This window comes from Anaeromonas gelatinilytica (genome assembly GCF_016820635.1).
Taxonomy (GTDB): domain Bacteria; phylum Bacillota; class Clostridia; order Tissierellales; family SIT17; genus Anaeromonas; species Anaeromonas gelatinilytica.
The window spans coordinates 1-48,999 of the sequence record NZ_WSFU01000061.1; the positions used below are offsets into that span (position 1 = coordinate 1).

Below are 48,999 nucleotides of genomic sequence, written 5' to 3' on the forward strand. Positions count from 1 at the left end.
TTTTTTTAATAATTACATTGTTTTATTTTAAAATTTTATCTTGACATATTACCAGGTTGCTTTTAGAATTAATTATATATTATCACATAATTATGGAATATAATAGTATTTTTATAACCTTTTATTTACAGATTATTTAATAATATGATATCATATCATATATTATGGTTGTTCAATTTTATATATGTTAAATTAGAAATATAAAATAATAAAATTATACACTACATTGATTATATGTAGTGTATATGTAAAGCAAGTGTTTCCAAAGGTTTAAAGCCTTGGGACACTAGATATTTAAGGGAGTTGTTATTAATGGATTATTATGATGTTCAATCTGCTATAGCTATATTTGGTATGATAATAGCATTTGCATATTTAGGTATATATACTTATGAAAAATCTTATGATAAGCAAGTGAAATTTAACTATAGAAAGATTTTTATTATAGTAGTTATAATTTTTTTTATTGTTATAGGATTAATTAAAAAATAACTATAAAAAGGAGATTGGCAATTATGATTGCTAAAGGAAAAATTATAGGAGTAATAATAAGTTCTATTTTACTTATTATTTACTGGTATTTAGGTGTATTTCAGTCAGACATTAATATAATTATAAAGCTAATACCATTTATAGCACTTAGCATCTATATTCTTAATAAAGACAAAAGTAATAAGTAAAGATAAATAAATTTAGATTAAAGATAGTACCCTCATTAATAAGTGTTAATGAAAAGAGTGGATTTAATAAGTTATTTATCACAGAAGATATAATAAAAAAAATTATAAAAATAATTTCAAAAAATTCAATAAAAGTGAGTAGAATTAAAATAATAAATATTTTATGAATTAAAAAGAAAAGAGGATGAAGTGTATTTATGGAATAAGCAATCATAATTAGCAATTTAATTATAATCGTTGTAAGTATAATAGGAGTAATTTTGCCAAGATATATACCAGAACACCTAATTCTACCAGACAAAAATAGATATATTGTTAAAGAACCTAATTTATTTAGAAGGACCAAAGAAAAACAACTTTCAGCTTTGGGATTGTATTTTTTTCTAGTTGGACTTTTAAGTTTTTTAAACATTAAAATTTCCTTCATAAAATTAGATAACCTTCTAACAATACTAAATATTTTATTCTACTTTTTAATACCGTTTTTTATTATAACTAAAACAAAAAAAAATAAAAATGATGTATTTATTGAGGACTGAGGGTTAACGTAAGTTGATTTGAAATATATTATATGAATTAAAATAGTTTATAATAGAAGTTTGTCATAATGATACTTTTGACAAATTCAATCTGAAGTTATATTATTGCATAGTTTATAAATAATGTGCAACATACAGCATATTTTATAATATCAATTAACCAGATAATTAATTACCTCTTTGTTTGTAAACCTTAATTGTTTAGGAAATTCATTATTTCTTTTTGATAAGAGTGCAAAGTATCCTTCCTCTTCAAAATTCTCTTTAATCTTTGCATCATTAAACCCTAATCTTGTTATCAATTCATAATAAAAATCTTTATAATTGACTATATTTTCTGATACTAAATGAAAAATTCCTTTTAAATTATTTTCTATTATATAGCATAATTGTCTTGCTATGATTACATCAGTGTTTGTATTATAAAAAAGTTTTGGATAGATAATAACATCCTTATTATTGTTAAGTGAGTTTAGAAGTTCTCTCATCCTTGGAGAATTCTTTCCCCAAACTTGGGGAAGCCTTAATATACAAGCATTTTCATGTAATAGCTCAATCATCTTCTTCTCACATTCTATCTTATATTGTCCATAGTCAGTTTGAGAGTTCGTGAAATCATCTTCAGAATGAGATCTACTGAAATCACTATCAAATACATTCGTAGTGGAGAAAAAGTATAAACTACCTCCATTCTCCTTCAAATATTCAGCAACTTTAATATGCACTATCAATTGTCTATTAAAATCTCCTCTTAAACATGAAACTATAATATTTGGCTTCAAAGTATTCAATATACTACTTATGTTATTTGAATCTTCGATGTCAAGCTTGAAATTTCTTTCTTGATTCAATATTATTGGATTTTGATAGTATGTTGAATAAACCTCAAACTGGCTATATTTATTCATTTCTTTTATTATTGCGGACCCTACAAGTCCACTTCCACCCAATATCAAAACCTTATGCATAAAAATCATCTCTCCTTAATAGACTTATTCGTATTGTAATACTAATATGACATTTTAAACTTCTATAAAAAGTATTAAAATTCCTTTAATTTAACATAAATAATTTACCATATATGATAATTCTTGATTATGATTCAAATAAGTTTGCCATAATTACCACTATGACGACTACTTTTAAGCTATCTATGAGAGTTTCCTCATTTTTTTCGGGAAGAAAAGAAATAAAAAGATAGGCATTTGTACAGATACCTATCTTTTTGACAATAATTATTCCCCATGCTTTTTCATTAAACTAATTAATATATCATTTTTATCTAATTTATGAGTGGCCTTTACAAATCTAATCGTTCCAGTCTTTCCTCGCATAACAACTGAATGGGTAGTAGCTTGATTATTTCCTTTATATACTACTCCATCTAATAAATCTCCATCACTTATTCCTGTAGCGGAGAAAAATACTTCTTCTCCTTTTACTAAATCATCTAATGTAAGTATTCTATCTATATCTTTCTGTGTAAGTCCTAAATCATTACATCTTTCCATTTCTTCATCACTTCTAACATTTAGTTGACCTTGCATATCTCCACCCATAGATTTTAATGCTGCGGCTGAAATAACTCCTTCTGGTGCGCCTCCAATACCCATAAGTATATCTACTCCAGTATCTTCAAAACATGTGGCTATTGAAGCTGCTACATCTCCTTCTCCAAAAAGCTTTATTCTCGCTCCAATTCTTCTTATTTCTTTTATCAAATCATAATGTCTATCTCTATCTTGAATTATCACCGTTAAATCTGATATGTCCTTATTTAAAGCCTTTGCTACAGATTTTATATTATCTTCTACCGAAGCTTCGATATCTATTTTTCCTTTAGCCTTAGGACCTACAGCAATTTTTTTCATATATGTATCTGGTGCATGTAACAAACAACCTTTTGGAGCCATTGCTATAACAGCTATTGCATTCGGTAATCCTTTAGCTACTAATGTTGTTCCATCCAATGGATCTACAGCTATATCCACCTCCATAGAATCTTCATTCCTTGCTCCAATCTCTTCTCCTATATAAAGCATAGGAGCTTTATCTTTTTCACCTTCACCTATAACTACTGTGCCCCTTATATCTGCTAAATTAAATGCACTTCTCATTCCATCTACTGCTGCCTGATCTGCTGCTATTTTATCTCCTCTTCCCATATATTTAGCAGATGCCAATGCTGCTATTTCTGTAACTCTAACTAGAGACATAGCTAAATTTCTATCAAGTTTCATCTAATTCATCCTTTCAATAACCTAATTTTTAATATTCCTTTTCACAGACTTTATCAATTTATAGTATACTCCCTAGATAAGTATTTATCAACTGATTAGATATTTAATTATGTTTAATTTAATTTATTTCTGCTATAATAATAAACAGAATGAAAAAACTTACTAGACAAAAAGATTATTTGCTAAAGGAGGCTAATGATGAAGAAAAAGCCATATAATATTTTTTTATTGATATTGTTTACATCAATTATCGTATTTATATGTGGCTGTGGAATTAATGCCAATAAAGGAGAACCTAATGACGAAGATATAGAAAAAGAAGAACCTAATGAGCCGATTAAAGATGAAAATCTTAAGGAAAGTTATTTAGAATCAACAGTAAAAATAAATTCTGAAGGCCTAAAAGTAGTAACAAATCCATCTGATATATTAGTATTAGCTAATAAGGAAAGAAATTTACCACCTGACTATGAACCCGAAGATTTGATTAATCCAGATATACCTTTTGTTCAAGGACAAGATAGTCCTGTAAGATTTATGCGAGAAGAGGCTGGATTGGCTTTAGCTAAAATGTTTTCTGAAGCTGAAAAGGAGGATATTATATATTACGGACGATCAGGATATAGATCCTATCAGATACAACAAACATTATTCAATAATTATGTAGAAGCTCATGGCGAAGAAGCTGCTAATAAATTTAGTGCCCGTCCTGGACAAAGTGAACATCAAACCGGGCTTGCAATGGATATTACCAGTGAATCAGTTAATAATCAATTAACTGAAAAATTTGGTGAAACAGAAGATGGTCTATGGCTTAAGAAAAATGCCCATAAATTTGGATTTATTCTTCGTTATCCTAAAGGAAAGGAAAATATTACAGGATATCAATATGAACCATGGCATTTCAGATATGTAGGTAAAAAAATTGCAAAGGAAATATATGAATTAGATGTTACTTTAGAAGAATATTTTAGGGACTACTATTAAGTAGCCCCTTTTAACATTAATTTAATTGTTCTTTAAATTGTTCTAATTCATTAATGGGCATACTGCATGTAAAGTTTTCACATATATATACTGTAGTTTTATTATCTATTAATTTTTTCTCTTTTATATCTGATACTATTTTCTGTAATCTTAAATCTCCATCATTTACGACTATAGAAATAAACGGTAAATATCTATCATTTATTTCCTTTATTATACTTTTATATAATCTATCTTTTTCATCTACTGATATTACTATAGATTTTCCTGATTTCATATAATACATATAAGCAATCAAGAAAAAGGAATGGGAAAAAGGATTATTTTTTATTTCTCCAGAAAAATTTTTCACCATATTTCTAAATTTTTCTGTATATTCTTCTCTTTCTGCCATTCTATCTATTCTCAACATATTCAATGCCGCTACTGAATTTCCTGAAGGAATTGCTCCGTCATATATTTCTTTTGGTCTTAATACTAATTCTTCTGCATCATGTCCATAAAGATAAAATCCACCTTCATTATCATCCCAAAACAAGTTAAAACTTTCCTCCATAAGTTGTTTAGCTTTATTTAAATACTCTACGTTAAAAGTTGATTCATATAATTCTATCAATCCCCAAGTAAGAAAGGCATAATCATCTAAATAGCCTAAAAATTTAGCTTCTCCATCTCTATATCTAGCTAAAAGTCTTCCTTCATCATTAAATAAATTTTTATATATAAACTTTATTGACTTTTCTGCTGCTAAAATATATTCTTCTCTATCTAGTACTCTACCTGCCATTGAAAGAGCAGCTATCATAAGTCCATTCCAAGAAGTTAATACTTTATCATCTTTATGGGGATGAACTCTTTCTTCTCTATATTTGAATAGTTTTTTTCTCATTTCTTCTAAACCTATATTCTCTTTTTTAATATCCTTTTCTATTAAATTAGGTATATTTTTCCCTTCAAAATTACCCCTATCTGTTATATCGTAGTACTCACAATATATTTCCCCATTTCCTTCTCCTAATACTTCTTTTATTTCCTGTGGAGTCCATACATAAAATTTACCTTCTTCCCCTTCTGAATCAGCATCTTCTGCTGAATAGAATCCACCTTCTTGAGAAGTCATATCTCTAAGTACATATGTAATTGTCTTTTTAGCTATTTCCTTATATAATATATTTTTAGTTGCCTGATAAGCTTCTATATAAGCCATTACTAATAATGCATTATCATACAACATCTTTTCAAAGTGAGGTATCAGCCACTTTCTATCTACTGAATATCTTGAAAATCCAAATCCAATATGGTCAAATATACCACCTTTATATATATTTTCTAAAGTTTTAGATACCATTTTTATACTGTCTTCATTTTCTGTATATTTCCAATATCTTAATAGAAATAATAAATTATGAGCCATAGGAAATTTAGGTTTATCTCCAAAGCCTCCGTATCTTATATCAAAACTTCTTTTATTTTGAATAAATATATCCTTTAAAATCGTTTTTTCTAGACCTTCTTCTTTTTCAATATTTGACCTATTTAAAGCTTCCATTATATCTTCACTTGATTCTATCAATCTCTCTTTTTCATCTAGCCAAAGATTGTTTATCTTGTGTAATATTTCCGTCAACCCAGTGCGACCATATTTACTTTTCTTAGGAAAATATGTACCAGCATAAATAGGTTTTTGAGAAGGTGTTATAAATACATTCATAGGCCATCCTCCATGTCCTGTAATAGCCTGAGTTATATTCATGTATATATTATCTAAATCTGGCCTTTCTTCCCTATCTACTTTAATAGCTACAAAATTTTCATTTAATACTTCTGCGACTTCTTCATCTTCAAAAGATTCTCTTTCCATAACATGACACCAATGACAAGTTGAATACCCTATAGATAAAAATATGGGTTTATCTTCTGATTTAGCCTTCCGAAATGCTTCCTCTCCCCAAGGATACCAGTCAACTGGATTGTAAGCATGTTGAAGTAAATATGGTGATTTTTCATTTGCAAGTCTATTAGACTTTTTATTGTTCTTCATAATAACACCTCATTTTAAATTAATTATTTGTATTTTAATTTTTAGTATTACCTTCTATTTAATATATACTCATTAATAAATGTCTTGACTCTTAACTATATACTCAATTACTACTAATATAATGCTTTATAAAATTACTTATAATTTATGTATTAAATATATCATTAATATTTTTCTGAAAATTTACCATTAATAAAATACTTAAACCATAAAAAACAGTTATAAATTTACTTCCTAAAGTGAAAACTATATTATATATTGGAGGTAACTTTTATGGAATTAGAACCTAAATTGTATCATTATTTTGTAAGACCTAAATGGTTTTCAAAGTTTTTTTATAATAGATTATTTAATAATTCTATTGATTTTATAAATAAAAAAATTCTTGATTTTGGATGTGGTATTGGCTCTATTTCATGTATATTTCAACCAGAAATGTATATTGGATTTGACTGTGATGATAAAAGAATAGAATATGCTAAAAAGCTATATCCTAACTATAAATTTATGACAATTAAAGAAAATAAATTTCCTATATCAAAGAATTCCATTGATTATATTATAATCTCATCAGTACTTCACCATATTCCCACTAATACATTAATTAACTATTTGGAAGAATTTAAGAGAATTCTAAATTCCAATGGTAGTTTAATAATAGCAGAGCCATGTTTTTATGAAAAAAATAGTTTGTCTAATAAATTTATGTCAACTTTTGACAAAGGTAAATATATTAGAAATGAAAAAGATTACTTAAATATATTTAAAGATGCTGACTATAACACAAAAGTTATAGAAAGATATAATCAACTTTTCTTTTATAATAAAATTATATTTTTAGCTTCTCCTATAAATGATAAATAGCAATTAGCTTAAGCTAATTGCTATTTATCATTTATTTTCTAGAATTATATACATACTCTTATATACATATTCCTTCTTGCAATATTAATAAAAACATAATATCATATATATTTAATGAATACTTATTTTAATAGTAAATCTATGTTTAAAATTAAGAAATTTTTAAGATTCTAGTAAGTTCATATTAATATTTAAGTGTTATTATTATATTAAAGTAATTAATAAATTTGGAGGTAAAATTATGTTTTTCATTGAATTATTAAAAACAATCATTTTAGGAATCGTGGAAGGAATCACTGAATGGCTTCCAATAAGTAGTACTGGGCATATGATTTTAGTAGAAGAATTTATACAATTGAATGCCTCAGATGCATTTAAAGAAATGTTCTTTGTAGTTATTCAATTAGGTGCTATAATGGCCGTCGTTCTACTCTATTTTCACAAATTAAATCCTTTTTCTCCTAGCAAATCAACTAAGGAAAAAATAGATACTGTTTCTATATGGTTTAAAGTGGTCGTTGGAGTTATTCCTGCTGCAATACTAGGTTTATTATTCGATGATTGGTTAAATGAGCATTTATACAATTATCAAACTGTTGGAATTATGTTAATTTTTTATGGTATTTTATTTATCATAGTAGAAAATCGTAATAAAGGTCGTGGAAGTAAAGTCAAAACATTTAAGGACTTAAGCTATAAGACAGCATTTTTAATCGGTGTATTTCAAGTACTAGCTTTAATTCCAGGCACATCTCGTTCTGGTGCAACTATAATTGGTGCTATTATACTTGGTACATCTCGTTACATAGCTGCGGAATATTCTTTCTTCTTATCTATTCCAGTGATGTTTGGAGCCAGTGCATTAAAACTAGTTAAATTTGGATTTGCATTTACTGGTATGGAGATAGCAATTCTATTAACAGGTATGGTGGTAGCTTTTGCTGTTTCTATTATAGCTATTAAATTTCTATTATCTTATATCAAAAATAATGATTTCAAATCTTTTGGTTGGTACCGTATCATCTTAGGTATTTTAGTTATTGGATATTTTATTTTATTTGAATAAAATTAATGGTCTGAGTAGTATATACTACTCAGACCATTTTATCTTTTATGCTCTTATAACTTCAATATCGTATCCATCGGGATCGGTTATAAAATAGTATTTAGGTTTACTTCCAGGCAATCCCATTAATTCTGTAACCTTATATCCCATTTTTTTATGTTTTTCTCTTGAGCCTTCTAAATCATCTACTGAAACTGCAATATGACCAAAACCATTTCCTAATTCATAAGACTTTTTCGGATTATAATTATAAGTTAATTCTAATTCATACATCCCTGATTCATCACTTAAAAATACTAAAGTAAATTCACTTTCAGGAAAATCCTTTCTTCTTGTTTCCTTAAATCCTAATGCCTCTTGATAAAATTTTAAAGATTTCTCTAAATCCATGACTCTAATACAAGTATGTAGAAACTTATACTTCATATTATCCACTCCTTATTTTTTATTGTATTTATATGATATCATATTTAAAATAATTCATTATTCTCTAATTAATGTTTTCATATCCTATAATATAATCCTTTATCATATCTGGTATCCTAGAGTTATTAAAACTATTTGAAGTCGGATTGTGCTTATGGTCTATTATCCTAAAATTTATATTTTAGGCATATTTTTATCTTTCTATTCCATCCCTTGCTTCTACTCCATCAGTATAATAATGCTTTATTTCCTTCATTTCTGTTACTAAATCTGCTAATTCTATAAATTCTTTAGGGGCATAACGCCCAGTAATTATTACTTCTACATTCTTACTTCTTTCATCCAATACTTTTAACACTTCCTCTACAGACAATAATTTATAGAATATTGCTATACTAATCTCATCTAATACTACAATATCAAATTCTCCCTTTGATAATATATCTCTACATTTTTCAAGTCCCTCTTTTGCCAATTGAATATCCTTTTCTTCAGGATCCTTATTTATGAAACAATCTCTACCAAATTGTTCAATTTGAAGATTCGGTAAGTATTTAACAGTTTTTGTTTCGTTATATTTCATACTTTTAACAAATTGACCTATATAAACTTTCTTTCCAGCACCTATTGCCCTCAATGCTAATCCAAAGGCAGCAGTAGTTTTTCCTTTGCCATTTCCTGTGTAAATATGAATATATCCTTTCTCCATAACTTAATCATCCTTTCTATTATTTCTTATGACTATATTATATCCTGTGAATAATATTATGAAAACCTATATTTATACTTGTCACACTTTCAAAAACTCATCATATGATGTATTGAAAGAATACAGGAGGTGATATAAATGGATTGTATTCCTAATAAAAATAAAAAAAAACCTGATGATTGTAAGAAATTACCTGGTACTATTCTTCGTATAAAAATACCTGCAGGAACAGTTATAGATATTCTTGATTTATTAGAAGTAACTATTACGACTAAAATTTGTTTGATTCTCAGAATTCCTAAATTTAAGGATGAAGAAAAAAAATCATTTAAAGATAAAGAAAAAGAAAAAAACCCATTTAAAGACAAAGAAAAAAATCCATTCGAATTCGATACACTTGTAGATGCAATAAAAGATTCTGATGTTACTGTTGAATTTGAGCAACTTTAATTAATTTGTTATAATATATCATTTCTATTATATTTTATATTAAAATAAGTAAATCCCTTTTGACGGGGATTTACTTATTCTTTACATAGATACTTTTAGCTGAATTATAGATATCTTCTTCCCCTAAAATTGCTGATACAACAGCTATGCCATCAATCCCTGAATTCATTACTTCTATCGCATTTGATTTATTTATTCCTCCTATACCTACTACTGGTATTTCAACAGAAGATTTAATCAATTGTAAATCATCGATACTTACCCTTCCAGCATCCTTCTTTGTATCTGTAGGAAATAAAGCTCCTACTCCAAGATAATCTGCTCCTTGGATTTCTGCGTCAAGGGCTTCACTAAGACTAGATGTAGATACTCCTAATATCTTATCTTTACCTAATAATCTTCTTGCAATATTTATTGGTATATCATTTGATCCTATATGCAATCCCTCTGCATCCACTGCTAATACAATATCCAGTCTATCATTAATTATTAAAGGAATATTATATTTATTAGTTATTTTTTTTACCTTCATAGCTATATCGTAAAATTCTCTAGTAAAAGCATTCTTCTCCCTTAATTGAACTATTCCTACTCCTCCCTGTATTGCTTCTTCTATACTTTTATACAAATCTTTACCTTTAAGGATTTTTCTATCAGTAACCAAATATAATGTATAATCAGTATCTTTCTTATTGTTCATATATTTCACCTATCTTTATTATATTTTCTGTATATAAATTATAAATACTATCAAATAAACTCACCTTATAACTTCCTATTCCTTTATCAACCTTTAATAAATTTGCAGCAATTTCTCCTGCAATTCCCATAGATAATATTCCTCCTATTGCTCCAATAAGATAATCTCTAGTAACACCACAATATGAAGCTATTAATGAACCCGTCATACAACCAGTTCCCGTTATTCTTGATAGTCTTTCATCTCCATTATTTATACAAAAAACTCTATTCCCATCAGATATAATATCTCTTTTTCCAGTTATGGCAATTATACATTCCAATTTTGATGCTAGCTCCTGTGCAACTGCTTCTCCATTATCATCATCTGCTATAGAATCTACTCCTCGTATATTCACATCTAATCCAGATATAGATTTTATTTCAGACATATTTCCCTTAATTACAGATACACTTACATTTTCTAATATATCCTCTATAGATTTAGTTCTTAAATTTGTAGCTCCAACTCCTACTGGATCAAGGATAACAGGTATATTTAATTCATTTGCTTTTCTTCCTGCTATTATCATCGATTTGATGTCATTTGAAGTTAATGTCCCTATATTTAAAATTAAAGAAGATGACATTGATACGACTTCCTCTACTTCCTTTTCATCATAAGCCATGATTGGTGATGCACCTATAGCAAGAGTTACATTTGCACAATCATTTGCTGTTACAAAATTTGTCATATGATGAACTAATGGCTTTCTCATCTTTATTATTTCTAAAACCTCCGAAACTCTTTCTAATATTTCCATTTAATATAACCTCCAATTTATAAAAATCTATTATTTAGTTCGTTATTCATCCAACATACCTGCTTTTTTATATAATGTATAAAAATGATTTGTAGGTCCCACTCCTTTCCCTAAAGAAAAAGAAGTCTTTATTGCTATAGTGATATATTTTTTTGCATTTAAAACCGAATCTTCAATATTAAAATTTCTAGCAAGATTCGAAGCAATTGCTGATGATAACGTACATCCTGTACCATGGGTATTTTTTGTATTAATTCTTTCAGATTTAAAATCTATAAAATCCTTTCCATTATATAGTATATCAATTGCAGTATCTCCTTCTCTATGACCACCTTTTATCAATACATTTCTTGCTCCTAATTCATATATTTTCATAGCAGCTTTCTTCATTTCCTCTAAACTATTTATATCCATTCTGGATATTACTTCCGCTTCAGGTATATTCGGTGTAACTATTGTAGATAAAGGCAAAAGCTCTTTTATCAATGTTCCCTTCGCTTCAGGAATCAATAAATCATAACCACTTTTTGATATCATTACGGGATCTAATACAATATTTGCTGGTTTATATTTTCTTAATTTACTTGCTATAGCTTCTATAGTATCTATTTGTGATACCATTCCTATTTTCAAGGCATCAACTTCAATATCATCAAATATAGCATCAATCTGCTTCTTAATAATATCTACAGAAATATCTTCTACATCAAAAACTCCTTGGGTATTCTGAGCTGTAACAGCAGTTATTACACTCATTCCAAATACTCCATGAGCAGAAAAAGTCTTTAAATCTGCCTGTATACCAGCCCCCCCACTGCTATCTGAACCAGCTATTGTTAATACATTTTTCATTGTTAAGTACCTCCTTATTATTTCTTTAAAAAATTAAAAAGCATAAACCCCTGAATAAGGATTTATGCTTATATACATAAATATATGTAACTTTCCTACGCTGGCATTATCCAGATCAGGTTAAGGGTCAAAGACTTCATCGTGTCTTTATCTCAGCTAGACTATCCAGCACCCCTAGTAATAGCTTATTTGCTTTTCATAACAATATTAACATACAAATTAATGTTTGTCATCTTTCTCATATACTAATTTACCATTAATATATGTTTCTTCAACACTTATTTCATCTATTTTTTCTAAATTTATTTCTAAAATATCCTTATCAAGGACTATAAAATCACCATAATATCCTTCTCTAAGTTGTCCAATATATGGAATTCCTACAATCTGTTGTGCTTCCCTTGTATACAACTCTATTGCTGTAGCTACATCTATCCTTTCTTCTTGACCAATATCTGTTCCATCATAAGCCTTTCTAATAACAGCAGATTTAATTGCCACAAAAGGATTAGCTGGATTAACCCAAGCTGTTGCTGGTGCATCTGAAGAAAATGCAAGTTTTACTCCTCCATCTAATATTGATTTAAAAGGATAACTATCCCTTGTTCGTTCATGCCCTAAATTACTTAAATAAGTTTCAATTTCTGCATAAAGAAATATCGGTTGAGATACAAAAGCAATACCCAAATCTGCCGCCTTCTGTATCTCTTTATTTCCCAACATTGCAGCATGTTCTATTCTAATTGATGGTATATCTTTAAGCCAACTTTTTGTTTCTTCAAATGTATCTAATATTAAATCAATAGTTTTTCGTCCCATAGCATGAATTACTAATTGAAGTTTTTCTTTCATAGCATATTCTGCTGCCTCTAGTAATTCCTCTTTAGATGTTGTAGGTAATCCATAAGTCTTTTCCTTTCCTAAATATGGTTCATCAATCCAAGCAGTCCTTCCAGATACACTGCCATCACCTATTATTTTAACTCCTCCTATATGAAGAATATTATTATTATCTTTTTTATGCTCATCTAAGTCAGGAAAATTCTTCAAATCTGGCCAAAGATAATATAATACTGTTCTTTGTTTTAATCCTTTTGTATAGGCCTTTAAATACATATCATAATATTCTACATTTCCTCTTCTTGCCATACAATCACTTATCACTGTTATTCCATAGGCAAGAAGTCTTTCACCTCCTTCAGCAATAATTTCTCCACTGTCTTCTATATTTAGAGTAGGCATTATATCCAATACTAAATTTCTAGCATTTTCCTTAAGTATGCCTGTTGGTTCACCATTTAAATCTCTCTCTATCTCTCCACCATCTGGATCTGGAGTATTTTTATCAATTCCTGCTATTTCCAAAGCTTTACTATTGACTGAGACTATATGAACACATGTACGAGTTATAACTACTGGGACATCATCACAACCTTTATCTAAATCCCAGCGATTAGGAGCTCTACCTTCCTTTAATTTACCTTCATCATATCCCCAACCTTCTATCCAGTCGTCAATGTCCACTTTCTTTCTCATTTTACTGACTTCTTCTATAATATCTTTGATTGAGTTTATCACTGGAGGAGTACATGAAATTTGTTTTGTAGCATTAGATAAATAAAAAGCATGCATATGACCGTCTATAAAGCTTGGAAGAACTCTTCTTCCTTTCAAGTCTACTATGTTTTCTTCTCCTTTATTTAAATCTCTCTCATCTCCAATCCAAATAATTTTCCCATTTTCTACTACCATTGAATTAGCATAAGGTTTTTCTGGATTTGAAGTAAATATTTTACCATTTAAAAAAATATTTTTTCCCTTTTTACTCATATTGAAAGTCTCCCTTCATCTATAATATAAATGAAAATTTCTAAATTAAAATAAAAATTTGTCTTTCACTATAGCTAATAAATTTCCTTTTGTATTTAAATTTTCATCTTCCATCACCTTATCTAAAAGATAATTTAATATTTCTCCTATCCTAGGTCCTTGAGATATACCAATATCCATTAAATCTTTACCGCCTATTGCTAGATCCTTTACATGTAAGATTTGTTTTTTATTCAAAATATTTTTTATTCTATCTTCCAATAAATCAATCACATCTAAATCTTTTGTACTTAATCCACACAATATATCTGCTCTCATTAATTGTAAAAGTTTAAATATATTTTCTTCTCCTACTCTATTTATTAATCTCTTTAATCCTTTATTTTTTAATTCATTATGATATATCATATGTTCTCTTATTAATGAACTTACTGTTAATATAAGTCTTTTTGGAGATTTTAATCTTTTCAAAACTTTTATTGCTATTTCTTCTCCTAATTTATCATGTCCATAAAAATGACCAATACCCTTTTCATCTAAAGTAAAAGTTACTGGTTTCCCAATATCATGAAAAAATGCGGCTAATCTACTCTCTATATCTTCTGGAGATTTATCCACAACACAGAGTATATGATCAAAAATATTTTTGTCATGATGTGGATTATATTGATTAAAGTCCACAGTATCAACAATTTCAGGAATAATATGATCTATTAATCCTGTATTTACTAAAAGAAGTATCCCTTTCGATGGTTTCTTTGTTAAAAGTATCTTAAAAAATTCATCCCTTATTCTCTCCATACTAACTTCAAATAAATTATCCTTCAATTCTACTATACTTTCATAAGTAGATACTTCTATATTAAAATTTAATTCTGTAGCAAATCTTATTCCCCTTAATAACCTAAGACCATCCTCATTGAATCTTCTCTTTGAATTTCCTACAGTTTTTATTAATTTATTATTTATATCTTCTCTTCCTCCAAAAGGATCAACTAACCCTTTGATAGGACTATATGCCATAGAATTTATAGTAAAATCTCTTCTAGATAAATCAGCCTTTATATCCTTTTCAAATTCTACCCATCCAGGACGTCTTCTGTCTGTATAATCTCCTTCCGAACGAAATGTAGTTATTTCAATAGGTTTACTATTCTTAATTACAGTAATTGTGCCAAATCTCCTACCTGTTTCTATAGTCTTTTCTTCACAAAAAACTTTCATTATTTCACTTGGTAATGCAGAAGTAGTAACATCCCAATCCTTAGGTATTCTATTCATAAAACTATCTCTGATACAACCACCTACTATATATGTATCAAATCCGTTATCATTTAGTTTCTCTAGTATATATAATACTTCTTTTGGTATGTTTATCATAATTATCATTCCTAACTAAAAACTTGGTGAATCCAATATAATTATATCACTTCAATAAAAAAATTGAGCCTAATGGCTCAATTTTTTATTCTTTTACTTCTATTTCTCCTGTTATCTTACTATCATCATCTTTATCAAAAGATTCCTTATACTCTTCACTAGCAAAGTATACATTTCCTTCTACTGTAGTATCAACTAACTGGAATGCATTTTCTTCTACATATATGTCACCAGCAAATGTTCCACTTTGAATCCTAGCATTTGGACTATCAATAGTTAATTTTGGTGCTGTTAATGTATATCTAGCGGTTACATTACGATCTTCATCTTGCTCATATAAGGCTATCTTACGAGCAGTCTCATCATTGTTTGTAAATTCACCTTCTAATACTAATTCTTCATCAAAAGATAAATCTGTTAATGTTGCAATAAGCCAAGTACCATCTTCACTAATTGCCTCTTTGAAATCTTCTTCTTCATTTACTATTGAAGCTGTAGTAACAGCATCAGTATCTCCTTCATCTGTTACATCTTCCTCTGTATCTTTCTGATTATCTTCAACTTGCGAATCATCCTCTTCTACGGAATCATTATTACCACATCCTGCTAGCAATGCAACTACTAATATCAATGATATAAAAAGCGCTTTAAACTTCACCAAGATCTCCTCCTTATTTTTTTCTTCAAATAATTAAGTACCCTTATAATATATTTTTAATCAAATATCACTATTATATTCTAAAATTAAAATAATTTACTTTTATATTGTTCCCTTTTACTATAGAAAGCCTAATATTTATAAACATAATTAAAATACTCTTTTTCCCAATATATACTCAAGATACTATTTAATTATATCTATCACAAGCCTTAAATCCTTTAATTATTTTTATTAAATGATATAATTATTATAATACTTTATAGGGTGAATATATATGAATAAAACACGAAAAATCCTAATAATAATTCTTATCATACTTATATCATCACAAATTCATATAGAAATATTACTAACTAATTTTAGAATATCTTTTGCAGTTATAATTTTCCCAACTCTTATATATATATTTAAAGATTTAAGAACATATAATGCTGGACTATTCGTTGGGACTTTATTATATATTCAACGATTAATACTACATTTAATTGAACATAAACACTTCTTTGATAAAATCACTGTTTATTTACCTGAAGTAGTTTTTTATACCCTGTATGGATTTATACTTGTTTATATAATACGCAAAAGAAAAAATATACAACTACATATACTCTTATTTTATATGATTCTTTTAGATTTTTTATTGAATCTATTAGAAGTTCTACTATCATCTAAATTTATTGTTGACTTTAATATAAATAAAATAACATTTATACTTCTTATAGTAGCAATAATTAGATCATTAATAACAATAGGAATTATTTTAATAATTAAATATTATAAAATGTTTTTAATTAAAACCGAACATGAGAAAAGATATAAAAAACTAGTATGGCTATTCTCTAAACTTAGAAGTGAAATGTATTGGATGGAAAAAAACATGATATATATAGAAAAGATTATGGATCAATCATATAAGCTCTTTGAAGACATAAGAAATATTAAAGACGAAGAAAGTTGGTCATCAAGAGCCCTAGAAATTTCAAAAGATATCCACGAAATAAAAAAAGAATATGCCTTAACTTTAATAGGACTAGAAGAAGTATTAGAAGGAAATATCAATGAAAAAGGACTAAAATTTAAAGAAATATTATCTATTTTAGAAGATAGTCTAGATAAACTAATAAATAGCAAGAATAAAAACATCAAATTAAATTTTGATATTTATGAAAATTTTTATACTACTAAACATTATCAATTAATATCTATTTTAAGAAATATTCTTGTAAATAGTATTGAGGCAATTGATAAAAAGGAAGGTAAAATTACCTTAATTCATATGCAAAATGATACCTCCCATACCTTTGTAATAAAAGATAATGGTAAAGGAATCAAAAGAGAAGATATATCAAATGTATTTAACCCTGGATTTACTACTAAAATCAATTCAAATACTGGTTATTTAGGTAGAGGAATAGGCCTCAATTTAGTAAAAGATTTGGTGGAAAATACTTTTAACGGTAAAATCAAATTATATTCTTTAATAGGAGAAGAAACGATATTTAATATATCGATTCCTAAAGAAAACCTATAGGAGGGTTATTATGGATATATTTATCATCGAAGATGATTTAAATATAATTAAATCTTTAAGTTATATAATTAAAGATAATGCCTTAGGAAATGTAATAGGATCTGCCATTACTGGAAAAACAGGCTTAAAAAAAATTAAAGAGTTAATCCCTGATATTGTCCTAGTAGATTACTTATTACCAGAAATAGATGGAGTTACACTAGTTAATGAATTAAAAAATATATTTCCTAATATATCTTTTATAATGATATCTCATGTTAATTCAAAGGATATGATAGCAAAAGCCTATAAAAGTGGTATTGAATACTATATTAATAAACCACTTAATGTAATTGAGATAGAGTCAATTATTAATAAAGTAAAAAGTAATATAGAAAAGGAAAAAAAACTAACATATATAAAAGATTTAATAGAAAGTCAAAGTTTTCCTATTAACCAATCTATTAATTGTGAAGAATGTTTAAAAAAAGTATTATATAAATTAGGTATAGTAGGAGAAAATGGGGCTAATGATATAATTATTACTGTAACATATATAATGAAGAATGATATTAATGCAAACGATTTTTCATTAAAAGATATCTGTAGTATTTACTCCTCTAATCCTAAATCAATGGAACAAAGAATGAGACGAACAGCTTATCTAGCTTTATCTAATATTGCAAATATAGGACTTGAAGATTTTATGAATGATATATTTATGGATTATTCTAATAGTCTCTTCAATTTTGAACAAGTTAGAATTGAAATGAACTATCTAAAGGGTAAGTCACCAAAAAAAGGGAAAGTTAATTTAAAAAAATTCTTATATGGATTAACTTATTATTGTGAAAACAATTAACAAAATTTCAACTCCTCTGTAACTTTTTGAAGTACATTGAAACTTAGAATGTATACTTACTATTAAGAAAATTTAATTTGTTTGAATTTTCATATAATATTAGGAGGAGATGTATTTTGAATATTATCAATAATATTTTAGTAAAAATTTCTGGATATGTTTGGGGACCAATAACAATTCTATTATTAGTAGGTACTGGACTATTTCTTAGTATTAAAACGAGATTTATTCAATTTCGAAAATTACCTTTATCTGTTAAACTTCTATTTTCTAAAGAACATTCTGGTGATGGAGATATTACTCCCTTTCAAGCTTTAATGACCTCTTTAGCCTCTACAATAGGAACTGGAAATATTGCTGGAGTATCCTCTGCTATAGTACTTGGAGGACCAGGAGCGATCTTCTGGATGTGGGTAAGTGCTGCTTTTGGTGGAGCATCAAAGTATGGAGAAGCTTTATTAGCAATTAAATATAGAATTACTAATGAAGATGGAGAAAAATCTGGTGGGCCAATGTTTTATATTGAAAAAGGTATGAAAGAAAAATTTGGGCGAAACTTTAAATGGTTAGGATTTACATTTGCATTTTTTGGCTTCCTAGCTTCTTTTGGTATTGGCAATATGATACAAGCTAATTCTGTAGCTTCTGCTATCAATGAATCCTTTGGCATAAGCTCATGGATTACTGGTATAATACTTTCAATATTAGTTGGAGCTGTTATAATTGGAGGAATTAAAAACATAGGTAGAATTACTGATAAAATTGTTCCGGCAATGGCCATAGGATATGTTTTAGGATCTCTTATAATACTTACTATCAATATAAATCTAGTTCCTAATGCTTTCGCTATGATATTTAAAAATGCTTTCTCTGGCAAAGCCGTAGGAGGAGGAGTTCTTGGTACAGTAATAAGATTTGGGGTTGCTAGAGGAGTATTTTCTAACGAAGCTGGTCTAGGTAGTGCAGCTATTGCTCATGCAGCATCTACTAATGATAAACCCGTTATTCAAGGTTTAATAGGCTCCTTAGGATCAGTTATTGATACACTAATAATTTGTACTATGACAGCTCTTGTAATTCTTGTATCTCCCTTAATTACAATAGGAAATGATGGCATGATGTTAATTGAAGAAAATATGAGAGGTGCAGCGCTAACCACATTTGCATTTGATACCTCACTACCTATTTTAGGTGGATATATAGTATCATTAGGCCTTGTCTTTTTTGCTTTCTCTACTATATTAGGATGGTTTTATTATGGTTCTAAATGTTTAGAATATATAGCAGGAATAAAATCAGTAAAATATTATAAATTTATTTGGGTAATATTATGCTTTGCTGGAGCAATGTTTCCAATAAAAGTAGTTTGGAATATATCTGATATATTTAATGGTTTAATGGCCATACCTAATCTAATAGCCCTTATAAGTTTAAGTCCTATAATTGTAAAACTAACAATAGATTTTGAAAAAAAAATTACCCATAATAATGATAAAAAAATCAAAACAAAAACTGCTTAAAAACATGCCTTAAGAATCTGATATCAGATTTTTAAGGCATGTTTTTCTTTCTTTTATGATAATCCTATTTATTATATTCATGATTTGTTATAATATAGTATTTAGAGCATTAATAACTTTAAGGGAGAATCCAAAAAATGAACACACTGAAAAAAATACTAGGGAAAATTTTATATGGTATAACCCAAACTATTTCTAAAATATTAGATATCATAATAGCTATCATAGCCTATATTGTAATGATAGTTAGAACTATTGCTCAGGGATTTGGTGCTTTAATAGGAATGGGAGGATGCTTACTATTATTTCTATTTGCAGGTCCATTAGGAATATATATAATCTTTAATCCTTATATTATGATTACTATATTATTTTTTATTCTATTTCCAATACTAGGCACTAAATTTATATCATTCTTGAAGTATATTAAATATATGCTTACTGAATTTTTATTTGATAGAGCAAACTACCTAATATACGGAACTCATAGCAAATTTGATTCATTCTTTGAATATGGAGATAAGTACAAAAAAGCAGAAGAAGCTAAAAGGCGAAGAGAACAACAAGCAAGACAAGAACAACAAAGACGAGAATGGGAAGCAAGATTCAAGCAATGGCAAGAATATCAAAATGCCCATAGACAATATGGAAGTTTTGGTGGATATAATTACAATACAGGTTCAAATAATCAGTCTTATAGGAATCCTGCAATCGACTTTAAAAAGAAGTATGAAGAAAGTTGTGATTTATTAGAAATACCTTATAACACTGATAAATATCAAATAAAATTAGCCTATAGAAAAAAGGCAAAACAATATCATCCTGATTTAAATAAATCTCCTAACGCAACAGAAATGTTTCAAAAGATAAATAACGCTTATGAATTCTTAAGTGAAAGTAATATTGAAAGGTATAAAAATCTTGGATAGATACAAAAAGAACCCTTGTACAAGGGTTTTTTTATATCATTATTTACTAACTCCTTCCCAATCCTTTAAAAACTTATCTATTCCTATGTCTGTCAAAGGATGTTTGAGCATTTGTTCAAATACTTTATATGGTACTGTAGATATATGAGCGCCTAGTTTTGCTGCTTCTAACACATGAATTGGATGTCTTATGCTTGCTGCTATTATCTCTGTATCTATTCCATGTATATCAAATATCTCTGCTATATCACCTATTATATCAAATCCTGTATTTCCTATATCATCCATTCTACCTATAAATGGACTCACATATGAAGCTCCTGCTCTCGCTGCTAATAGTGCTTGATTTGCTGAAAATACTAAGGTAACATTTGTATCTATGCCTTTATTGGTAAGAATTTTTACTGCCTTTAATCCTTCTTTAGTCATAGGTACTTTTATAACTATATTAGGATGTATTTTGGCTAATTCCTCTGCTTCTTTCACCATTTCATCTACTTTAAGGCTAATTACTTCAGCACTTATGGGACCATCTACTATATCTGTTATCTCTGTAACTACTTCTTTAAAATCTCTACCAGATTTAGCTATTAAGGACGGATTAGTAGTAACACCACATACTACTCCCCAATCATTTACTTCCTTTATTTCATCAGTTATGGCACTATCTATAAAAAGTTTCATTTATATCCTCCTTATTTCCAAGCCTTCCCTGTTGAACCAAACATAGTCATTTTTCCTTTTATTATTTCTTTCATTGCCTCTCTTGCTGGTCCTACTATTTTTCTTGGATCATATGCATCCGGATTATTATCTAAAAAGTCTCTTATTGCTTTATTGAATGCCATTCTAATATCTGTATCTATGTTTATCTTATTTATTCCTCTTTCTACTGCCTTTTTAATACTTTCTTCCGGAACTCCCGATGATCCATGAAGCACTAATGGCATATTCAATCTTTCTTTTATTGTTGTAATTCTCTCAAAGTCAAGTTTTGGTTCTCCTTTATATGGTCCATGAGCTGTTCCTACAGCTATAGCTAAAGAATCCAAACCTGTTTCATTTACTAATTTTTCTGCTTCATCTGGATCCGTAAATGTAGCATCTCTTTCATCTACAGTAATATCATCCTCAGTACCACCAATTTTACCTATCTCAGCTTCTACTGATACTCCTGCTGCATGAGCTATATCTGTTATCTTCTTAGTAGTTTCAATATTTCCTTCTAAAGGCATCTTAGATGCATCAATCATTACTGATGTAAAACCGTTTCTTATACATAAAACTATTTGTTTAAAATCTGTTCCATGATCTAAATGTAATGCTACCGGTACACTTGCCTTTTCTGCTGCAGTTTTTACTAATGCTGATACATACTCTACTCCTGCATATTTTAATGCTCCTTGACTAGCTTGCATTATAACTGGAGACCCAGTTTCCTCTGCAGCTTCTATTATAGCCTGTACTTGCTCCATATTATTTACGTTGAATGCTCCTACTGCATAATTATTCTCATGAGCATGGTCTAAAATTTGTTTTCCTGTTACTAACATTGAAATAACCTCCTATTTTCTCTCTAATTACACTATAATTAATTTGAGACTAAATTTAACACTTATCTATCATTATTATAACTAAATCTATCAATATATTCTACCATATCTTTATGTATCATAATGTAATCTCGATATAATAAATTATTATAGTCTTCTATAGTCTCTGCATATATTATTTGTACACCCTCACATTTTAAACATTTAAGTTCTATTCTATCAGGAAATAATCTTATTCCAATATTATTTTCTCCACACTCGCATATTATAGAACCTTCTTTTTTTAATTCTTTTATTTTATTTGCAATTTTAATCATAACATCATTATTTACAAAATAATCATAAAAGCTTAAATCATTTAATACTTTAGTAAAATCTTCCTCTTTCTTTTTTAAAAGTTCTTTTACGTCAGACTCGTCTCCTATAAAACATATCTCCATCCCATTTAGGCATCTCACTACTATATTTCCCTTAAGAAGTTGATCCAAAGAATATTTAAATATATGAATTTCCTCACAAACAAAACAAGGTATTTCTAAACGATATTCTTTGTAATTCTCTGTCTTTATTCTTGCCTTAACTTCTCCACAAGTACAATTTATATTTATATATTTATTATTTTTCAACTGAAATAAAGTTATCTTATTTGTACATATACTATGGCATTTATTACATTGGATTGCTAAGGCCAAATTAGTATTAACCAACATGTGAATTACACCTCCTATAAGAAAGATTCTCCATAAGAATATAAATTCCTTCTTAAAAAAGTAAAAAAATAAGTATAAATTTTCTTTACATTATATTAGCCAAATAAAAAACCCCTTTCAGCATATCAATACTTAAAGGGTTTTTTTATTTACTTTAAATTTAATATTTTTCTTGCCTCATCAGGAGTAGCCACTTCTCTACCTAATTCTTTAGCTATTCTAGCTACTTTTGCTACTAATTGAGCATTAGATTCTGCTAGTACTCCTTTTTCGATGTATATATTATCTTCAAATCCCACTCTAACATGTCCTCCTAAAAGGATTGCTGTTGTTGCTAAAGGTAATTCATGTCTACCTATTCCAGCTACAGTCCAAGTGGCATCTTCAGGAATACTTTCTTGTAAATACAATAGATCTCTTATTTCTCCTGTAATTGCTCCTGGTACTCCCATTACAAAATCAAAATGTATTGGGTCCTTCACTAAACCTTTTTTTCTAAGTATAAGTGTATTATTTATCATACCTCTTTCAAATACTTCAACTTCAGGTTTAACATTAAGATCTAACATTTTTTGAGCAAATTTCTCCATATATTCCTCTGAATTCATAAATACATCTGGCCCAAAATTACAAGTTCCTGCACTTAATGTTGCCATTTCTGGTTTAAGATCTACTGGTTGTAATCTTTCTTCCGGACTATGCCATACTGCTCCACCAGTTGATGGTTGAAATATTACTGGACATTTTGCTTCAATTTTTTCCTTTATTTCTTTATATACTTCATAATCTTGAGTTGGATTACCTTCTTCATCTCTAGCATGTACATGTACTATAGATGCTCCAGCTTTATATGCTTCATAAGCAGCTTCAGCTATTTCATCTGGAGTTAAAGGTAGATTTGGTTGAACATCCCTAGTTACTTCTGCTCCTGTCAGAGCGGCTGTAATTATTAATTTTTCCATTATCTATACCTCCTATTATCTTCTCTGCTTATCCTTTGGAACTACACATGTTCCTTCTGCTTTACATACTACCACTGGTTCTTCTAATACATCACAAGCTGAATCGTTTATATCAGGTCTTGGTACTATAACCTTTCTCGCTTCAAACTTCATTTTTCTTGAAGAATTACCTGCTTTTGTAATTTCTCCTACTGCTTCTATATAATCTCCTGCATATACTGGAGCTGTGAATTTTACAGAATCATATCCCGCAAAAAGTCCTTCATCTCCATCATTTCTTATTAGAAGCTCTGTTGCTACATCACCAAATAATTGTAGCATCTTTGCACCATCCACTAAGTTTCCCCCATAGTGGGCATCGTGCATACTCATTCTCATTCTTATTACTGCTTTCTCCATGTTTAAAAAACCTCCCCAAAATATTCATATTACATCCTATATTATACTAAAAAACAACGGGTTCGTCCACTTTATAACAATATCTTAATTGTATAATATATTTTTATTATTTTTTGGGAAGAGTGACCCAGAATTCAACTCCATTTTTTTTATTTATTACTCCATATTTCCCACCATGAGAATCTATTATGACCTTGATTATAGCAAGCCCTAATCCTGTTCCACTTTTATCGGTACTATTCTTTGATTCTCCTTTATAAAAGCTTAGCCATATGTTTTCTAATTCTGTATCATCTATATTGTCACCTGTATTATAAAAAGATACTTTTATTTCATCATCTAAATCCTTTAAAGAAATCTTTATTTCCCCATTTTCTTTTCCATATTTTAATATATTATTAATAAAATTAGTTACGACTTGTTCTATTCTTAAAGTATCTCCTTCAATAATTAATCTTTCTGGAATGTCTACCTCTAATTTCATTCCTTTTTCTTTAATATTCCTCTTATATTTTTCTAATATCTCTTTTAATAGATCTATTATATTAAAAGGCTTTTTGTTTATAGAAAATTTCCCAGATTCATAAGAAGATAATCTTAAAAGATCATTTATAAGATTATTCATTTTTTCTGTCTCATCAATTATTACATTATAATAATATTCTTTATCTTCAGGTGTTTTGGCTATATTATATTTTAATCCCTCAGTATATCCTCCAATCATACTTATAGGAGTTTTTAACTCATGGGATACATTAGAAATAAACTTTCTACGCATTTTTTCTAATTCTTTTTCCCTTTCTATATCTTGCTTTAATTTTGAATTAGCCTTTTTCAATTCTGTTAATACTGTATTTAATTTATTTGATATTAAATTTATACTTCTTCCTAATCGCCCTATTTCATCTTCACTATCTATATTAACTTTCTCATCAAAATTAAGTCTTGATATTTCATTGGCTACTCTATTTATTTCTACTATAGGTCTAGTAAGCCTTGTGGATAGAAAAAATACTAATATTGAACCTACAACTAATGTTCCTGATCCTGCTATTATTATGAATAATTTTGCTATTTCACTACTACTTTCTATCACTTTCAAAGATTTTTCTGCGATAAAAAATCCTCCAGTCTTTAATTTTCCTATAAAAAACATGCCTTTTCTATTCATATTATTCCCTGATGATACTATGAATGAAGTTTTTTTGTTTCTATTATTAAGCTCTGTTATCTCCTCTATTAATTCGCTATTAGAGATATTGCCTTCATTATTAAGTGTGGAGGTTGTTACTTTTAAATTTAGATTAGGAGTTAATATTGTTATATTTCCTCCTATCTCATCTACCATTTCTATTAATTCATCTTGACTAATGCTTCCTTCCTGCATATTATTATCAAAAGTCTTATACGCATTCTCCATTATTCTTTTATTTCCAAAAATAAATATATTATCTAAAAAATACGAACTTAATATAAATATAAATAAAAACAAAGCCAATAAAATTAAAAAAACAACAAATAATTTATATCTAATAGATTTACTCATTTTTATACCTCTAATCTGTATCCAACTCCTCTTACTGTTTTTATTCTTTTACCTATATCTCCTAACTTAGCTCTCAATGTCTTTATATGAGTATCTATGGTTCTAGGATCTCCGTAAAAATCATATCCCCATATCTTATCTAATATCTTATCCCTTTCTAAAGATATGTTTTTATTTTCTATTAAATATACAAGCAAATTATATTCTTTAGGACTTAATACTATTTCTTTTTTATCCAAACTTACCTGTCTACTATCAGTATTAATCTCTAAACCATCTATATATATTATTCCTTCATTTATTTTATTTGTTCTTCTTAATACTGCCTTTACTCTAGCAATAAATATTTCATATCTAAAAGGTTTAGTTATATAATCATCTGCTCCTAAATCTAAACCTTGTATTTCATCATGGCTTTCTCCTAAAGCCGTTAAAAATATTATGGGTATATCTGATTCCTTTCTTATCTCTTCGCAAACTTTCCATCCATCTAATTTGGGCATCATTACATCTAATATTAAAAGATCTATATCATTATTTAAATAAAATTTTTCTAAGGCATCTTTTCCATCTTCTGCCTCTATTATTTTATAATCTTCATTTTCAAGATAATCTTTTATTAATTTCCTTATTCTCACTTCATCTTCTGCGACTAATATTTTTATGGGCATGTTCATCTCCCCTTTAGTTTTTTATAATTATATAAAGTTATTGTGATTATATTGTGATATTAAAATAAATTTAATGCTATATCTGGATAGTCAGTTATAATACCATTCACTTTAAACTTCGATAATTTTTCCATATACTCTCTATTATTAACAGTAAAAGTATTTACTTTTATTCTATTGATTTTAGCTTTAAACATAAGACTCTTATTTATTCTTTTATAACTTGGATGAATTGCATCAACCTCTAATTTTTTAGCAATTTTTATAGGATCTTTTAATCTCTTCATATATAAAATCCCTGTTTTTATCGAAGGATCTATAAGCTTTACTCTCTTTATACTTTCAAAATTAAATGAAGATAATATTGTTCTATCTTCTACATTATATTTCTTTATCATTTGAATCACTACATCTTCTATGCCTTCATATTCTATTACATTATTTTTCAATTCTATATTTAATATCATTTTATTATTCTTTATTAATTCTATTACCTCTTCTAATGTAGGAATTCTCTCTCCAATAAAATCACCACTAAATTTATATCCCGCATCTAATAATTTCAGATTTTTAAGATATATATTCTTTATATACCCTTTACCATTAGTAGTCCTATCTACTTTTTCATCATGACACACAACAAGCTTTTTATCTTTGGACATCTGTACATCCAATTCTATTCCATCTGCTCCTAATTCTATAGCCCTTTTAAATGCAGCCATAGTATTTTCAGGTGCATATCCAGAAGCTCCTCTATGGGCATATATATTTGGTCTAGTCAAATTTTTCTCCTCCTTTCATCTTATATTATATTATTCTACATAGATTTTTGTTATCCTTTTACCACAAAAAATAAGACCCTAGAAAGGGTCTCATAATATTCCGTTCAATATTATATTTATTACTGGATAAGGATCTATATCTTCAAATTTCTTTTTTTTCATATTAATTTGATCAGTATAGAACTGATTCAAAGTACCAAAAAAGCCTATAACAAGTACTCTCTCATTTACATCTTCTCTTATTAAACCTTTTTGTTTAATCTTTTTAATATATTTTACCATTTCAGATAATAATATATCCCTAGTAGATATCACTTTATTCCTCATATCATCAGATATATCAATTGAACTATTTACTATATTTTGAGCCATATCCAAATGATCATTTATAAATTTTCCATGAAATCTAGCTATATCATTAAGAGTATCAATTAAATCTGTAGATTCATTTATTACCTCTTTTAATTTATCCCCATAATTATTTATAGAATACATAATCATCTCTTCAAATAAATGACGCTTCCCATTGAAGTATTCATATAGAGTTCCTTTACCAACAGAAGCTTCATTAGCTATATCTTGCATTTTTGCCTTATAATATCCCTTTTTAGAAAATACTTTAACTGATCCTTCTATTATATCTATTTCTTTTTGACTTCTGATACTCTTTTTATGAGACATGAGAATCATCTCCTCGTCTCAATTTTCTAGATATATCATCAAATATAGTATACATTACTGGAATTAAAACTAGTGTTAATAATGTTGATAATAGAAGTCCTCCTATTACCACTGTTGCCATTGGAGCTTGTATTTCTGATCCTTCTCCTAATCCTATAGCTATTGGCAATAACCCCAATACTGTAGTCAATGTAGTCATTAATATCGGTCTTAATCTTATTGGTCCTGCATTTTTAATTGCTTCAAGTCTATTTTCTCCATTTCTCCTTCTAGTGTTTATATAGTCTATCAATACTATAGCATTATTAACTACTATACCTATTAGCATTATAGCTCCTATAAGGGAAGTTACATTTAATGTTCTTCCCGTTAAGAATAATCCTAAAGCTCCTCCTGCTATTGATAATGGTACTGTAAACATTATGATAAATGGATTTAATAATGATTCAAATTGAGATGCTAATATCATATACACTAAAATCACTGCTAATATTAAAGCCAATCCTAAATCAGAAAAAGCCTCTTCTAATTGTTCATTCTCTCCTCCAATCTCATAGCTGTATCCACTTTCCATATCATATTCATTCAATTTTTCTTCTATATCATTTACTACACTTCCTAAATCTCGTCCTGAAATATTACTACTTACAGTTACAATTCTTGATTGAGCATCTCTATTTATTGCTATAGGTCCTTCAACTATTTCTACATCAGCTACCTGCTCTAATGATATTACTGTTCCCATTGGAGTATTTATAGGTAAATTTCTAAGATTTGATATACTTTGAGAGTATATATCATCACCTTGAACTACTAAATCTATCTCATCACCTTCTGTTGTATATCTTGTCGCCGTTTGACCTGATACTACTGTTTGTACTGTATTCGCTATCTGAGCTGTTGATAACCCATATTGACTAGCTGAAACTTTATCAATATTTATCTGAACTTCTGGAGTTCCTTCTCCTATACTGGAACTTACTTCTCTAGTACCTTCTACTGATTTTACTATTTCTATGAAGTCCTCAGATATTTCCCCTAAGGTATCCAAATCATCGCCTTTTATTTCTATACTTACAGGAGAGCCTGTCATTCCACTCATTCCCATACTATTACTTGTTACTTCAACATTTATATCTGCTCCTGGTATATCTTTTAGTTTTTCTCTTGCTTCCTCGGCTACTTCAAAAGTTGTTTCCTGCCTATTAGAATTTAATACTCCTGTTATTGAGGCTTGATTCTCAGTATTTCCACCCATAGACATCTGTCCACCAGAACCTACTGTAGTAAATATCGTATCTATAACCTCTATTTCACTTAATTTTTCTTCTATTTCAAGAACTATATCATTAGTTCTATCTAATTCTGATCCTGTAGGTAATTCAACTGATACAGTAAATTGTCCTTCATCTGTTGCCGGAATAAACTCGGCACCTACTTGAGTTAATGATACTATACTTACAATAAATACTAATATAGATATAAGAATAGTTGATTTCCTATGACCCAAACTCCAAAGCAGTATTCGCTTATATACTTTTTCTACTTTGGAAAACACTTTATCAAAACCATCAAATATAAAAGATATTAATCTAAATTTCTGCTTATGCCTTTTCCCTTGATTGTTATCGACTTTTAATATTTGTGAAGATAACATTGGTACTAATGTTAATGCTACTATTAATGACGCTAAAAGTGAAAATGTTACTGTTAATGCTAACTCTTTAAATATTGTAGAAGTTATTCCTTCAACAAATACTATTGGTAAAAATACTGCTACTGTTGTAAGTGTTGAAGCTGTTACAGCCATTCCAACTTCCTTTGTCCCTTTTATAGCTGATTCTACCTTGGATAGCCCCTCTTGTCTATATCTATATATGTTTTCTAATACAACAATAGAATTATCCACCAACATGCCAATTCCTAAGGCTAATCCTCCTAATGTCATAAGATTCAAAGTAATATTGTTAAAATATATTAATGAAAATGTAGCTATTATTGATACTGGTATAGCTACTCCTACTATTAATGTAGTTCTAATATTTCTTAAAAATAGGAATAGTATTATCACAGCTAATATAGCACCTAAAAATCCTGATTTAACTACCGCATTTATAGCTAAATTAATAAAGTCTGATTGATCTATTACTGTAGTTAAATCCCTTGTAGGATATTCTTCCTTTATGTTTTCTATTTCTTCGTTTACTTTCTTAGCTACACTTACAGTATTAGTCCCTGATTGCTTCTGTATAGATATACTAATACTTGGATTTCCATTAATCTTAGAAATACTAGAAACATCTTTATTTTCGATACTTACATCGGCCACATCTGCTAAAAGTATCGTTCCTCCTGTAGGTAAAGATATAGGTAAACTCCTTATTTCATCTATTTCTTCAAATTCTCCTGTAGTTCTAATTGTTAAATTTTGAATGCCTTTTTCTACTGAACCTCCAGGGAGACTTAAATTTTCAGCACCTATTAATTGTGCTAAATTATCCATAGACAACCCATAATTTTGTATCTTTTGTTGATCTACTTGTACTCTTACTTCCCTTTCATATCCACCACTTATATCTACACTAGCTACTCCATCTATTCTCTCAAGTCTAGGGCTTAACTCATCTTCTGCAAAAGTCTGTAATGCTGCTAAATCTTCACTTCCTGATAAAGAAGCTTGTACTATAGGCATAGCATTAGGATCCATCTTAAGTACCATTGGATCATTAGAGCCCTCTGGTAAAAGTCCTTTGACCATATCAACCTTTTCTCTCATCTCTAATGAAGCAAAGTCCATATCTGTACCAAAATTAAATTCTGCTATGATTATAGAACTACCTTCAGAAGATATACTAGATACATTTTTTATATTCGATACTGTTCCTATAGACTCCTCAATAGGTCTTGTTACAAGATTCTCAATCTCTTGCGGTCCCACTCCACTATATGAAGTTTGAACAATAGCTACTGGCAAACTAAATTCTGGTAAAAGATCTATTGGTAACCTTGTAAGGGATACTACTCCTAGTAATATTATTATCAAAGTTATCATTACAATGGTTACAGGTCTTTTAACTGAAAGATTAGTTAAATTCATTATTCTTCACCTCTTACGGTATCTACTTTAGAACCTTCTTCTATATAGTTCTGACCTTTGATTATAACTTTATCTCCTGACTTTAATCCAGATTTTATCTCTGTATAATCCCCCACATCTAAACCTGTCTCAATTTCTACCTCTTTTGCTATTCCTTCTTCTTCCGTAAAGACTATGTCCTTTTCTCCATTATTTAATATTGCTTCACTTCTAACTACTAATACGTCTTTTCTCACATCAGTATCCAATACTACCTTTGCAATCATTCCTGGTTTTAAATTTCTTAATTCCTCATTCAATACTATATTCACTCCATATAATTGAGTATTTTCACCAGGCGTAGAACTAATACTTGCAATTTTCCCTTTTAATCCTTCTTCCTCTAAAGCACTTATATCTATGACACCTTCTTTACCTATAAATAACTCTCCTAATAAATTTTCACTTACATTTAATGATATTGTCATAGGATTACCTTCTACTACAATAACCATTGAAGGTTGAATACTGGAAGTATACTTTCCTTCTTTTATATTTATAGCTCCTACTCTTCCCTCTACTGAAGTTTTTATATCTATAGTTTTATCAGAATCTTCCTTTTCTAAAGTAAACAATACATCTCCCTCTTTTACTTTTGACCCCATATTTACTTTGATATCATTTACTTTTAAAGCTTCTTGAGGCATAATCATCATTTCACTGCTTGGCAACGCTCTACCATTTAATGTTATTTCATTCGATATAGTATTCTTACTTACAGTTTCTACTTCTACAGAAACTTTATCTTTTGCCTTATCTTCTTTTCCAGTCTCTTCATCTGTACATGCTGAAATTCCAACTAATAATCCGATTAGTATTATCATTAATATAGTCAATTTTTTCTTCATCTAGATACCTCCACTATTATATTTATTTTTATAAGACCGACTGGTCAGTCAGTATGTTCTTATTGTAATTTTAGAAACAAAAAATGTCAATATTAATATTGACATTTTACATGTATTTAACAATACAAGTCTTATTATATTATTCTTTTTTATTATCACAAGATGCTTTTATAAAATCTCTAAATAACGGTTGACTTCTCGTAGGTCTTGATTTGAATTCTGGATGAAATTGACTAGCTACAAACCATGGATGATCTTTAATTTCTACTATTTCTACCAATCTTTCATCTGGAGATACTCCAGATATTTTCATTCCATTTTCTTCTAATCTCTCTTTATATTGATTATTAAATTCATATCTATGTCTATGTCTTTCATATACTAATTCTTCATTATATGCTATACTAGCCTTGGTTTCTTCCTTTATTTTACAAGGATATAGTCCAAGTCTCATTGTTCCACCCATATCTTCAATATCTACCTGCTCTGGCATTATATCTATCACTGGATTAGTTGTTGATGATAAAAGTTCTGAACTATGAGCATCTTTTAATCCTAATACATTCCTTGCAAATTCTACTACTGCCATTTGCATCCCCAAACATATTCCTAAAAATGGAACTTTATTCTCTCTAGCATATTTAATTGCACATATTTTTCCTTCTATGCCTCTATGTCCAAAACCACCAGGAACTAATATTCCATCAACATTCTTCAATAGGTCTTTACAATTTCCATCATCTATATCTTCAGAATGAATCCAATCTATATCTATCTCTACTTCATTAGCTATTCCTGCATGCTTTAATGCTTCTGCCACAGAAAGATATGCATCTTTCAGCTCTACATATTTTCCTACCAAAGCAATCTTTATTTTGTCTTTAGGATTCTTTATTTTTGCGACTATCTCTTTCCATTTAGATAAATCTGGATTTTTAACATTAAGCTTTAATCTATTAACTACCATTTGCGGAAATCCTTCTTCTTCAAGCATTAAGGGAACCTCATATAATGTATCTGCATCTAGATTTTGTACTACATTATTGTGATCCATATTAGAAAAAAGTCCTATTTTCTCCTTTATTTCCTGAGATAATTCATGCTCTGTTCTGCATACTATTATATCTGGTTGAATACCAATACCTCTAAGTTCTTTTACACTATGCTGTGTAGGTTTAGTTTTTATTTCTCCAGCTTTAGCTAAATATGGAATTAATGTAACATGAATATACATTACATTTTCTATTCCTATATCATATTTAACCTGTCTTATTGCTTCTAAAAATGGAAGACTCTCTATATCTCCTACAGTTCCACCAATCTCAGTTATAACTATATCTACCTTTTTTTCCTTAGAAACTCTATATATTCTATCTTTTATTTCATTAGTGATATGAGGAATTACCTGTACTGTACCTCCAAGATAATCTCCCTTTCTTTCCTTTGTTATAACTGACCAATACACTTTTCCAGTGGTTACATTGCTATTTTTACTCAAATTTATGTCAATAAATCTTTCGTAATGTCCTAAATCGAGATCTGTTTCTGCACCATCATCTGTGACAAAAACTTCTCCATGTTGATAAGGACTCATAGTTCCTGGGTCTATATTTATATATGGATCAAATTTTTGTATAGTAACCTCAAGACCTCTACTTCTTAAAAGTTGTCCTAAAGATGCAGCAGTTATTCCCTTACCCAAAGATGAAACAACTCCACCAGTAACAAATATATACTTAGTATCTGACATATCTTTACCTCCTTCTTTTTTAGTTTTCATGTTTTTCGCCCATTAATAACTTTATTATTCTATATTAAGACACATAATATGTCAAATTAATTTAAACATTATTTACTTGTAAAATTTCTCATAGTATGATATGCTTCTATTTAAAGAAAGTAAAGAAAGAAAACTTCATATTAAATTACAGGGGGGGGCTTATATTAATAGGCTGAGATAGGAATGTTATTCCTGACCCTAAGAACCTGATTTGGATAATGCCAACGAAGGGATGTAGCTATAGGAATAGTATTTTTGCTATATACTTTTATAGGTATATAGCTTTTTTTATTGTCAAGGAAAATTTATTTAATAAAAGTTTTAAACCATTGGTAAATACAAGCGTTAGTAGTAACAGAAAATATTGAAAGACAATAAAAAATAAGGGTTGTAGGGGATGAAATCCCCTGCCGTATTAGAAGGGTGCTCAGGTACACGTATTACGCACCGTCGAAGGGAAACTAGATTTCCCTAGCGAAGCGGACACGTTTCTAGTCCGCATTTTTTAATATTTTAAAAAAGGGGAGAATAAAAATGAATTATACTACTCAAATGGATGCTGCGAAAAAAGGAATCATAACTAAAGAGATGAAAATAGTTAGTACAAAAGAAAATATAGATATTGAAACTTTAAGAGAGAAGATAGCACTAGGACATATTGTTATTCCTGCAAACAAAAATCATAAATCATTAAATCCAGAAGGAATAGGTAATGGACTAAAAACTAAAATAAATGTTAACCTTGGTATATCTAGGGATTGTCCTAATATAGAAACAGAATTAGATAAAGCAAAAACTGCAATAGATATGAAAGCCGAAGCAATAATGGATTTAAGCTCATTTGGTAAAACAGAAGAATTCAGAAAAAAATTAGTTAATATGTCTACTTCAATAATTGGAACTGTTCCAGTATATGATGCAGTAGGGTTTTATGACAAGGAATTAAAAGATATCACAGAAAAAGAATTCTTGGACGTAGTTAGAAAACATGGAGAAAATGGAGTTGATTTTGTAACTATTCATGCAGGATTAAACAAAGACACTATTAAAACATTTAAAAAAAATAAAAGAGTTACTAATATAGTCTCAAGAGGAGGTTCTCTAATATATGCATGGATGGAACTAAATAATAAAGAAAATCCTTTTTATCAACATTATGATGAATTATTGGATATATGTGTAAGATATGATATAACAATAAGCCTTGGTGATGCTTTAAGACCAGGAAGTATTGCAGATGGAACAGACGCATCTCAAATAGCAGAGCTAATGGTATTAGGCGAATTAACAAAAAAAGCTTGGGATAAAAATGTACAGATTATAATAGAAGGACCAGGCCATATGAAATTAAATGAGATTGAATCTAATGTCTTATTGCAAAAGAAGCTTTGTCATGGTGCACCATTTTATGTACTAGGACCAATTGTTACAGATATAGCTCCGGGATATGACCACATAACTTCAGCAATAGGTGGAGCCTTAGCTGCTAGTCATGGAGTAGATTTTCTATGTTATGTAACACCAGCTGAACATCTAAGATTACCTACATTGGAAGATATGAAAGAAGGAATAATAGCTTCAAAAATTGCTGCTCATGCAGGAGACTTAGCTAAAGGAATAGAAAACGCTGAAAAATGGGATTTAAAAATGAGTAAAGCTCGACAAAAGCTAGACTGGACAGAAATGTTTAATTTAAGTATTGACAAAGAAAAAGCTAAAAGATATAGACAAGAATCTGTCCCAGAACATGAAGACAGCTGTACTATGTGTGGTAAAATGTGCTCTATGAGAAATATGAATAGAATTATAGAAGGAAAAAATATAAATATATTAAGATCGGAGAATTAAAATACATAATCTCTCCATTTAAAAAGACCCTGATCAATTAGGGTCTTTCATATTATACTAATTTTCTTTCAACCATTTCTGTTACTATGAATGTAGCTACATCATTTGCAAAACTTCCTGTTCCAAATCCTGCATCATAACCTAATTCTTTAGCTAATTCATGAGATATTCTTGGTCCACCACATGTTAATACTACATTATCTCTTAAACCTTCTGCTTCTAGTAATTCAACTAATTCAGTAAGATTAGGGATGTGAACATCTTTTTGAGTAACTATTTGAGAAACTAATATAGCATCTGCATCTAATTCAATAGCTTTTGCTACAAGTTCTTCATTAGGTACCTGACTTCCCATATTTATAGCATTTATTCCTACGTATCTTTCTAATCCATAATGTCCATCAAAGCCTTTCATGTTCATTATAGCATCTATACCAACAGTATGAGCATCAGTGCCTGTGCAAGCTCCAATTACTGTTATTTCTCTTTTAACATTTTCTTTAATATAATCTTCTACTCCATATTTGTCCATAGAGTCAACTTCAACCTTAGGTACTTCAATTTTACTGAAGTCTACAGTATGTTGACACTTACCATATAATACAAAGAATGTATATCCTACACCTAAATCAGAATAATGTACGACTTCAGGATCTTCCAATCCCATCTTCTTTGCTAATATCCTAGCTGCTTCCTTTGCTTCATCACCATAAGGTATCGGTAATGTAAAAGCAGTTTGCATCATACCATCATTTAATGTATCTCCATAAGGCTTTACTTTTGTTAAATCTACTTTCTCTATTGCCATTATCTTTCACCTCCAAGCATTAATTTAATGAATGGATTATAATAACCTTCATCTTTAGTAATAACTCCATCTAGACCTTTTCCACCATCTCTTGGTCTCTTAACATCCGCAAATTTACCTTTTTCTATAGTAGAGAATAATCCTTCTTCTTTTATATCCTTAAGAAGTACATCTGCATCTTTTAATACATTTTGAGCTCTTGTCTGAATCATTCCACCATCTTTAAATTCTATTTCGTCTCCAATACTTCTTGCATTATTAAATATATATTGAGCATTCTCTATTGAAAGAGCTCTATCATGTAGGTGTGGAGTATGAATTGCTTCTGTAGGCATACCTAATAATTGTATTCCTTGATTTGTCCATACTGATATAAGATTGAACATTGCATCTTGAAGATGTCCTTTAAATATATTTCCTGTCATAAATTTAGTTGGAGGCATATATTTAAGAGGTGCATTAGGGAATATTTCTCTAGCCATTTGAGCTTGAGCTAATTCAAGTAAAAATCCATTTTCTAATGATGGGTCCATCTCAAAAGCATGACCTAATCCCATCTGCTCTTCTGGTATTCCAGCTTTTAATGCAAATTGCTCATTCATAAGTTGAGATGCTAATACTGTATGAGCTTCTTCTACTGCATCTGCTGTAGTAAGATAATTATCTTCTCCTGTATTTATAATAACTCCACCAAAACCATTAATTATTCTAGAAAAATATTGGTCTACTAGAGTTCTTTGCATATTTATATCTCTAAATAGTATTCCATATAATGCATCATTAAGCATTACATCTAATCTTTCCATTGCTCCCATTGCTGCAATCTCTGGCATACATAATCCTGAACAATAATTACATATTCTTATATATCTTCCAACTTCTTTTCCCACTTCATCAAGTGCTTCTCTCATAAGTCTGAAGTTTTCTTGAGTTGCATATGTTCCTCCAAATCCTTCAGTAGTAGGACCATAAGGTACATAATCTAATAAACTCTGAGCAGTAGTTCTTATAACTGCAATAACATCCGCCCCTTGTCTAGCTGCTGCTTGAGCTTGAACTATATCTTCATATATATTTCCTGTTGCAACTATGACATATAAATAAGGTTTTCTACCTTCTCCTAATCTCTCTATATATTCTTCCCTTTTAATTCTATTTTGTCTAATCTTCTCAGTTGTATCTTTTGCTATTCCATCTATTGCCTTGTATATATCTTCATCGGAAGCTATAGGTAATTTAGTTAAATCAATATCACCTGCGCTTACCATTTCCGCAATCTTCTGAGGCTCTTCTCCTGTATGAACCATTGCATTACCTATCCAGTAAGCAATACCCTTTCCTAAGCCTCCTCCTTCTTTAACATTATCAACAACTACATTCGGTAATGGTACTTCTATTTCATCTATTCCATCTATTCCTAAAAGTCTAGCAACCGTTCTTTCTACTGATATAGTAGAATGTCTATCTATAAATTCTTGAACATCTTCAGCAATATCTTTAGCAGCATTTCTGGCGCTATCTACTATGCTAAAATCAAGATTTAATTTACTTTTCATAGTTTGTCTCTCCTCTCGTTAATATATCTTCAGCTATATTTAATACTTCTTCTTGAAGACCCATAAATCTAGCAATATTCAAAGCATCTCTTGGTACCTGAGTATGCTCTTCTACTCTTTTTAACCGATAATCCATAAATGTACTAATCATTTCAATTCCATGTATATCTGACTTGCCCATCTCTAATTTAAGTTTATCATAATCTAAATTTTCTAATCCAACCACTTGATAATGTACTACACCTTCAGTATTCGCAACATTATCATAATGACTCGTTATGACACTAATAGAAGGTTTATCTAAAAGAAATTTAACTATAGCTTTTGATATAGCATAACCTTCTTTCGGATTTGTTCCTCTTGCTAATTCATCGATTAAAATAAGTCCGTTTCTATTACTTTCCCCTAATGCACTTTTCACCTGATATATTTCTCCCCCAAAGGTGCTAAGTCCTGAATCGATGGACTGAAGATCTCCTATAGATACATATACATATTCAGCTATAGAAGCTTCCATTTGTCTAGCAGGAACTAGTAATCCATACTGTGCCATAGCTGTCAATAAAGCTATAATCTTTAATGTAATAGTTTTTCCACCCATATTAGCTCCGGTAATACATGTACTTCCCGAGCTAAGGTTTATAGATATTGGTATAAATTCACTTTTCCGTTTAGCAAGTTCATCTTGAACTTCAGGGTGAATACCATCTACAATATTAATCTTATTTCCGTCTGTTATCTTAGGTCGAGTACAATTAAATTTCATTGCTAAATAAGCCTTTGCTATTCTTAAATCCATATTAGATATAGACTGGATATTTTTATCTATAAAACTTTTATGTTTTGATATTTCTTTTGATAATCTTTCTCTTATAATTAATTCTTCTTTTTCTTCCCGTTCCTTTAATTCCTCTAATCTATCTAATAATTTCTCTATATCTATTCCATCTTTAACTTTATATCTAATAGCCATATAACTCTCAGATAAATATTCAAAATCTGAATGGTCAGATATTTTATCATTTAACTCTGAATCTTCCTTGGAAACTATTACTTCCCCCTTAGGATTTATCCTAATGTTTAGTTCTTTTTTTAATCTATTTTTCTTTTCAGTTTTCTTTATCTTTATTTGTTTCCCTAAAGACCTTTTTTCTTCCCTAATATTTGTTAAGGCTTCTGAATATTCATCATAGATATAATATGTTTTTAGTTCCTTATTTTCAGGGTCAAATAGTCTTTTCAATTCTTCTGAAGAACTTATTAACATATCTTCAGAGGAATCAAAAGACAATTTATCTATTAAAAGTTCCAAATCCTCTATAATATTCATAAAACTCTTTATCTCATATAACTCTATCACTGTAAGTATTTGATCATTTTGAGCTCTATATAGAGAATTCCTAATATCTTTGACATGAGCTAAAAGAGATTTTACTTGATTAAATATATTTCTATTATCTTTAATACTCTGTGTAATTACTTCAACCTTATTCAACTCTTCCTTAAGATCATTTATATTAAAAAAGGGAACCATTTCTGCTTTCTTATCTTTGCCATAGGGAGTTAATGGTTGAAGTTGATTCATTATATAGTTAAACCCTATTAAAGACTTTACATCCTTATTCATATATTTAATCATACTTAAAACCTCCTTATATCATCACATCAAATACAGGTAAATCTTTAATATAATTACTCATCTTTTCCTTAAATTCCTCAGGATTAAAATAATATCCTAAAGGTGAATAGGGATTTAATGTTATCGCGATAACATTGATAGTATTTAATACTTTAATTTTAACTCCCTTTTTCTTAAACTTTAACCAATCTTTTGGCCCTACAAAAATCTTAGTTCCATCAGGGACAACTATAGTTACATCTTTATATAATTTTGAGTATTCAGTTATATCTTTTAATGTTTTTGTTACTAAAGAACCTGTCATAAATACATATTTACTATTTTCATCTATATTATCTGCAATAACTTTTCCAGAATTTATTGATGTTTTTATATTTAGTCTATTTATATTAAAATCCTTATCTATAATGGATATATCTCTTGTATTATCTATTAATATTCCTTTTAAATCTTCTTCTACTTCTGGAAGACCTAAAAGAGTCTTTTGATGAAGAGTTTCTTCTATAACTTTATCCATGCTTCTACTTAATACAGCTCCTGTGGCTAAAACAGCTCCATCTGTAATATTAGGGTCTGCCACCGCAATCCTATTTATAGAGCCATCAACTAAAACTAAATCCGCTCCTAATTGAAGAATCCTATCTGATATCACTTTCATCTCCTTTATAGTTTGAGGTCCAGCAATTTCTATATATCCCCCATCAATTACTCTCCCTAAAACTATCTTCCCCATTGGAGATCTATAATCTGTGATTTCAATTATTTCTATAGTAGCATCACTTATTTCTATACTACCTGTAGTAGTTGCTATAATATTTCCTTCAAAGGCATATATGGCTGGTTTTTCAGTATTGGTCAATACATCTATCCGTTCACCATCTCTACCAGTAGATGTTATACCTAAATTTATGTCTCTATCATATGAATCCTCTATTATTCTATTTAATGTCACCGTTTTTCCTGCGTTTTTTGCCATTCCTATTATTGAAACTATTTTACATTTTTGATGTACTAAATCGACTAATTCCATACCAGCCTGCCCTCCTTTTTTCTTATGTTAAATATTTATAACCGAAAATTTTATTATCTTTTTATAAATTGAATTTACATCAATAATCTAACTATTACTTGTTAGCTTCTGCTCTCTTCTTAGCTCTTTCGTTTCTTTCAAGTTTAGTAGGCTCTAAAGCTATGTCGTTTCCTTGTAATAATCCTGCAACTCCAGTTAGTTTATGTTCTTTCTTACCTGTACATACATCACAATTGCACTTAGATTCTTTTATTTCTGGCTCAGTATAAGTTGTAACAACACCTTCAAAGTTTCTTAATACAACTTTATTTGATGATTGAGATACTACATAGTTTGGCATTACAGGAGTTTTTCCTCCTCCACCAGGAGCATCTACAACAAATGTTGGAACTGCATATCCAGAAGTATGACCTCTAAGCCCTTCTATAATTTCAATTCCCTTACTTACAGGAGTTCTGAAATGCTCAATTCCCATAGATAAGTCACATTGATAAATATAGTATGGTCTTACTCTTATCTTAACTAATTGATGAACTAAATCTCTCATGATATGAACACAATCATTTACTCCTCTAAGAAGTACAGATTGGTTTCCTAATGGTATTCCAGCATTTGCTAATAATTCTATAGCTCTTGTAGATTCCTCTGTAATCTCTTTTGGATGGTTGAAATGTGTATTTAACCATACTGGATGATATTTTTTAAGCATATTTACAAGGTCTTCAGTTATTCTTTGAGGCATAACAACTGGAGCTCTTGAACCTATTCTTATTATTTCTACATGAGGTATTGCTCTTAATTTCTTGATGATTGACTCAAGTCTTTCATCAGATACTAGTAATGCATCTCCACCAGATAATAATACGTCTCTAACCTGTGGTGTATTCTTAATGTATTCTATAGCCTTATCTATTCTATCCATTCCCATAGCAGAGTCTTGTTGTCCTGCAAATCTTCTTCTTGTACAATGTCTACAATACATTGAACATTGATCTGTTATTAAAAGAAGTACTCTATCAGGATATCTATGAGTTAATCCTGGTACAGGTGAGTCAGTATCTTCATGAAGAGGATCTTCCATGTCAGCTGCTCCCATATGAGTTTCTACTGCTTGAGGTACTGCTTGAAGTCTAACTGGACAATTTGGATCATCTTTATCCATTAATGATGCATAGTAAGGTGTAATACCCATTCTAAATTTCTTTAATGTTTTAGCAATATTTTCTTCTTCCTCTTTAGATATGTTTATTACCTTTTTTAAATCTTCTACAGTATTAATTCTGTTTCTTACTTGCCATTGCCAATCATTCCATTCTTCTTTCTTAACATCTTTCCACATTTCAATGTCTTTGTAACCCATTTACAAAACCTCCCTTATTTATTATGCATATAATTCTTCATATGTCTTTCTTAACTCTTCACTTTCTCTTAATATTTGAAGAGATATTTCAGCATGTCCTTTTGTATAACCATTACCTACTATCATACTTATGTCTTTTCCTACTCCTTCAGCTCCTAATGCAGCTTTTGTAAAGCTTGTTGCCATACTGAAGAAATAAACTAATCCTTCATCCTTAGTAGCAAGAATACTACCCATTTCAGTATTTGGTACATTTACATTATTTATAGTAATATCAGCCATTTTTCCATCAGTTACTTCGCTAATCTTATTCATCACTTCTACTGCATTTGTAGCATCCGCAACTATATAATTATCAGCTAAGTTTAATTTTCTAACTCTATCAATAGTCTCTTCATTATGTCCTAAACAAATAACATTACCTGTTATTCCTGCTCTCTTCTTAGCTTCATATAAGCAAAGCATACCTGATTTTCCTGCTCCACCAATAATTACTACTGTATCTCCAGGACTTACTAATTTAGCAGTTTGAGCTGGTGCTCCTGCAACGTCTAATACTGATAATGCTAAGTTTTCTGGAATATCTGAAGGTAATACTGCATATATTCCACTTTCAAAAAGAATTGCTTTTCCTTTTATATCTACTTGATCTATATCTTTTCTTACATCTACTATTTCATCAATTCTTAAAGGTGTTAAAGATAATGATACTAATGTTGCTATTTTATCTCCAATCTTTAAATCAGTTTTTCCTTCTAATGCAGGTCCTATTTTTTCAATAGTTCCTATAAGCATCCCACCAGATCCTGTTACTGGATTTTGATGTTTTCCTCTTTCATCAACTATACTTTTCATTATTTCTTTAATCTTTTCAACATCACCATCTGCTTCTCCCTTAATTTGAGTAAAACTTGCAGAGTCGATATTCAATGTTTGTACATCGATTAAAATTTCATTGTCATAAATTTCCATGCTATTGTCTATTTTAGTAGCTGGTTGAGGTAATTTACCTTTTGGCTCAATTACCCTATGAGTTCCATATGGACATCCTTTCTTCATAAAAAACGCCTCCCTATAATATTTATATTTTAATTTTTTCTTAAAAGGTTTTCCTGCCATCTATAGTAATGCAAATGCTATGCCACTTTTTCATTTTTTTACATTTTCCATATAAAATATTATAAAAAATACTATTAGCCTAGGCTAATAGTATTTTAAAAGAATTATATATTTTTTTAACATAAATTATTTTTTAAATTCTAATTGATTATTTAAATTATATATGGGTAAAAATTTTTTATATTTTAAATTTATAGCCGAATATTGGGCATAAACATTGTTTTATTGTTAATTATTAGACTAAGATTATAAATAAATATATACTAATTTTTATTCCTTATACTTGTTTCCTACTTCCAATCAAACGATATATTAATTAAAATATATGAATAAATTATATAATAAATAATTTAAAGTTTTAATTACTTATTCAATTAATTTTAACATTATTATGTCAAATACCTTGTTTTTTCACTCTTCTAGCTTTTTAATGTTCAGCTAAGTTTTAAGCAGTTTATGCCGAATTTTAAGCACTTAAAGTTTATACTTGATTTATAGATAACAATATGCTCATATTCTTAAATTCATCCTATTTTTTCTCTTTTAATCCATATTTCTTAATTTTATACTGTAATGTCTGTCTAGGTACTAAAATAAGTTCTGCCGTTTTCGTTATATTCCAGTTAGTTTTATTAAGTCCTGAAAAAATAATTTGTTTTTCTAATTCTTCAACTGCTTTGTTTAACGGTTGAATTTCTTCTTTGTTAACTGTAGATTTTTCTATAAAATCTACAAATTGCGAAGGAAGATGCTTCTCTTTTATAATATCAGTCTCTTCTATAGATAATATACCTTGAATAACATGTTCCAACTCTCTTACATTACCAGGCCAACTATATTTATTAAATACATTTAAAGCTTCATTAGATATGTCTTTTACTGATGTATTTAATTTTTCATTATATTTATCTATAAAATATTCTACTAATACAGGAATATCATCTATTCTTTCTCTTAATGGAGGTATTTCAAGATTTATTACACTTAATCTATAAAATAAATCTTTTCTAATTAATTTTTCTTCCATAGCCTTATCAGGTTCTGTATTTGTTGCCGTTATTATTCTTACATCTACATCTACCGTTTTAGTTGAACCTAACCTTCTTATACTTCCATCTTGTAATACTCTTAACATTTTTGCTTGAAGTTCAAGGGGCATTGAATTTATTTCATCAAGAAATAATGTTCCTCCATTAGCCAGTTCAAACAACCCTGGTCTATCTTCTGCTCCAGTAAATCCTCCCTTAACAGTTCCAAATAATATTCCTTCTAAAAGGTTTGCAGGTAAGGCTGCACAATTCTGAGCTATAAAATGATCATTTTTTCTACCACTAGCATTGTGTATAGACTGAACTAACAGTTCTTTGCCAGTTCCAGTTTCTCCATATATAAGTACTGGAGAAGATGTTCTGGATGCCCTTAATGCCATAGCTTTAAGTTTGATCATACTGGAATTTTGTCCTATTATATCTACAAAGGTATATCTAGCCTTTTCCTTATTCTTCCTAGGCTTTTCTTTATCCTTATATAACTCCTTCTGTAAATCAACTATTTTCTCTGATAATTTTTTAACATTTGTTATATCCGTTGATATCTCAATGGCTCCTTTTATTCTTCCTTTTTCCTTAATAGGAATCGATGTATTTACTGTAGTTATCCTATCTCCTTTGTAATTTACAAAAGATTGCTCTGCATTATATATAGGTTTACCGGTTTCCATTACTCTTATAAGAGTACTTGTATCATAGGATAGAGAAGGATATACTTCTAATATATGTCTTCCTATTGTTTTATCCCTATCTAATTCGTCAAGATTTTGAACTGATTTATTGAAATACAATATTTTACCTTTTTCATCGATTATTTGAATACCTTCTTCTAAATAGTTTAGTATCTCAAATATATTTTCTCTGAAAAAAATATCCTTCATTTTATTCCTCCTGTCTTGATTTTCAACATCTAATAACTACCACTTAAATATATTATTCTCTTATGATAATGAAATATCTAATGTATTGAAACTTTCCATTGTATTAGATATTATCAATTTATATTTTAGACTAAGTTCACCTTTACCTTCATCGTTTATATTAACATTAACCTTTTGAGTAGCTACTTCCATATCTAAATTACCATAAGCTGTAGTATATTGAGTACTATATTTATCTCCCTTTTTAAACGTTAGCTTAGACTTATTTTGCCCAAATCTTTTCATCCACACTTCATCATTCTTTATCCTTAAAGTTGTAGTTGAATCTTCCATGCCTGATATCTCGGATTCATCATATACTATATAATAAAAATTATTCTTCTTATAAAACTTACCTTCTGTAATCAACTCTATTCTATCGCTTTCTCCATCGTCTCTTTTCTGAGTTCCTAATATCTTTACAGTTATATTTTTCATTATATCTCCCTTTCTATTTACTTAGAAATATTCTTTAACAAGTTTAATACTTATATTTCTATTATATCATTAAATAAAAAAAGAAAAACCCAGGATATTTATCCCAGGTCACATCATCAATGTTCCATTTTCATCTTGAATTATTTGAAGTATATCCTCTTGCCTTCCATCTAAAGCATTTATATATACTATAAAATCAGATCCTTTATATGTTCCACTAAATTCATAACATAATAAATCATTGTTTCCTCTGTCTGGTATAACTGCTAGACGAACATTTTCAATATCGAATCCAATTCTAACATTATCCCTTGCTTCTTCCTCAGTAATTTTAGGCTTTGGTAAATCTCTTTCATGATTACTCTTAAGAAAATTAGCTGCATCTATCCCTATTATTTCTCCATCATCTAAAGATACTTTCACCTTTATTAAATCTGTATACATTGGGATCCCATCCTGCTCATATACAAAATTAAATAAGATTGAATTATCATATTTTGTACTATAATTAGCTTGCATACTAGTATAACCATTCTCATCCAAAAATTCCTTTGCAATCTTTAAAGCCTCTTTTTCACTAATATTCTTATCTTCTACTTCTTTGGAATTTTCCATCCATACTACTTTTCCACCTTGTATACTCACTCCTATAATTATAGATTCGCCTTCATTATCAGGTGTTATACTAAATGTATAAGCATCTATATTAGAACTACCTGTAGACTCACCTTTATTAAACATATTTACATCCTTTGGATTCTTAATTCCAAGAAAATCTAAGGCTATTTTTCTTGCTTCTTTTTCATTTACAGTATCTTCTCCTAACCCTTTAGGTTCCACATTAAGTACTTGATCAGAAAATGGTCCATCATATATTAATTCTGGATATTCAGTCATTTGTTCTTCTTCATATTTTTGCATCTGAGCATCTAAAATATCTTCATTGGCTTCTCCTATTTTATCCTTTTCTCCTTCTCTAATTTTAAACATGGTTAAATCCCCTGTCAAAATTTCATCATGTGCTTCTTGCAATTCAGCTGTTAACTGTTCTGTATAATCTTGTAATCTAAACAAAGTCTGTCTTTCTTTATCATCTAATTTATCTCCCTTAATATATCTGCCTATTAAAGAATAACTATAATCAGCAACTTGATTTAAAAACTTTTCAGTTTTAGCCAAATTTTCATGTCCTATAGGTAATTGAGATAATTTATCATGGGCAAAATACGCTTGCTGATATATTTGACTAAGCAATAATATATCACTTTCCTCTGAAGCAGATACTAAAGATTTAGATAAAGACGTTTGAACAGTCTCTACATTATCCTTCATATCATAAAATATCCTCTGATATTGATTAATTAATTGATCTTCATAGTAATTTCTCATTCTATATTGATTATATCCCCATACTCCTGTAGCCAATATTGCTATTGCTAGTATTGTTGGGATAATAGCTTTTTTATATCTCATAATAACCTCCTCTAGTTTCCAAACCAATGCTTACCTATCTCAATGACTTTCTCTCTTGACCATATCCATTTACTTGTAGCAGTAGCCGGATTCCAATAATACAAACATCCATATGTAGGATCCCAACCATTTAATGCATCTCTAGCAGCTCTCAAGGATTCATTATCAGGACTCAAATTCATCTGCCCATCAGCTACTGCTGTAAAAGCTAATGGCTGATAAATAACTCCTGCTATTGAATTAGGAAAAGAAGGATTTTCAACCCTATTCAATACAACTGCTGCAATAGCAACTTTACCTACATAAGGCTCTCCCCTAGCTTCTCCATGAACTGCTCTAGCTAAAAGATATACATTATCATCTCTTGTAACACCAGTAGTTTGAGCTTGAGAAACTCCTAGGGATATTCCTAGAGAATTAGCTGTAGCTGGACCTATTATTCCATCTACTGTTAATCCATGTTTTCTTTGAAATTGTCTAGTAGCTCTATACATTTGAGGACCATATATACCATCAACTGAACCCTCATAATATCCCCAATCTTTCAATCTTCTCTGTGCTTCCCTTACTGTATCCCCTGAAGAACCCCAATATATAACTCTTGGAGCTCTTGCTGAAATTTTAGAATATCCAGAAGAAGTAGCTTCATTCAGATTATTACTTCGACCCGAGAATATGCTAATAGATATCAATAAAATTAAAAGTATTGATATAATTATTGTAAATTTTCTCATTTTAGTCCTCCTTATATTTCTTTGTTAGATTACATTGGAATTTTATTATATTTTCTGTAAAAAAGCTTAATATTATGCACAAAAAAAGAAAGGTTAAACCTTTCTTTTCCTATCTTATATTTCATTATCAAATAAATTTGCTAATTTAGTTTTACTCTTTTCTAATACTTCTACTAATTTAAATTTTATTTTCACTGCTTTATCTTTAGAATCATTATCATCCTCTATCATGTCATATTCTTCATCTGTAAGTACCTCACTCATATTTTTACTTGTTTCTTCAGTTTCTATCTCATCATCCATATCTAAAAAGCATAATGGTGGAAACATAACACACCACCAATTCTCACCCTTACCTTCTCCTAAAACTACCCTTAGTGCAGTATAATTACCTGCTGGCAAAGTAAAGCCTCCATAACTTTTAGTAGGAAAATCATAATCTCCAAAATACACGTTCACATCATATTCTTTACCTATTCTATTTAACTCTTTTTTTGCAATATCTTGTATGACATCCATATTTCTGTCCAAAATTTCTCTAGTCTCTGATATAGACTTAGACTTCTCAAATTTCGGAGTCATTTCCTCTATAATCTTATCTCTTATTATTAGTTTTATCTCTTGATCCTCATTAGTATCACTATTGGCTATAACATGGAGTCTAATAAGCTTTTCCTTATAACTATCTACATTTTTATATACTTCAGCTAATGATACAGCTCCTATTCCCATTACTACAAAGATCACTAATACAATAGTAATAACTATTTTTATTTTACCCTTCACCCCTATACCGTTGCCAAAACCTTATAGAACCCTATAAGTTTGTTTAATTCCTTCTTCAACCTACCCTATTTTGCAATTCATTAGAATATGCTACTCTAGTTTGATATAATAGTCCAAAGGCTT

The 48,999-nt window shown here is 29.2% G+C and carries 44 protein-coding genes and 2 riboswitches; of the genes, 10 read left to right on the forward strand and 34 right to left on the reverse strand.

What is annotated here, in order from left to right; genetic code table 11:
- The first annotated feature begins 312 nt into the window (after positions 1-312).
- The gene (locus tag GOQ29_RS04590; protein ID WP_203371465.1) at positions 313-492 is read left to right on the forward strand and encodes a hypothetical protein; all 180 of its coding nucleotides are present in this window, start codon (positions 313-315) and stop codon (positions 490-492) included.
- Positions 493-1,371: 879 nt separating this feature from the next.
- Here GOQ29_RS04590 and GOQ29_RS04595 read toward each other — a convergent pair.
- Both GOQ29_RS04595 and glpX read right to left on the reverse strand, forming a co-directional pair.
- Positions 1,372-2,187 (reverse strand): sugar nucleotide-binding protein, encoded by an 816-nt coding sequence (locus GOQ29_RS04595; protein WP_203371466.1) that lies wholly within the window; start codon positions 2,185-2,187, stop codon positions 1,372-1,374.
- Positions 2,188-2,454: 267 nt separating this feature from the next.
- Positions 2,455-3,459, reverse strand: coding sequence for a class II fructose-bisphosphatase (gene glpX, locus GOQ29_RS04600; protein WP_203371467.1), 1,005 nt, complete (start codon positions 3,457-3,459; stop codon positions 2,455-2,457).
- A gap of 198 nt (positions 3,460-3,657) precedes the next feature.
- On the opposite strand from glpX, the gene GOQ29_RS04605 reads away from it, so the two are divergent.
- A complete protein-coding gene (locus GOQ29_RS04605) occupies positions 3,658-4,446 on the forward strand; it encodes a M15 family metallopeptidase (RefSeq protein WP_203371468.1) in 789 nt (262 codons plus the stop codon).
- A 16-nt stretch (positions 4,447-4,462) separates the two neighbouring features.
- On the opposite strand, the gene GOQ29_RS04610 is transcribed toward GOQ29_RS04605, so the two are convergent.
- The gene (locus GOQ29_RS04610) at positions 4,463-6,487 is read right to left on the reverse strand and encodes a thioredoxin domain-containing protein (protein ID WP_203371469.1); all 2,025 of its coding nucleotides are present in this window, start codon (positions 6,485-6,487) and stop codon (positions 4,463-4,465) included.
- 273 nt (positions 6,488-6,760) lie between these two features.
- Here GOQ29_RS04610 and GOQ29_RS04615 point away from each other — a divergent pair, with 273 nt between their 5' ends.
- Positions 6,761-7,351, forward strand: a complete 591-nt coding sequence (locus tag GOQ29_RS04615; protein WP_203371470.1) for a class I SAM-dependent methyltransferase — start codon at positions 6,761-6,763, stop codon at positions 7,349-7,351.
- Between the two features lie 241 nt (positions 7,352-7,592).
- The gene (locus GOQ29_RS04620; protein WP_203371471.1) at positions 7,593-8,417 is read left to right on the forward strand and encodes an undecaprenyl-diphosphate phosphatase; all 825 of its coding nucleotides are present in this window, start codon (positions 7,593-7,595) and stop codon (positions 8,415-8,417) included.
- A 45-nt stretch (positions 8,418-8,462) separates the two neighbouring features.
- Here the strand turns inward: GOQ29_RS04620 and gloA are convergent, their stop codons facing one another.
- Together gloA and cobO are read right to left on the reverse strand one after the other, a co-directional pair.
- A complete protein-coding gene (gene gloA / locus GOQ29_RS04625) occupies positions 8,463-8,843 on the reverse strand; it encodes a lactoylglutathione lyase (RefSeq protein WP_203371472.1) in 381 nt (126 codons plus the stop codon).
- A gap of 193 nt (positions 8,844-9,036) precedes the next feature.
- Positions 9,037-9,552, reverse strand: coding sequence for a cob(I)yrinic acid a,c-diamide adenosyltransferase (cobO, locus tag GOQ29_RS04630; RefSeq protein ID WP_203371473.1), 516 nt, complete (start codon positions 9,550-9,552; stop codon positions 9,037-9,039).
- A gap of 138 nt (positions 9,553-9,690) precedes the next feature.
- Between cobO and GOQ29_RS04635 the strand changes: the two genes are divergently transcribed.
- Complete coding sequence (locus tag GOQ29_RS04635; RefSeq protein WP_203371474.1) at positions 9,691-10,002, forward strand: hypothetical protein; 312 nt, start codon at positions 9,691-9,693, stop codon at positions 10,000-10,002.
- 70 nt (positions 10,003-10,072) lie between these two features.
- Here the strand turns inward: GOQ29_RS04635 and thiE are convergent, their stop codons facing one another.
- From thiE to GOQ29_RS04665, 6 genes are all read right to left on the reverse strand, one after another.
- A complete protein-coding gene (gene thiE, locus GOQ29_RS04640; RefSeq protein WP_203371475.1) occupies positions 10,073-10,702 on the reverse strand; it encodes a thiamine phosphate synthase in 630 nt (209 codons plus the stop codon).
- Complete coding sequence (thiM, locus tag GOQ29_RS04645) at positions 10,692-11,504, reverse strand: hydroxyethylthiazole kinase (protein WP_203371476.1); 813 nt, start codon at positions 11,502-11,504, stop codon at positions 10,692-10,694. Before thiM ends, thiE begins: the two co-directional genes overlap by 11 nt.
- Positions 11,505-11,546: 42 nt before the next feature.
- Positions 11,547-12,356 (reverse strand): bifunctional hydroxymethylpyrimidine kinase/phosphomethylpyrimidine kinase, encoded by an 810-nt coding sequence (gene thiD / locus GOQ29_RS04650; protein WP_203371477.1) that lies wholly within the window; start codon positions 12,354-12,356, stop codon positions 11,547-11,549.
- A 75-nt stretch (positions 12,357-12,431) separates the two neighbouring features.
- A riboswitch (TPP riboswitch) is annotated at positions 12,432-12,542 on the reverse strand.
- Positions 12,543-12,575: 33 nt separating this feature from the next.
- Positions 12,576-14,186, reverse strand: coding sequence for an amidohydrolase (locus GOQ29_RS04655; RefSeq protein ID WP_203371478.1), 1,611 nt, complete (start codon positions 14,184-14,186; stop codon positions 12,576-12,578).
- Positions 14,187-14,231: 45 nt separating this feature from the next.
- Positions 14,232-15,566: a CCA tRNA nucleotidyltransferase gene (locus tag GOQ29_RS04660; RefSeq protein ID WP_252187516.1), complete on the reverse strand. Its 1,335-nt coding sequence runs from the start codon at positions 15,564-15,566 to the stop codon at positions 14,232-14,234.
- A gap of 85 nt (positions 15,567-15,651) precedes the next feature.
- Entirely contained in the window at positions 15,652-16,224 is a 573-nt protein-coding gene (locus GOQ29_RS04665; protein WP_203371479.1) for a hypothetical protein, read from the reverse strand.
- A 277-nt stretch (positions 16,225-16,501) separates the two neighbouring features.
- On the opposite strand from GOQ29_RS04665, the gene GOQ29_RS04670 reads away from it, so the two are divergent.
- The 4 genes from GOQ29_RS04670 to GOQ29_RS04685 all read left to right on the forward strand — a co-directional run bounded on the left by GOQ29_RS04670 (position 16,502) and on the right by GOQ29_RS04685 (position 21,048).
- Positions 16,502-17,758 carry an ATP-binding protein gene (locus tag GOQ29_RS04670; RefSeq protein ID WP_203371480.1) on the forward strand — a complete coding sequence of 419 codons (1,257 nt, stop codon included), beginning with the start codon at positions 16,502-16,504 and terminating at the stop codon, positions 17,756-17,758.
- Between the two features lie 10 nt (positions 17,759-17,768).
- Positions 17,769-18,599, forward strand: a complete 831-nt coding sequence (locus tag GOQ29_RS04675) for a response regulator (protein ID WP_203371481.1) — start codon at positions 17,769-17,771, stop codon at positions 18,597-18,599.
- Positions 18,600-18,715: 116 nt separating this feature from the next.
- Positions 18,716-20,119: an alanine/glycine:cation symporter family protein gene (locus tag GOQ29_RS04680; RefSeq protein ID WP_203371482.1), complete on the forward strand. Its 1,404-nt coding sequence runs from the start codon at positions 18,716-18,718 to the stop codon at positions 20,117-20,119.
- Between the two features lie 137 nt (positions 20,120-20,256).
- Positions 20,257-21,048 (forward strand): J domain-containing protein, encoded by a 792-nt coding sequence (locus GOQ29_RS04685; RefSeq protein ID WP_203371483.1) that lies wholly within the window; start codon positions 20,257-20,259, stop codon positions 21,046-21,048.
- Positions 21,049-21,087: 39 nt separating this feature from the next.
- Here GOQ29_RS04685 and fsa read toward each other — a convergent pair whose 3' ends face one another.
- The 12 genes from fsa to pyrG form a co-directional block, all read right to left on the reverse strand.
- Complete coding sequence (gene fsa, locus GOQ29_RS04690; RefSeq protein WP_203371484.1) at positions 21,088-21,732, reverse strand: fructose-6-phosphate aldolase; 645 nt, start codon at positions 21,730-21,732, stop codon at positions 21,088-21,090.
- 11 nt (positions 21,733-21,743) lie between these two features.
- Positions 21,744-22,601: a class II fructose-1,6-bisphosphate aldolase gene (locus tag GOQ29_RS04695; RefSeq protein ID WP_203371485.1), complete on the reverse strand. Its 858-nt coding sequence runs from the start codon at positions 22,599-22,601 to the stop codon at positions 21,744-21,746.
- A gap of 62 nt (positions 22,602-22,663) precedes the next feature.
- On the reverse strand, positions 22,664-23,311 hold the full coding sequence (locus GOQ29_RS04700) for a hypothetical protein (protein ID WP_203371486.1): 648 nt from the start codon (positions 23,309-23,311) through the stop codon (positions 22,664-22,666).
- 149 nt (positions 23,312-23,460) lie between these two features.
- Positions 23,461-24,273: a 3-keto-5-aminohexanoate cleavage enzyme gene (gene kce / locus GOQ29_RS04705; protein ID WP_203371487.1), complete on the reverse strand. Its 813-nt coding sequence runs from the start codon at positions 24,271-24,273 to the stop codon at positions 23,461-23,463.
- A gap of 15 nt (positions 24,274-24,288) precedes the next feature.
- Complete coding sequence (gene kal, locus GOQ29_RS04710) at positions 24,289-24,672, reverse strand: 3-aminobutyryl-CoA ammonia lyase (RefSeq protein ID WP_203371488.1); 384 nt, start codon at positions 24,670-24,672, stop codon at positions 24,289-24,291.
- 106 nt (positions 24,673-24,778) lie between these two features.
- Entirely contained in the window at positions 24,779-26,218 is a 1,440-nt protein-coding gene (locus GOQ29_RS04715) for a sensor histidine kinase (RefSeq protein WP_203371489.1), read from the reverse strand.
- Positions 26,219-26,220: 2 nt separating this feature from the next.
- Positions 26,221-26,889 (reverse strand): response regulator transcription factor, encoded by a 669-nt coding sequence (locus tag GOQ29_RS04720; protein WP_203371490.1) that lies wholly within the window; start codon positions 26,887-26,889, stop codon positions 26,221-26,223.
- 59 nt (positions 26,890-26,948) lie between these two features.
- On the reverse strand, positions 26,949-27,671 hold the full coding sequence (locus GOQ29_RS04725; RefSeq protein WP_203371491.1) for a glycerophosphodiester phosphodiesterase: 723 nt from the start codon (positions 27,669-27,671) through the stop codon (positions 26,949-26,951).
- 90 nt (positions 27,672-27,761) lie between these two features.
- Positions 27,762-28,352, reverse strand: coding sequence for a TetR/AcrR family transcriptional regulator (locus GOQ29_RS04730; protein ID WP_203371492.1), 591 nt, complete (start codon positions 28,350-28,352; stop codon positions 27,762-27,764).
- A complete protein-coding gene (locus tag GOQ29_RS04735; RefSeq protein WP_203371493.1) occupies positions 28,342-31,449 on the reverse strand; it encodes an efflux RND transporter permease subunit in 3,108 nt (1,035 codons plus the stop codon). The genes GOQ29_RS04730 and GOQ29_RS04735 overlap by 11 nt, the downstream gene beginning before the upstream one ends.
- Positions 31,449-32,336 (reverse strand): efflux RND transporter periplasmic adaptor subunit, encoded by an 888-nt coding sequence (locus GOQ29_RS04740; RefSeq protein WP_203371494.1) that lies wholly within the window; start codon positions 32,334-32,336, stop codon positions 31,449-31,451. Before GOQ29_RS04740 ends, GOQ29_RS04735 begins: the two co-directional genes overlap by 1 nt.
- 139 nt (positions 32,337-32,475) lie before the next feature.
- Positions 32,476-34,086 carry a CTP synthase gene (gene pyrG, locus GOQ29_RS04745; protein ID WP_203371495.1) on the reverse strand — a complete coding sequence of 537 codons (1,611 nt, stop codon included), beginning with the start codon at positions 34,084-34,086 and terminating at the stop codon, positions 32,476-32,478.
- A gap of 170 nt (positions 34,087-34,256) precedes the next feature.
- Positions 34,257-34,366: riboswitch (TPP riboswitch) on the forward strand.
- Positions 34,367-34,650: 284 nt separating this feature from the next.
- Between pyrG and thiC the strand changes: the two genes are divergently transcribed.
- Positions 34,651-35,964 (forward strand): phosphomethylpyrimidine synthase ThiC, encoded by a 1,314-nt coding sequence (gene thiC, locus GOQ29_RS04750; protein ID WP_203371496.1) that lies wholly within the window; start codon positions 34,651-34,653, stop codon positions 35,962-35,964.
- A 52-nt stretch (positions 35,965-36,016) separates the two neighbouring features.
- Here thiC and kamE read toward each other — a convergent pair whose 3' ends face one another.
- From kamE to spoIIR, 11 genes are all read right to left on the reverse strand, one after another.
- Positions 36,017-36,772: a lysine 5,6-aminomutase subunit beta gene (gene kamE / locus GOQ29_RS04755; protein ID WP_203371497.1), complete on the reverse strand. Its 756-nt coding sequence runs from the start codon at positions 36,770-36,772 to the stop codon at positions 36,017-36,019.
- Positions 36,772-38,328 carry a lysine 5,6-aminomutase subunit alpha gene (kamD, locus tag GOQ29_RS04760; protein WP_203371498.1) on the reverse strand — a complete coding sequence of 519 codons (1,557 nt, stop codon included), beginning with the start codon at positions 38,326-38,328 and terminating at the stop codon, positions 36,772-36,774. The genes kamE and kamD overlap by 1 nt, the downstream gene beginning before the upstream one ends.
- Positions 38,318-39,967, reverse strand: a complete 1,650-nt coding sequence (gene kamC / locus GOQ29_RS04765; protein WP_203371499.1) for a lysine 5,6-aminomutase reactivase ATPase KamC — start codon at positions 39,965-39,967, stop codon at positions 38,318-38,320. Before kamC ends, kamD begins: the two co-directional genes overlap by 11 nt.
- A 13-nt stretch (positions 39,968-39,980) precedes the next feature.
- Complete coding sequence (gene kamB, locus GOQ29_RS04770; protein ID WP_203371500.1) at positions 39,981-40,997, reverse strand: lysine 5,6-aminomutase reactivase subunit KamB; 1,017 nt, start codon at positions 40,995-40,997, stop codon at positions 39,981-39,983.
- Between the two features lie 94 nt (positions 40,998-41,091).
- Positions 41,092-42,357, reverse strand: coding sequence for a lysine 2,3-aminomutase (gene kamA / locus GOQ29_RS04775; RefSeq protein ID WP_203371501.1), 1,266 nt, complete (start codon positions 42,355-42,357; stop codon positions 41,092-41,094).
- A 21-nt stretch (positions 42,358-42,378) separates the two neighbouring features.
- Positions 42,379-43,416 (reverse strand): L-erythro-3,5-diaminohexanoate dehydrogenase, encoded by a 1,038-nt coding sequence (gene kdd / locus GOQ29_RS04780; protein ID WP_203371502.1) that lies wholly within the window; start codon positions 43,414-43,416, stop codon positions 42,379-42,381.
- Positions 43,417-44,005: 589 nt separating this feature from the next.
- Positions 44,006-45,406 (reverse strand): sigma-54 interaction domain-containing protein, encoded by a 1,401-nt coding sequence (locus GOQ29_RS04785; protein ID WP_203371503.1) that lies wholly within the window; start codon positions 45,404-45,406, stop codon positions 44,006-44,008.
- Between the two features lie 60 nt (positions 45,407-45,466).
- Positions 45,467-45,883 (reverse strand): YwiB family protein, encoded by a 417-nt coding sequence (locus GOQ29_RS04790; RefSeq protein ID WP_203371504.1) that lies wholly within the window; start codon positions 45,881-45,883, stop codon positions 45,467-45,469.
- A 108-nt stretch (positions 45,884-45,991) separates the two neighbouring features.
- Positions 45,992-47,356, reverse strand: coding sequence for a germination protein YpeB (ypeB, locus tag GOQ29_RS04795; protein WP_207750644.1), 1,365 nt, complete (start codon positions 47,354-47,356; stop codon positions 45,992-45,994).
- A gap of 11 nt (positions 47,357-47,367) precedes the next feature.
- Positions 47,368-48,090: a spore cortex-lytic enzyme gene (gene sleB, locus GOQ29_RS04800; RefSeq protein WP_203371505.1), complete on the reverse strand. Its 723-nt coding sequence runs from the start codon at positions 48,088-48,090 to the stop codon at positions 47,368-47,370.
- A 114-nt stretch (positions 48,091-48,204) separates the two neighbouring features.
- Positions 48,205-48,876, reverse strand: coding sequence for a stage II sporulation protein R (gene spoIIR, locus GOQ29_RS04805; protein WP_350445973.1), 672 nt, complete (start codon positions 48,874-48,876; stop codon positions 48,205-48,207).
- Positions 48,877-48,999: the final 123 nt, after the last annotated feature.

Coding starts and splice junctions, on each gene's coding strand:
- kamD (WP_203371498.1), bottom strand. CDS start 38,328: ATGAAAAGTAAATTAAATCTTGATTTTAGCATAGTAGATAGCGCCAGA.
- GOQ29_RS04655 (WP_203371478.1), bottom strand. CDS start 14,186: ATGAGTAAAAAGGGAAAAAATATTTTTTTAAATGGTAAAATATTTACT.
- kal (WP_203371488.1), bottom strand. CDS start 24,672: ATGGAGAAAGCAGTAATAAGAATGAGAATGAGTATGCACGATGCCCAC.
- GOQ29_RS04590 (WP_203371465.1), top strand. CDS start 313: ATGGATTATTATGATGTTCAATCTGCTATAGCTATATTTGGTATGATA.
- sleB (WP_203371505.1), bottom strand. CDS start 48,090: ATGAGAAAATTTACAATAATTATATCAATACTTTTAATTTTATTGATA.
- GOQ29_RS04720 (WP_203371490.1), bottom strand. CDS start 26,889: ATGCCCATAAAAATATTAGTCGCAGAAGATGAAGTGAGAATAAGGAAA.
- GOQ29_RS04785 (WP_203371503.1), bottom strand. CDS start 45,406: ATGAAGGATATTTTTTTCAGAGAAAATATATTTGAGATACTAAACTAT.
- GOQ29_RS04615 (WP_203371470.1), top strand. CDS start 6,761: ATGGAATTAGAACCTAAATTGTATCATTATTTTGTAAGACCTAAATGG.
- GOQ29_RS04595 (WP_203371466.1), bottom strand. CDS start 2,187: ATGCATAAGGTTTTGATATTGGGTGGAAGTGGACTTGTAGGGTCCGCA.
- ypeB (WP_207750644.1), bottom strand. CDS start 47,356: ATGAGATATAAAAAAGCTATTATCCCAACAATACTAGCAATAGCAATA.
- kamE (WP_203371497.1), bottom strand. CDS start 36,772: ATGGCAATAGAGAAAGTAGATTTAACAAAAGTAAAGCCTTATGGAGAT.
- GOQ29_RS04635 (WP_203371474.1), top strand. CDS start 9,691: ATGGATTGTATTCCTAATAAAAATAAAAAAAAACCTGATGATTGTAAG.
- kamA (WP_203371501.1), bottom strand. CDS start 42,357: ATGGGTTACAAAGACATTGAAATGTGGAAAGATGTTAAGAAAGAAGAA.
- thiM (WP_203371476.1), bottom strand. CDS start 11,504: ATGGAAATATTAGAAAGAGTTTCGGAGGTTTTAGAAATAATAAAGATG.
- kamB (WP_203371500.1), bottom strand. CDS start 40,997: ATGGAATTAGTCGATTTAGTACATCAAAAATGTAAAATAGTTTCAATA.
- GOQ29_RS04740 (WP_203371494.1), bottom strand. CDS start 32,336: ATGAAGAAAAAATTGACTATATTAATGATAATACTAATCGGATTATTA.
- gloA (WP_203371472.1), bottom strand. CDS start 8,843: ATGAAGTATAAGTTTCTACATACTTGTATTAGAGTCATGGATTTAGAG.
- kce (WP_203371487.1), bottom strand. CDS start 24,273: ATGGAAAAATTAATAATTACAGCCGCTCTGACAGGAGCAGAAGTAACT.
- GOQ29_RS04675 (WP_203371481.1), top strand. CDS start 17,769: ATGGATATATTTATCATCGAAGATGATTTAAATATAATTAAATCTTTA.
- pyrG (WP_203371495.1), bottom strand. CDS start 34,086: ATGTCAGATACTAAGTATATATTTGTTACTGGTGGAGTTGTTTCATCT.
- GOQ29_RS04715 (WP_203371489.1), bottom strand. CDS start 26,218: ATGAGTAAATCTATTAGATATAAATTATTTGTTGTTTTTTTAATTTTA.
- GOQ29_RS04735 (WP_203371493.1), bottom strand. CDS start 31,449: ATGAATTTAACTAATCTTTCAGTTAAAAGACCTGTAACCATTGTAATG.
- GOQ29_RS04695 (WP_203371485.1), bottom strand. CDS start 22,601: ATGTTAGTAACAGGAAAACAAATTTTAGACCATGCTCATGAGAATAAT.
- fsa (WP_203371484.1), bottom strand. CDS start 21,732: ATGAAACTTTTTATAGATAGTGCCATAACTGATGAAATAAAGGAAGTA.
- cobO (WP_203371473.1), bottom strand. CDS start 9,552: ATGGAGAAAGGATATATTCATATTTACACAGGAAATGGCAAAGGAAAA.
- GOQ29_RS04620 (WP_203371471.1), top strand. CDS start 7,593: ATGTTTTTCATTGAATTATTAAAAACAATCATTTTAGGAATCGTGGAA.
- kdd (WP_203371502.1), bottom strand. CDS start 43,416: ATGAAGAAAGGATGTCCATATGGAACTCATAGGGTAATTGAGCCAAAA.
- kamC (WP_203371499.1), bottom strand. CDS start 39,967: ATGATTAAATATATGAATAAGGATGTAAAGTCTTTAATAGGGTTTAAC.
- GOQ29_RS04685 (WP_203371483.1), top strand. CDS start 20,257: ATGAACACACTGAAAAAAATACTAGGGAAAATTTTATATGGTATAACC.
- GOQ29_RS04660 (WP_252187516.1), bottom strand. CDS start 15,566: ATGATAAACATACCAAAAGAAGTATTATATATACTAGAGAAACTAAAT.
- GOQ29_RS04730 (WP_203371492.1), bottom strand. CDS start 28,352: ATGTCTCATAAAAAGAGTATCAGAAGTCAAAAAGAAATAGATATAATA.
- thiD (WP_203371477.1), bottom strand. CDS start 12,356: ATGAAAAATGTATTAACAATAGCTGGTTCAGATAGCAGTGGGGGGGCT.
- GOQ29_RS04670 (WP_203371480.1), top strand. CDS start 16,502: ATGAATAAAACACGAAAAATCCTAATAATAATTCTTATCATACTTATA.
- glpX (WP_203371467.1), bottom strand. CDS start 3,459: ATGAAACTTGATAGAAATTTAGCTATGTCTCTAGTTAGAGTTACAGAA.
- GOQ29_RS04700 (WP_203371486.1), bottom strand. CDS start 23,311: ATGTTGGTTAATACTAATTTGGCCTTAGCAATCCAATGTAATAAATGC.
- GOQ29_RS04790 (WP_203371504.1), bottom strand. CDS start 45,883: ATGAAAAATATAACTGTAAAGATATTAGGAACTCAGAAAAGAGACGAT.
- GOQ29_RS04610 (WP_203371469.1), bottom strand. CDS start 6,487: ATGAAGAACAATAAAAAGTCTAATAGACTTGCAAATGAAAAATCACCA.
- thiE (WP_203371475.1), bottom strand. CDS start 10,702: ATGAACAATAAGAAAGATACTGATTATACATTATATTTGGTTACTGAT.
- thiC (WP_203371496.1), top strand. CDS start 34,651: ATGAATTATACTACTCAAATGGATGCTGCGAAAAAAGGAATCATAACT.
- GOQ29_RS04605 (WP_203371468.1), top strand. CDS start 3,658: ATGAAGAAAAAGCCATATAATATTTTTTTATTGATATTGTTTACATCA.